Origin of the sequence: Rhodococcus parequi (genome assembly GCF_046042785.1) — a bacterium.
Taxonomy (GTDB): Bacteria; Actinomycetota; Actinomycetes; order Mycobacteriales; family Mycobacteriaceae; genus Prescottella; species Prescottella parequi.
In genome coordinates this window covers 1-55,720 of sequence record NZ_JBDLNV010000006.1, presented here as the reverse complement: position 1 = coordinate 55,720, position 55,720 = coordinate 1, and the positions used below count along the sequence as shown (strand labels likewise).

Here is a 55,720-nt window from a genome sequence, read left to right as displayed (position 1 = left end):
TCGAGGGGCAGTGGTGGGGCGACGGCGGCGCGTACTTCGTCGCCAGCTTCGCCCGCACCAGCGACGGCAGCGTGGCCGAGCACGACGGGCAGGTGTGGTTCTACGACCCCGCTACCCAGACTGTGGAACTGAAGACGCTGTTCGGCGTCAACCCGGATCCGTCCGTCGACACCGGTAACTACGACGGTCCCGACAACATCACGGTGTCGCCGCACGGCGGACTCATCCTCGCCGAGGACGGCGACGGCATCAGCCACCTGATCGGCGTGACCGAGGACGGCGAACCGTTCTCCGTCGCACGAAACGAGTTGAACGACAGCGAGTTCTGCGGTCCGGCGTTCAGCCACGACGGCAAGACGCTGTACGCCAACATCCAGAGCCCGGGCATCACCGTCGCGATCCGCGGACCTTGGCGGCGGTCGACGGGATCGTCCGCCGGCTCCTCCGGCTTCTCGTTCGGCTCGCTGGATCTGCCGTTCGGCTCGTAGACCGTCGGTCGCCCCACAGGCGCCCCCACCCGCACACCGCGGGTGGGGGCGTCCACACGTTCTCCCCCGGGTTTGTCCAGGACAAAAGCCCCTGGCGTGAGGGGGCGTTCTCCCCTACCCGGATGGGGACCTCTGACGGCATCGTCAGGGCACATTGGATTTCGATCGTGGCCCCGGGGTGAGGTGTGAGGAAATTCCTGCCGTATTTCTCGACGCGACGGCGAGCGGCGCGGGTGTTTCACAACTTCCTGGACTGCCCGTCCGGCATGCGGATCACCCGAACCGATCGGGAGCCGGGCCTCGGGCCGGAGGGCGTCGCTTACCCGCAGTGCAAGCAGTGCCAGGCGTGGGACGACGAGATCGAGCGGTCGCGCATCGCGCTGCACGAGTGGTTGGAGTCGGAGTAGGAGGCGAGATCTGCAGGCGCGCGGCGCTCACGGCGTGCTACCTCTCGACTTCGAAGTCGGCTGTCCACACTCGTTGCAGCATGTGCCAGTCGGCCGGGTGGGCGGCGATTCCGGTCGCGAATCGGCTGGTCATCACCTGAGTCGTGGGCTGCAGTCCACCGCTCGTGTCGATCGGCGTCCCGACGTGGAAGCCCCAGCCGCCGGGCGTGAACCAACAGTTGACCGGCAGCAGGGGCGCGCCGGTGTCGATCGCCAGCCGAGCAGGCCCGGCGGGCATGCGTGTCGGTTCACCGAAGAACGTGACCGGCACACCTGTCCTCGTCACATCGCGTTCGGCCATGAGCCCTACGATCCGCCCCCGTCGTAGATGTGCGGTCAGTTGTTCGAACGGTGGCCGGGTGGCGCCGGTGAGCGGGATGATCTCGAAACCCAGGCGCTCACGGAACCGCACGAACCGGCGGTACAGCGATTCTGGCCTGAGCCGCTCGGCGACGACGACAGGCGGACCCACCCGCTGCGCAATCCATACTCCCGCCATGTCCCAGTTTCCGCTGTGATGCAGCGCCAGAACCGCACCCTTGCCCCGTTCGACCGCCTCGTGAATATTGCCGAGCCCCGTGGCCGAGGACTCGATGCGCTCGGCAAGTCGCACCGGATCCATCGACGGCAGCCGGAATGCTTCACACCAGTAGCGGGCGTAGGAACGTAGGCTCGCGTGCACGAGGTCGTCGGGTACTTGCCCCGGCGTGGTGGACAGCACACGGGCCAAATTGCGCCGCAGCTGATCTGGGCCGCCGCCCCGCGCCGCCCGATCGGCCGCGTAGTCGAAGAGCCGCCGCGCCGACCCCTCGGGCAGTGCGCGCACCAACCGCCAACCTGCCGCGTACCCGAGATCCCAGACCCGCTCCCCAGGATTCATCGGTCACACCCGGCGACGTAGGCCACAGAAACATCGGCGATATACCTGCTGCGAGCCGGCGGGACGTCTGTTCCGGGCCATCCTTCGAGTGTCCCCCAAGGGAGACAGGGGAACGGCGAATTCGCCGCAACCGTGGTGTGAGGATCGCCGTCCAGACGGCGCGGCGGTCTCGCGCCGCTACTGGCCGGAGCCCGGCGGTTGCTTCCGACGGGGCGCGCCGCCCGTAACGAACTCGACCGGATCCACTGGGCCGACACCGCACGTGCCGAGCGACAGCACGAGACGCCGCCGTCACCGACCGAGCAGGGTGCGTGAATCCGCCTGCGGACGAGCAGCTCTCGGCACGTACCCGACATGATCATCCCCCCGCCTCGACGCCAGGTGTCTATGCCACCCGGTAGCCGTCGTCGACTACCGATCGCATGTCGTCGTAGGCGCGTTGCGGTTGAGTGGTCGGCGGAATCACCACCAGGAGCGTGCCGCGCCGGTCCGTGCCGATGAGGCACATCACCCCGGCAGGCTGCCCCGGCAGTGGCGCGGTGAACCGGATCCCGTCGGTGTTGTCGATTCGGCGTTGGTTGATGCTGAGCATGTCCCAATCGAACGCGATCCGCTCGATCGGCCCTGTTCGCGGTGTCAGCACCGAGATCAGGTCGTGCAGTTGGGCGGTGAGGTTCGAGGTCCACGGCCACCACGCACCGGCGATCTGCCCAGACCCCGAATTCTGACCGCGCAGGACCAGTCGCGGGGTACGAGTCGGGACGGGGAAAGGTTGTAGACCGTCCGCGGTCTCGACCTCATAGAGGAGTCCGTTGACCAGATCCGATTGTCGCGTCATGGCTGCCGCTCCTTCATCGGAGGACGAAACCGATCATTGTCCGACCGATGCACTGCCGTACGAGGACCGCCGGCGACCCAGCACGTCGATACCTTCAGCCTACGCGTCATAGGTCCCGGCGCGGGGGCTCGAGGAAGGCCTGTCCACATGAACAGCCGAGGTCGTAAGCCTTGGGCGTTCAGCAGACTCGTGACGCCCTGACGTGTACGGTCGAGTCATCGCAGTTATTCACGCATCGGTACGCCCGTGCGGGCCGCGTTTGGAAATCAAGGCCGATTCGCGGCCACACTTAGGAGCGTCTCGAAATGACGCGAACTCCTGCCCATTTCGACCTTCGCCGGGAATCCCCGTCGAAGGACGGAGGCCAGCCCTTCACTGCACCGACCCGCATCACCAGGCTGCTGTTCAGCACTGGAAGCCTCGGAGAGGTGGACGCCGTGTGGTGGCCGCGCACGCAAAACCTGAGCATCGAACTCCACGACCTCGTGGTCGGTCTCACTCCCAGGCTCGGACCTGTGCAAACCATCCGTTTCGACTGGAACGCGGTCAGCGCGATGCAACGCCACGTCGATTCGGACGACGGATTGGTAATCACCGGCCCCGAGCCGGGCCAGCCGTGCCGCGTCATGAGGGCTTTCGGCCGCAACGGAAGTAGCATCGACATCGCCATCGTCGAACCGGGCATCGACACCGCTTACGGCTACCGGCAGATGACCGCGCTCCTGGACTCTCCACCTGAGCCCGCCGGACAGGAGTGACCACGGCATGGCAACGAGAATTGTCGCCTTCGATGTCGTCGAACGCAGCGACGTAGGGGTAAACGAGATCCAGCGACTGGCACGCGACCTCTGGCAGGCAATGTCGTCAGGTCGCGAAGGTGCGAGTGATCGACCTCGGTGGATCAACAGTGGCGCAGTCGCCGACGCCGACGCCTACACGGCCCATCGATTCGAGGGCACCGTCGAGAGCGAGGCGTGAGCCCCGCCCTGGTCACCATCGGCGGCAGAGGCAGCCCCCTGCAAAGAGCAAGAAAGTCCCCCACCCGCATCACTGCAGGTGGGGGACTTTCCGATGTGCGCCCGAAGGGATTCGAACCCCTAACCTTCTGATCCGTAGTCAGATGCTCTATCCGTTGAGCTACGGGCGCATGTTCTATCTTCAGTTGTACTGGACCCACGAAAGGACCAGTGTGGCGGAGGCGAGAGGATTTGAACCTCCGGTCCCCTTTAAGGGGGACAACTCATTAGCAGTGAGTCCCATTCGGCCGCTCTGGCACGCCTCCTTGGGGGCCGGCCCTTTCGAACCGCCGGGCGAAACATTACACAGAGTTCGCCAGCAAACGCAAAACGGCTGGTCAGCGTCACCTCCTACCTCAGATTGCCGTCGAACCAGTCGAAGATCCGACGTTGGGCGTCGAGCATCGCGACGACGAGCGGATCGTCGTCGTCGGCCGACGGCTCCGGGACCGGCGGTTCGTCGGCGCGGTGCGCGAGCCCCACGTAGCTGACGATGTTCGTGGGCGCGTCCGCCTTCGCAACGGCGTCCCGCAGCCGCTCGACGTGCTCGGGCGGGGTACGCGGGTCGTCCTCGCCGTACAGGCCCAGCCACGGCGCCCTGAGCGCCGGCGCCGCGTCGACGAGTGCGGGGGTGTCGTCGGTGAGCGGTTCCACGATGCCGTGCGCCGACACGCTCACCGCGGCCCCGACCGGACGGTTCGTGGCGACGAGCATCGCGGCGGTGCCGGCGTCGTCGAAGCCCAGGACGCCGACGCAGTCCCCGTAGACGCCGCGGCCGACGAGCCAGTCGAAGGTGGCGTCGAAGGCGGCGAACAGGGTCTCCCCGAACACCTCGCTGTCGCTGTGCGCGGGCTCGTGGTGGAACAGGTGCGGGGCGGCCACCACCCAGCCCTCCGCCGCGAGCGCGCGCATGAGCTCGAGCAGGGCTGGACCGAAGTTGCGGGACTCGTGCAGGAGGACGATGCCGCCACGGGCCGGTCTATCCGGCTCGACCGCAGTGAGCGGCACGCGATCCCGCGACTCGGCGGGGGCGTCGACGCCAGAGCGCAAGGGGGCGTCGTCCCGGAAGATCCCCGGCATGAATCAACCTTGGCACGACCACGGCGACAGCGCACGCGATCGCGGGGCGCATAATCGCATCGTGACCCCCGTGACCCGCGCAGACCTCGAATCCATCCCGACCTACGTGCCGGGCCGCAGCTACCCCGGGGCCATCAAGCTGGCCAGCAACGAGACCACCCAGGGTCCGCTGCCCGGCGTCGCGCAGGCGATCGCGGACGCCGCCGCCATCGCGAACCGTTACCCCGACAACACGTCGGCCGCACTGATCCGCGCGCTGTCCGATTCGCTCGGGGTGCCGACCGAGAACATCGCGACGGGCTGCGGCTCGGTGGCACTGTGCCAGGAACTGGTCCAGGCGACGTGCAACGAGGGCGACGAGGTCATCTACGCGTGGCGCTCGTTCGAGGCGTACCCGGTCGTCACCAAGGTCGCCGGCGCGGTCTCGGTGGCGGTGCCACTCACCGCCGAGCACGGCCACGACCTGGACGCGATGCTGGCCGCGATCACCGACCGCACCCGCCTGATCTTCGTCTGCAATCCCAACAACCCCACCGGCACCGCGCTGGGCCGCGAGGAGCTCGAGCGCTTCCTCGACGCCGTCCCGGCCCGCGTCGTCGTCGCGCTCGACGAGGCGTACTTCGAGTACAACCGGTCCGGCGTCGACGGCATCGACCTGGCGCGCACCCGCCGCAACGTCGTGGTGCTGCGCACGTTCTCCAAGGCGTACGGCCTGGCCGCGCTGCGCGTCGGCTACGCGGTCGCCGACCCGGCGATCATCACCGCGCTGGCCAAGGTCCACATCACGTTCAGCGTCAACGCGGTGGCCCAGTCCGCCGCGATCGCCTGCCTGGGCGCGCGCGACGAACTGCTGCACCGCACCCATGACGTCGTCGCCGAGCGGGACCGGGTCCGCGACGCGCTGCGTGCCGCCGGCTACGACGTGCCCGAGACGCAGGCCAACTTCGTGTGGCTGCCGCTGGCCGATCGCTCCGCCGCATACGGCGAGGCCAGCGCCGAGGCCGGCGTGCTGCTCCGCCCCTACGGCGTCGACGGCGTGCGCATCACCATCGGCGACCCGCACGAGAACGACGCGTTCCTCGCGTTCGCGACGTCGGCGGCGGCGCAGGAACTCGCCGGGGTCCCGGCGGAGTCCACCACGGCGTAATGCAACCGTTATCGGTCGACGGCTCCTCCGTCACCGATTCGTTGGCAGACTCTTCCCGGTGTGCCGACCAGGAAGCGACTCGTCCGGACGCCGCCGACGCGGCTCCGCGATCGTCCTCGCGGCGGCCCTCGGGACGTCGCTGACCGTCGGCGCCCACACCGCGGAGGCGCGTCCGTCGGACATCGAGAAGGTGCCCGTCCGCCTGCTCGCGATCAACGACCTGCACGGCAGCCTGCAGCCACCGCAGGGGGCGCGGGCCCAGATCCTGCGCCCCGACGGCCCGCCGGTCGACGCCGGGGGCGCCGCGTACCTCGCGTCCTACATCCGCCAGTTGCGCGGGCAGGCGCCGAACTCGCTGCTCTACTCCGTGGGCGACAACTGGGGGTCCTCCCCCATCGAGTCGGCACTGTTTCACGATGAACCGACCGTGAACCTGCTCAACATGATGGGCGTGGACGCCGCGTCGGTCGGCACCCACGAACTCGACGAGGGGTTCGGCGAGTTCCGGCGGATGCAGACCGGCGGCTGCCACACCGTGGACGGCTGCCAGTTCGAATCCGAGTACGCCGGGGCCCGGTTCCCCATGCTCGCGGCGAACATGACGTTCGCCGACGGCACTCCGGCGACGCTGCCGTTCGCGGTGAACTACGTCGACGGGGTCCCGGTCGGCGTGATCGGGGTGATGCCGTCCGACGCCCCGGCGAAGGTCGCGGTCGACGGCGTGGCGGGACTCGAGTTCGGCGACGAACTCGCCACCATCGATCGCACCGCCGCGACGCTGGACTTCCTCGGCGTCCACGCGATCGTCGTGCTGCTGCACCGCGGCGACGAGCAGCCCACCGGCGGCCCCAACTCGTGCGATCTCGCCGACGGTCCGGCCCGCACCATCGCGACCCAGGCGACGCCACTGGTGGACGCGATCTTCACCGCCGACAGTCACGCGCAATACAACTGCAGCATCGACGATCCCGCCGGCAATCCGCGCCCGGTGATGCAGGCGGCCTCCCACGGCCGAATCGTGTCGGTGGTCGACATGATGCTCGACCGGGCTACCGGCGAGGTGGACCGGCCGAGCATCCAGGCGTTCAATCAGATCGTCACGCACGACATCCCGCCGGATCCACAGGTCTCCGATCTCGTCGACCGCGCCGGCCTGCAGTCGGCGGAGGTGGCCCAGCGGCCGGTCGGTTCGGTCACCGCCGACATCACCCGGGAGCCCGGCCCGAGCGGGGAGAGCCCGCTCGGCAACCTCGTCGCCGACGCCCAACTCGCGGCCGCCCGCGGCCGCGGCGCACAGCTCGCCCTCACCAATCCCGGCGGCGTGCGAACCGACCTGCTCCACGGCGCCGACGGGACGGTCACGTTCGGCGACGCCTACCAGGTGCAGCCATTCGTCAACCCGCTCGAGGTGCGCACACTCACCGGCGTGCAGCTCGAAGAGGTTCTGGAACAACAGTTCCAGACGCGCCCCGACGGCTCACCCCTCGAACTGATCCTGACGCCGTCGGCGTCGTTGACCTACCGGATCGACCGCGCCGCACCCGCGGGATCACGCATCGCGGACCTCCGGGTCGACGGCACCCCCGTCGCGCCGGACGGCCGCTACCGAGTGGCGGTCAACAAGTTCCTCGCCGACGGCGGCGACGGCTTCACCGCACTGCGCGGTGGAACCGAGCCCGCTTCCGCCGGAAACGATCTCGAAGCCCTCACGTCCTATCTCGACGCCCACTCCCCCGTCGCACCGCCCGCACCCGACCGCATCGCGACCGCGGCCCCGAACTGACCTCCGCCGGTTCCGTCGGATCTGCCAGAAGACTGCCAGAGCCAGTCAAGGGTGCACACAGGTCCGCGCCGCACGATGGCAATTGCGCAACCGCGTAACCCCGTACGACCGAAAGGTTTTGTTCCCATGGACCTCGCAACCGGACTCCGAGGTCACCGCACACATGGGTCACCGGTTCACCTCACAAGGAGATCGCGGAGCACGGCGACGATCTCCTGCGGCGACTCCTCGGCCATGAAGTGCCCCGCGGCCGTCGTCCGGTGAACCAGGTCGGGCGCCCACGCCCGCCAGAGCGCAGCGGCGTCGTAGCCGAGAGCATCACCCCAGTTCTGCTGGACGACAACCACCGGCATGGCGAGTCGTCGCCCCGACTCGCGATCGGCGCGGTCGTGTTCGACGTCGATGCCGGCCGAGGCCCGGTAGTCGGCGACGATCGACGGCACGGCCTCCCGCGAGGCCCGAAGGTATTCGGCGCGAACATCGTCGGGAATCGCGGCGCGATTCGGCGACCACATATCGAGGAAGTACCCGAAGAACGCGTCGGCGCTCGCCTCGATCATCCGTTCCGGCAGTCCGGGCGGCTGTGCCATCAGGTACAGGTGGAACGCCACGGCCGCGTCGGCCCCGTGCAGCACGTCCCACATGTCGAGGGTGGGCAGCACGTCGAGGCTCGCGAGGTGCGTGACGGTGCCGGGATGGTCCAGCGCGGCCCGGACCGCGACGAGCGCACCCCGGTCGTGGCCGGCCAGGGCGAAGCGGTCGTGGCCGAGCGCGGCGGCGACGGCGACCACGTCGGCCGCCATGGTGCGCTTGGAGTACACGTCACGGTCCGTCTCCACCGGCTTGTCGCTCGCACCGTAGCCGCGCAGGTCGGGGCAGATCACCGTGTGGTCGGAGGCCAGCGCGGAGGCGACGTGACGCCACATGAGGTGGGTCTGCGGGAACCCGTGCAGGAGTACGATCGGGGCGCCCGTCCCGCCGGTGGCGACGTCGAGTTCGACGCCGTCGGCCGCGGTCACCCGCTGGTAGTCGAAGCCGGGAATCGTGGGCCCGGAGTGCACTGCGGACATGTGTCGGTCCTTTCGCTGTCGTCGATGCACCGTCCACCCTGGCCGGACCGGATGAGCATTCGATGAGCACGCAGCGAGGAAGGGAAGCACCGATGTCGACGACGTTCGGCGTACTCGGCCCCACCGCCGCGTGGGACGACGGTGGGCGTCCCCTCGCGTTGAAGGGGCCGCGCCACCGTGCCGTCCTCGCCCGCCTGCTCGCGGCCCGGGGCCGGATCGTCCCGCTGAACGTACTGATCGACGACCTCTGGGACTCACCCCCGGACGGTGCGGCCGCTGCCGTCCGCACGTTCGTCGCCGCGCTGCGCAGAGCCCTCGAACCGGACCGGCCGCCGCGTGCCGCCGCCACCCTGCTCGTCACCGAGGGGCCCGGGTACGCGGTACGCGCCGCCCCGGATGCGGTCGACGCGTGGACCTTCGAGCGGATGGTCGCCGAGGCGGTCGGCATGCCGCCCGCCCGCGCCCGCGAGGTCCTCGACATCGCGCTCGCGTCGTGGCGTGGGCCCGCCTACGCCGACTTCGACGAGATGGATTGGGCGCGAAGCGAACGCGCACGCCTGGAGCAGCTCAGGCTGGTGGCCGTGGAACGCCGGGCGGAGGCCCTCCTGGCGCTCGATCGGGGAGCCGACGCCGTCCCGGAACTCGACGCGCACGTCACCGAGCATCCGTGGCGGGAGGAAGGGTGGCGGCTGCTCGGTCTCGCGCTCTACCGCTGCGGCCGGCAAGGCGAGTCGCTCGCCGTGCTGCGCCGCGCGCGAGCACTCCTCGCGGACGACCTCGGAATCGATCCGTCCCCCGCGCTGGCCCAACTGGAAATCGATGTTCTACAGCAGAATCCGGCGTTGGCTCCGCCTCGCGACAGCACCGGCACGGAGCAGGTCTTCACCGCCGCGGCCGCGGCCTACCACCGGGTTTCCGGGGCCGGCTCCCGAGCACGGCTCGAGTCCGCGGTGAGCCTGCTGCGCAGCCTCGCGGTCACCGGCGGCGCCGGGCTGACCGCAGCCCGTGAGCAACGGCTCGCAACCATCACCGCCGCAGAGCAACTCGGCGATCCCGTACTCACCGCCCGGGTGATCGGAAGCTACGACGTGCCCGGCGTGTGGGCGCGCTCCGACGACCCCGAGCAGGCGGCCCGCGTCGTCGCGGCCGCCCGGCGCGCACTGACGGCCCTGCCCGACGGCAACGACAGTGTGCGCTCCCGACTGCTCGCGGTCATCGCGATGGAGTCGCGCGGCGCCCGCGACGCGGCCGCGGGTCCGCGCGGCCGCGGAATCCGAGCGCCTGGCCCGCGATCTCGACGATCCCGCCCTGCTGGCCCATGCCCTGAGCGCAGTGTTCATGCAGTCGTTCCACCGCTGCGGCCTTGCGCGCGAGCGCGATTCGATCGGTCAGGAGGTGCTCGCGCTGGCAAGTCGGCACGCGCTGGTGAACTTCGAGGTCCTCGGTCACCTGATCCGCATGCAGGCCCTCGGCGGGCTGGGGCGCTTCGGCGACGCGGACCGCGAGGCCGACGCGGTGGCGGCGCTCGGTGCGCGGCACGAGCGTCCGCTGGTGGCGCCGTTCGTCGAGTGGTATCGCGCGATGCGCCGGGCAGCCGACGGAACACCCTGGGCGGAAGCCGAATCCGGGTTCCGAGCCGCCGCACGGAGCCTCGAGGGCTCCGGCATGCCGGGCGTCGACCGGGGCATCCTGCCGCTGGCCGTGCTGTGCCTGCGCGTGTGGCAACGACGCCCGATCACGGTCGACCCCGACACCGACTGGGGCCCGTACGAACCGTGGGCACGCCCGCTGCTCCTCCTGGCCGACGACCGCCCCGAGCAGGCGGCGGCCGCGGCGCGGTCCCTCCCGGATCCACCCGCGGACCACCTCGCCGAGGCGCTGTGGGCACTTGCCGCGACGGCGGCGGTCGCCGTGGACGACACCGCGCTCATGAGGCGCAGCCACGACGCTCTCGCTCCGGCGGCAGGCCAGATCGCGGGCGCGTCGAGCGGACTGCTCACCGTGGGACCGGTCGACCACTACCTGGCGCTGCTGTCCGACGCGCTCGGCTGACGGCCGACGGTCACAGCCCCAAGGCGCGGGCCAGCGTCGGCCATGCGGCCCGCAGGTCGTCCTGCCAGTACGGCCACGAATGAGTTCCGTACGGCCGGAACAGGAAAGTCGCGGGTATCCCCAACTGGTCCAGCCGGGACTCGAACAACTGGGTGCACGAGTTGGACGCGGCCTCGAGCGGTCCCCCGACCACCACCTTCTCGACGGCATCCGGTGCGCCCAGTTCGTACGGTCCCGCGAGCCCGTTGCCGGTGGAGACGAAAATGTCCTTCCCCCGCAGACTTTCCGCGTTCACCGTCGGATCGTGCGCGGGCCAGGCCGGATCGGCGCCCGGGCCCCACATGTTGTCGGCGTCGCCGCCCTTCGACGCGACGGTGCCGCGCACCGCCGCCTGCGATTCGATCCGACCGGTGTCCATGCAACCGCTCAACGCGGCGACACCCCGATAGAGGTCGGGATTGCGGGCGGCCAGCGTCATCGCACCCTGCGCACCCATCGACAGTCCGGCGATCGCGTTGGTGCCGTCACCGTGGAACTGTTCGTCGACGATCGGCGGCAGCTCCTTGGTCAGGAACGTCTCCCACCGGTTGTTACCCAGCACGGGATCGGTTCTTTCCCAATCGGTGTAGTAGCTGGCGGTGCCACCGACCGGCAGCACCACGTTGACGTTCTTGTCGGCGAAGAACTCCACCGCGTCGGTCTTCTGCGTCCAGGTGCTCTCGGTGTAGTCGGACTCGGAGCCGGCGCTGACGCCGTCGAGCAGATACAGCGACGGCCGCTTCGCCGTCCCGGTCGGGTGCAGGATCTGTACCTGCACCACCTTGTCCATCGCCGGCGAGAACACGAACAGCGCGGTGCGCCGATCGCCCATCTGCTCCACGTGGTCGATGCGCGCGGCGGCCTCGACCACCGGCGGTGTCTGGTCGGCGGGCGTCGCCTGTGCGACGAGCGCCGGTCCGGACATCGACAGCGCGAGGACGACCCCCGCTACCGTCATTGCTGATCGACCCATCGTTCCTCCGCCCTCCCCCTGGGTATCGGTGGACACCCACGGTACGTACGGATCCGAGGCGTCGCCGGGCAACGGCCGAGGGGTGGCCTACATCACTATGATCCCCCGGAATACCCCCGCAGGGGGCGGCGTTGACCTGTTCGGATCGATGCGCTCCGTGTCCCCCGGGCTCAATTATCTGCCTTCGCGGAGTTCCGTTCGGCTGGAGCCGCGTTGCGCCTTTCGCCGTGAGGCGACCGAGCGCATCGGTCCGCTCTACTTCTCCCCATCACGCGCGTGCATGGAGGTTCATCGATGTCCGTTCCCGATCCCCGCGCCCGGATCGCCGCCGAGCGTGCCGACGTGGAACGACGCATCGAGTCGCTTTCGGCCCGGTTCACCGCGATCGTCGAGGGCTCCGAGTTCACGACCGACGACGACGAGCACGACCCCGAGGGCTCGACCATCGCGTTCGAACGCGCCCAGGTCGTCGCACTGCTCGCCGACGCGCGCCACGACCTCGACGAACTCGACGCGGCGACGCAACGGCTCGAGCACGGCACGTACGGCGTCTGCGCCCGCTGCGGCAAGCCGATCAGCGAGGCCCGGCTCGACGCCCTGCCTGCCGCCCGCGCGTGCATCGACTGCGCCGGCTAGCGCTGCGCGGATGCCGCGCCCCTCAGCTGTTCATCCAGCTGCCGGCGCTTCGGCCTAGGGAGTGTTCAGGTACGTTTCGATGGCCTGCTGGGCCTTCGGGTTGCCGTTGCCGATGCCGATGAGGCCTCCGATGACGGCGCCGGTCGGGCCGCCGATGATGCAGCCGGCGAGGCTGCCCGGGAACATCGATATGCAGCCGATGCCGAGACCTATGGCGGAGCCCGTCGCGGCCCCCTCGGCACCGCCTTGCTCCCAGCCGATACCCAACTCGTTCAACATGTTGTCGTATGCCTGCTGTTTGGTCAGTGGCTGCTGGGTGGTCGGCGGCGGGTCCGCGTGCGCGGTCCCGGCTCCGACGAATAACGCTGCGACGACCAGCGCCGATGCTGCCACCGTTTTGATCAGCTTCATCGCGATCCCACCTCGGGGTCGAAGGACGAGTCCGGCCGACTGTAGTCCCGCCGTCTCCCGGCCGTCCGGCTAACGGTCCGCACTGTTACCCGGCTGCTGCCATGGCGATCGGCCGGGCTCCATTGCTCTTCGGTGCCAGCTCACCGGGAACGAAAAAGGCCCTGACCTGGCGATCGAAACCAGATCAGAGCCTTCTTCCATCGGCGGAAGCGGAGGGATTTGAACCCCCGGTGGGTTTAACGCCACGCTCGCTTTCAAGGCGAGTGCATTCGGCCGCTCTGCCACGCTTCCGTGGGGGATCCTAACCGCACGGACGGTGGCGCGTGAAACCGCTCAGCCGACGGCGCGGTCCCCAATGGCGGTGTCGACCTTGTCGAAGACGTTCGCCAGCACCCGCATCTCCTGCTTGTCGAGCAGGTTGATCAGGTAGTGGCGGACACCGGCCAGATGCGTCGGCGCGGCCTCGGAGAGCCGGCGCCGGCCCTCGTCGGTGACGACCGCGAGCACACCGCGGCCGTCCTCGACGCACTGGCTGCGCTCGACCATGCCCTCGGTCTCCATGCGGCGGATCTGGTGGGTGAGCCGGCTGCGCGACGACAGCACGCCGTCGGCGAGGTCGCTCATGCGCAGCGATCCGTCCGGCGACTCCGACAGCATCACGAGGATCCGGTATTCGGCGAGCGACATGTCGTGCGCGGACTGTAACTCTCGGTTCAGTACGCCCATAAGTCGTTGACTGCCGTCGATGAAACCGCGCCACGCGCGCATTTCGTCGGCACCGAGCCACGCCACCCCGGCACCCGTGGTTACTCGAGCATCTGCTGTCACCAGTGCATCGTAGTGCTAACGGTCGTTCGACAGTGTGCAGCACGCTCGCACGGGTTTCGTGAGGTTCGTCAAACCGGTCGACCCCTTTCGCCGGATCCGCACCCACCAAGGGCATTCGTGGGGGCCCCGCCCATCTCGTTCGCAGACAACATCTTTCGGACGAAAAGAGGAGACTGGTCCGGTCTCGCCTGCGATGACCCACGGAACGCGAGTTCCGTTGGCCACCAAACGTTGTCCGCGGCGCATCCGCACCCCGAACCGCGCCGCGTACCGGCACGGGGAACGCTCGTGCGGTGCCGAACGCGCGAGCCGACTAGCGTCGGGACCATGTACGCGATCACAGTTTCCGAGCCCGGGGGACCCGACGTGATGTCCTGGTCCGAGGTTCCCGATCCGACTCCCGGCCGCGGCGAGGTCCTCCTCGACGTGGCCGCCACCGCCGTCAACCGTGCCGATCTGCTGCAACGGCAGGGTTTCTATCCGCCGCCGCCCGGCGCGAGCGAGATCATCGGCCTCGAGTGTTCGGGGGTGATCGCCGAGATCGGCCCCGACGTGCACGGCTGGAAGGTGGGCGACCGCGTCGCGGCGCTGCTCGCCGGCGGCGGCTACGCCGAGAAGGTCGCGGTCCCCGCCACCCAGCTGCTGCCCGTGCCGGAGGGCCTGGACCTGCGGGCCGCGGCGTCGCTGCCGGAGGTCGCCTGCACCGTGTGGTCGAACCTGGTGATGGAATGCGGCCTGCACGCCGGCCAGGTACTGCTGGTCCACGGCGGCGGCGGGGGCATCGGCACCCACGCCATCCAGGTCGGCAAGGCCCTCGGCGCCCGCGTCGCCGTCACCGCGGGATCCGCGGACAAGCTCGAGCGCTGCGCCGAACTGGGCGCCGAGATCCTCATCAACTACCGCGAGGCCGACTTCGTCGAGGTGCTGCGCGAGGCCACCCGCGGCCGAGGCGCCGACATCATCCTCGACAACATGGGGGCGTCGTACCTGGATCGCAACATCGACGCGCTCGCGCCCGACGGCCAGCTGGTGATCATCGGCATGCAGGGCGGCCGCAAGGGCGAACTGGACATCGGCAAGCTGCTCGGCAAGCGCGCCCGCGTGCTCGCGACCGGGTTGCGGGGACGACCGGAGACCGGGCCGTCGAGCAAGGCCGCCGTGATCGCCGCGGTGCGCGACAAGCTGTGGCCGCTGGTCGGCGACGGGATCGTCGCGCCTGTCGTGTCGGCGGAACTGCCGATCACCGAGGCGCCGGCCGCGCACGAGTTGCTCGACTCCCCCGACACCGTCGGGAAGGTGATCCTCAGCATCCGCGAGGACTGACGAGCCGCGTCAGCCCAGCGCAGACAGGTGCTTGACGAGCTGGTTGATCTCGTAGCGGGTGGTGTAGGGCGCGAGGCCGACGGTGATCGCGCCGCCCTCGTCGTTGACACCCAGCGCGTCGAGCAGGCGGCCCCCGTTCTGGGGGCCGCTGACGGTCGCGATCCGGTTGTCGGCCAGATGCGCCGCCACCTTGTCTGCGGGCACGCCGGCGACGGTGAAGCTCAGCGTCGGCACCCGGATCGGCGAGCGGCCGATCACCGTCACCTGCGGCAGCGCGTCGAGCGAGCGCAACAGGTAGTCGAACAGTTGGTCGTGGTAGGCCTGCAGCGAACAGATCGACGTCTCGAGTCGCTGGCGGCGGCTACCGGTCGCGGTCTCCTCGAGCCCCGCCAGGAAGTCGATCGACGTGGTCAGCCCGGCCAGCAGCGCGAACTGGTGGCCACCGACCTCCATCCGCTCGGCGCCGCGGGCGTACGGGTTGAGCGAGACCGCCGGGATGCGGTCGAGCAGCGTCGGGTCGCGGAACACCAGCGCCCCCACCTGCGGGCCGCCCCACGACGGCGCGCTGACGGCGATGACGTCGGCGCCCAGGTCGTTGATGTCGAGGTGCGCGTACGGCGCGGCGCCGACGGCGTCGACCACCAGCAGGCCGCCCACCTCGTGGATCCGGTCGGCCGCGACACGGACGGCGGGCGCCGACCCGACGATCGGCGACGCCGCGGTGAGCGCCATCAGTCGCGTCGTGGGCTGGACCAGCTCCGCGAACTGCCAACTCGGCAGCTCACACGTCTCGATCTCCACCTCGGCCCAGCGGACCTGCGCGCCGTACCGGCTGGCGACCCGCAGCCACGGGGCGACGTTGGCCTCCTCGTCGAGGCGGGAGAGCACCAGTCCGGTGCCGAGCCCCAGCCGCGAGCTGAGGGACTCCGCGAGCCACGCCAGCAGCACCGCCCGGTCGGCCCCGAGCACGACGCCCGCGGGATCGCCGCCGACCAGATCCGCGACGGCCTCGCGGGCGGCCGCGACGATCGCCGCGCTGCGCCGCGACGACACGTGCCGGCCGCCGGCCGACGACGCGGAGGCCCGGAACGCCGTCGACACGGTGCGTGACACCGCGTCGGGGATCTGCATGCCGGCTTGAGGATCGAGGTGGACCCATCCGTCGCCCAATGACGGGATCAGTCCCCGTACCCGGGCAACGTCGAAAGCCATGCCCGACACTCTAGGACCCGATGTCAACACCGTGTGATTCAGATCCGACTTTTCGGAATGCGCGCTAGCACACGACACTTTCGACACCACCGACCCGCCCTCGCCAATTCGACACGGAACCGTACAAGATGGAGCCATGACGCAACCGGAGAACGAACGAGTGCTCGTCATCGGCCCCGACGGCCACCCCGTGCCCGTTGCCGGGCGCACCCAGGACGCGGGCGCCCAGGCGGCACCCACCGGCGACGCCGACGGCGATTCGCTCACCGACATGGTGGAGCAGCCGGCGAAGGTCATGCGGATCGGCACGATGATCAAGCAACTGCTCGAGGAGGTGCGGGCGGCACCGCTCGACGACGCCAGCCGCACGCGGCTGCGGGAGATCCACAAGTCGTCGGTGCGCGAGCTCGAGCAGGGGCTCGCCCCCGAGCTGCGGGAGGAACTCGAACGCCTCACGCTGCCGTTCACCGACGACTCGGTGCCCACGGACGCCGAGCTGCGGATCGCGCAGGCCCAGCTCGTCGGCTGGCTCGAGGGACTGTTCCACGGCATTCAGACCGCCCTGTTCGCGCAGCAGATGGCGGCGCGGGCGCAGCTCGAGCAGATGCGGCAGGGCGCCCTGCCGCCCGGCATGAGCATGGGACCGCAGCACCGGCTGCAGGAGCCGGACGACGCCGCGCACCCGTCGGGCACCGGGCAGTACCTGTAGAGATACGACGGTCACGCGGGCAATTCCGACGCGAGCGGTAGGCTCGGAACTCGTGTCAGCAGCAGCCTTGGATCACGGACCGGCGTCGGACGCCGACACCGGCCCCGTCGTGTCCGATTCGCAGACGTTCCGTCGTGCGTTCCAGGACCTGCGGGACGGTTTCGCGCAGCGGGAGCTGTGGCTCAACCTTGGCTGGCAGGACATCAAGCAGCGGTACCGCCGGTCGGTGATCGGTCCGTTCTGGATCACGATCGCCACCGGCGTGCAGGCCACCGCGATGGGCATCCTGTACTCGGCGCTGCTGGGGATGTCGATCAAAGAGTTCCTGCCGTACGTCACCGTCGGCCTGATCGTGTGGGCCATGATCAGCGCGTCGATCCTCGAGGGCTCCGAGGTGTTCATCGCCAACGAGGGCCTGATCAAGCAGCTGCCGTCGGCGTTGAGCGTGCACGTCTACCGGCTGGTGTGGCGGCAGATCCTTTTCTTCGCCCACAACCTCCTGATCTACGTGATCATGCTGGTCGCATTCGGGGTGTGGCGGAACCTGACGTGGCCCGACCTGGCCGCGATCCCGGCCCTCGCCCTGCTGGTACTCAATGCGCTGTGGGTGTCGATCGTGTTCGGCATCTTCGCCACCCGCTACCGGGACATCGCCCCGATCCTCGGCAGCCTGACACTGCTGCTGTTCGTGCTCACGCCGATCTTCTGGTCCACCGAGGCCCTCAAGGCCCAGGGCGGCCAGGTCGCCGACCGCGCGAAGATCGCTGAGCTGAACCCGCTGTTCCACTTCCTCGAGATCGTCCGCGCGCCCATGCTCGGCAAGGACCAGCAGGCCTACCACTGGTACATCGTGCTGGCCATCACCGTCGTCGGCTGGGCGATCGCGCTGTTCGCGCTGCGCAAGTACCGGGCCCGCGTGGCCTACTGGGTCTAGGGGTCCGAGGAGTAACTGACATGACCGACAACGTGAGCATCGAGACGCGCAATGCGTGCGTCGACTTCCCGATCTTCGACGCCAAGTCGCGCTCGCTGAAGAAGGCTTTCCTCGGCAAGGCCGGCGGGTCCATCGGCCGCAACGACTCCGACGTCATCGTCGTCGAGGCGCTCAAGGACATCACCCTCTCGCTCAAGGAGGGGGACCGCGTGGGACTGGTCGGCCACAACGGCGCCGGCAAGTCGACGCTGCTGCGACTGCTGTCGGGCATCTACGAGCCCACCCGCGGCAGCGCCCGTGTCCGCGGCCGCGTCGCCCCGGTCTTCGACCTCGGTGTCGGCATGGACCCGGAGATCTCCGGCTACGAGAACATCATCATCCGCGGCCTGTTCCTGGGGCAGACCCGCAAGCAGATGCTGGCGAAGATGGACGAGATCGCCGACTTCACCGAACTCGGCGAGTACCTCAGCATGCCGCTGCGCACCTATTCGACGGGCATGCGCGTGCGCGTCGCGATGGGCGTGGTCACCAGCATCGATCCCGAGATCCTGTTGCTCGACGAGGGCATCGGCGCCGTCGATGCCGAGTTCATGAAGAAGGCCCGGATCCGGCTGCAGAAGCTGGTGGAACGCTCCGGCATCCTCGTGTTCGCCAGCCACTCCAACGAATTCCTCGCGCAACTGTGCGACAGCGCGATGTGGATCGACCACGGCCAGGTCCGCCAGCACGGCGAAATCGAGGACGTCGTCCGCGCCTACGAGGGCGACGACGCCGCCGACCACGTCCGCCAGGTGATCGCGGACATGAAGCGAGAAGAGGACGAGGAGCGGGCGTCGTGACCGAGACGATCGTCGGCGTCGTCGTCACCCACAAGCGCCGCGAGCTGCTCGCCCAGTCCCTGAAGGTGCTCGCCGGGCAGACACGCCCGCTCGATCACCTGGTCGTCGTCGACAACGCCGACGAGCCCGACGTCCGCGAACTGGTCGAGGGCGCCGACGTCCCCACCACGTACCTGGGCTCCAAGCACAACCTCGGCGGCGCGGGCGGTTTCGCGCTCGGCATCCTGTACGCACTGTCGCTGGGCGCGGACTGGGTGTGGCTCGCCGACGACGACGGTCGCCCCGAGGGCCCCGACGTGCTGGCGACGCTGCTCGCGTGCGCGCAGCGGCACGGCCTGGCGGAGGTCTCCCCCGTCGTGTGCGACATCGACGACCCGGACCGGTTGGCGTTCCCGCTGCGCCGCGGCGTCGAGTGGAAGCGGCTGCGCTCCGAACTGGGCGACGACGACCTGCTGCCCGGGATCGCGTCGCTGTTCAACGGTGCGCTGTTCTCGGCGTCGGCGATCGACTCCGTCGGTGTCCCCGACCTGCGCCTGTTCGTGCGCGGTGACGAGGTGGAGGTGCACCGCCGCCTGGTCCGGTCGAGGCTGCCGTTCGGCACCTGCCTGCAGACCGCGTACGTGCACCCCAACGGCGCCGACGAGTTCAAGCCGATCCTCGGCGGCCGGATGCACACCCAGTACCCGGACAACGAGACCAAGCGCTTCTTCACCTACCGCAACCGCGGCTACCTGATGTCCCAGCCGGGGATGCGCAGGCTGCTGCCGCAGGAGTACGCGCGCTTCGGCTGGTACTTCCTCGTCGATCGCCGCGACCCCAAGGGGTTCGCCGAGTGGATGCGGTTGCGCGGGCTCGGGCGCCGGGAGCGGTTCCGCCGCCCCTAGTGGGAGCGCCTTGCCGGTACGGACCCTCACCCGGCAGTCGCGGCGAACGGGGCATCCGACGACCCCGGTTCCGCGCGGGCCGTTCACCCCGCAGTTGACCCGGCAGCGGGCACCGAACCCTGGCAGCATGGGAACGAACTCGTCCACGCGAGAGGGGTGCCTACGCATGTTCGATCAGTTCCGGAAGTCGGCCAGGCTCAAGATGCAGCGGGCGGTCGCCGAGGTGGTGCGGGAGTCCGACCGCAAGACCCGGATCGAGCAGGAGAACAGACACGACCAACTGCTCGCGGAGCTCGCGGCGAACAACGGCGAGATGAAGCGGGTCCTCGACGAGCTGGCACACGCGCGCGGGCAGGTGGCCGCGGTCAGCGAGCGCCTCGACGTCCTCGAACAGCGCACCCGACGCGACATCACGCACGCCCTCGACATCCGGGCCACGGCGGAGAGCGCGCAGTTCGTCCTCGACCACATGCGGACGGCCCCCGCGTTCCGGCACCCGCACGACACGCTGCGGTACGCGCTCGAACTGGTGAAGCTCGACGGTCTGGCGCTCGAGTTCGGCGTCGCGGGCGGCACCACACTGCGGATCGTCAGCGAGTCGCTGCGCGCCACCGGGCACGAGGTGTGGGGTTTCGACGTGTGGACGGGCCTGCCCGAGACCTGGCGCACCGGGTTCCCGGCCGGCGAGTTCGCGCAGCAGGACGTGCCGTCGGTGCCGGGCGCGCAGCTGGTGTCGGGGCTGTTCGAGGACTCGCTGCCCGGCTTCCTCGCCGAGCATCCGGGCCCGGTCGCCTTCGCGCACCTCGATGCCGATCTGTACTCGTCGACGCGGACGGTGCTCGATCTCCTCGGAGACCGACTGGTCCCCGGGTCGGTACTGGTGTTCGACGAGTACTTCAACTATCCGGGCTGGCAGGAACACGAGCACCGGGCGTGGACGGAGTTCGTCGACCGCACCGGCGTCCGGTTCGACTATCTCGCCTACACCGCGGACCACGAGCAGGTCGTGGTCCGCATCCGCGAATAGTCCTGCAGCGGACTACTTCTCGTACAGTCGAGCCCAGTTCTCCCGACTGGTGAGCTGCGGGAAGGCGTGGCGGTACGCCTCGGCGACGGCGGGAGCGTCGGCGCGGAACCGCTTCATCACGCCGACCAGGCGGCCGGTCATCTCGGCCGCCAGGTCGCGGTCGAAGCGCCGCTCACGCACTCCGGACTGCGATGCGTCCGTGACGAACACGTGCGCGAACCGGCTCACGTGCCACCACTGCGCGTCCTCGAAACTGACGGTCACCGGACCCGGTTCGAGCCGGCCCCGGGCCTGGGTGACGGCACGCTTGGCGAGGATCGCGTCCTCGAGTGCCGGGTTCGGCGGCGGGTCCGCGCGGCGCACCGGTACCGGGGGCAGCTCCGACGCCCGGCGGGTAACGGTCTCCCCGAAGCGCTTTCGCTCCGCATTGACCGAGGCCAGCGCCGCCTGACCGCCGTCGGCGAGACCGTCCGGGCCCTCCAGGAAACCCTCGATCGCACGCAACTGGGTGTGCGCGAGGCCGTACTGGAGGCTGACGATCGACCGGCTGATGTCGCGTGCGAGGTTCTTCACCAGGAGCTTCGGCGCGAACCCCGGGTCGAGAGCGGCCGTGACGAGCCCGTTGCGGGTGCTGAAGTAGTGGGCGAAGCCGTCGACGTCCTTCCAGTAGAAGTCCGCATGCCACACCGCCGCCCCCGGCAGCGTGATCGTCGGGATCCCCGCCCGGCCGCAGCGAAGGCCGAATTCCACGTCGTCCCACTGGAAGAACACCGGCAGCGGGAGCCCGACGCGGCGCAGCGCCTCGGCCGGGATCAGGCACGACCACCAGCCGTTGTACTGCGTGTCGACGCGGCGCTCCGGCAGCGACTCGAACAGGTCGTGGTTGTGCGTGCTGTACTTCTCCGTCGGCAGGCCACGGCGCAGCGTCGTCAGGTCCACCCGCTCGGCATCCGCCAGCAGGTAGTTGGGGCTGTAGAGGAACAGCATCTCGGCGCCGATCAGGGCCGGCTCGACGGTGCAGTTGGCGAACGCACTCAACCGCAGCACGGTCTCCGGTTCACACAGGATGTCGTCGTCCATGAGGATCACGTCGGCGTCGCCCCCGGACGCCGACGCCTCGAACAGCCCGCGCGTGAAGCCGCCCGCACCACCGAGATTCGGCTGTCGAACGTAGTGCAGCCGCCCACCGAACGTCGGCACGACCTCGCGGAACAGCTCACGGCCCTCCACCGGGTCGGTGCCCTGATCCACCACGTACACGGCGTCGAGCCGGTCGACGACGCGGATGTCCGACGCCAGCGCCGCGACCGTCGTCGCGCAGTCGTCGGCGCGGTTGAAGGTGCAGATCGCGATCGCGAGCGGACGCGGCGCGGACGGCGCCTCCACGCTCCACTCGATGCTGTCGAACGTGACCTCGGCGTCGAGCGCCTCGAACTCGAGCCACAGCGAACCGCCGTCGACGAACTGGTCGAGCGTGCTCGTGAGGGTCACCGCGCCCTGACCGGCGGGGGTGGTGGCCGCGACGATGCGGCTGTGGCCGCCGATGTCCGACGCGACCAGCAGCACGCGGCACGAGGTGGTCGACAGCACCCGGACGCTGACGGACACCTCGGTGACGGCGGTCCAGCGCTGCCAGTAGCTGGCCGGGAAGCGGCCGAAGAACGTGTTGGTGTGGGCGCGCGCACCGGCGTGCAGGCTCAGCGAGAAGCGGTCCCGCGTCGACCCGCCCTTCTCGACGACGGCATACAGTTCCTCGTTCGCTATCGGCGACGTTCCGGCGAACAGGGTGCGTTGCGCGACGAGCCGGCCGATCGTCTCGCTGTCGGACAGGGGCTGAGCACCGGACGAGTTCGCTGGATCCACACCCGGCAGGGTATCGCGAACGGACCCGGTGGCGCGCCTCGCGCCCGACCTGTCCGAGAAGTCGATCAGGCGGCCGCGAAGGCCGCCGACCGCAACGTCGCGCGGCGGCGGCGCAGCGACAGCAGCCCTTTCGCCATCTGCACGACGTCGCCGACGGAGATGCGGCTCGCGTGGGCGCGATGGTCGTCGCTGAGCCGGATCGGCACCTCGACCGGGCGGATGCCGGCGGATTCGACGGCGTAGTCGAGTTCGGTGGTGAACAGGAAGCCGGACTCGGTCAGGTGCGGGGCCAGGGCGCGCAGCAGGTCGCCGTCGACCACGAACGTGCCCTGCGGGTCGCCGGTGCGGGTGCCGAGGATCGTGCGCCGCAGCAGCGCGAACCCGCGGGTCATGACGGCGCGCGCGAGTCCACGGTCGACCACCGAGTCCGGGTGCGCCTTCGAGCCGATCACGACCGCCGGACGCTGCCCGGTCTCTTGCTCGACCCGGTCGGCGCCGACGACGTCGTCGAAGCCGAACGGCAGATCGTCGGCGGTCAGCAGCACCCGCGCGCCCCGCGAGGCCAGCGCACCGGCCCGCAGCGCATTGCCCATGCCCTTGTCACTGGTCATCGGGACGAAGGCCACACCGTCGGTGTCCCAGTCCGCGGCCAGCGCCGCGCAGATCGCGGCAGTGTCGTCGGTCGAACCGTTCTCGACGACGATGATCTCGACGGAGCTGCTCGCGAAGTGCTCGGCGAACCGGCGCACCGTCTCCTCCAGCACCGCGCCCGAATTGTGGGCCGGAATCACCACGGACAGGTCGTAGCCGCCAGCTCCGCGCCCGGCGCTCGTCTCCACCCGATGACCTCCGAACCACTCGATTTGCTTTGGTAACCGCGCGGAATATTACGCTCCGACGACAGGGATGCTGCCGCCGCGCAATCCGTCCGACGACGAAAGCCCGCCGTGAACTCTGATCTGCCGCTGGTCAAACGCGTGACGCCGCCCGCTCTGCTCGCCGTGCTCGTCGCGGTGGTCGCAGCGATTCCGCTGCTGTCGAATCGGTGGTTCTACTTCTGGGACGACAGCGCGGCCGCCTTCGCTCCGGGCTGGCACACGATCGGCGAGCGACTCCTCGACGGTTCGTGGCCCACGCTGTTCCCGGAGATGTGGGCGGGCGGCAACATCACCGCCGAGGCGCTGTACGGCACCTACAACCCGGTGCTGCTCGCGCAGGCGGTCCTCGTCGCCGTCGTCCCGAATCTCGCGGTCGGCATGACGCTGGTGAAAATGCAGTTCCTGGCGCTGCTCGCGGTCGGCGTCTACGTCCTCGCGCGTCAGTACGGCGCGTCGCGGTCGATGGCGTTCGTCGCCGGCTTCGCCATGCCGTTCGCCGGGTACACGCTCTACTTCGACGCGTCGACGTGGGCGTCGGGCCTCATCGCGTTCGCCTGGATCCCGCACGTGTGGTGGTCGACGCGCGCGAGCGCGATGGGCCGCGTCAACCCGCTGGTGCCGATCGTGTTCGGTGTCCTGGCGATGACGACCGGCAACCCGTACGGCGCCGTCGCGGTGGCCGTCGTCTACCTGGCGGTGATCGCCGAGACCGTCGCCCGCAACCGCGCCGCCGACGCCGAACGCCCGTTCCCGGGTATCCGGTCGCTGCTCGTCAGCGGCGTCGCGATCGTGATGATGTCGCTCATCGTCTACCTGCCCCTCGCGTTCACCACCGGCGTCTCGGTACGTACCCAGACCGGCATTCGCAACGACGACGCCCTGCGCCCCGGGCTCGGCGACCTGATCAACCTGTCGGCGCTGTCGAACCGGCCGTACGGGCCCATCTTCGAGTCGACCGCCGCCAGCGTCCCCCTGGTCTACCTCGCGTGGTTCCTGGTGCCGCTGGCGCCGTGGATCCGCTGGGGGTCGCTGCGCCGGCTCGGCCGGAGCACCGTCTCGTTGGCCGTGTTCGGCGGCATCTACCTGCTCCTGCTGCTGGGCCCGTCGAATCTGTGGCTGTTCCGCTGGCCCGCCCGCCTCATCGAGTACGGGCAGCTGCCGGTGGTCGTCATCGCCGCCGTCGCACTGTCCGCGGGGCTCGCCCGCGACCGGTGGAAGATGCGCCTCGGCATCACCGCCGCACTGATCGTCGCGCAGTTCTACCTGTCGTGGGCCGAGATCCCCGAGGACATCGGCATCCACCTCGCGGCCCTCGCGATCACCGTGGCACTCACCGCCGTCGCGCTCCTCGTGTCGTTCCGCAAGCCCCGCCTGCTCGCGGGCGCGCTCGTGGCCGGCACCGTCGTGGCGCTGGCCGCGCAGACCAACCTGTGGTTCACCGGCAACTACAACGTCACGCCGTGGAAGTTCCCACGCCAGGAGTCGTTCCTCGAAGAACACTTCGAGCAGCGCTATCCCGGAACGACCTTCGTGATCGCGGACAGCAAGAACATCGATCCGACCGATCCCACCGGGCAGTGGGGCGACGTGCTGTTCGGCAGCCTGTACCAGGCCGCCGGGGTGGAAGCGGTCAACAACTACGCCGGGATCAGCTTCAACTCCTTCGTCGACGACCTGTGCATCAACTACTACGGCGGCGTCCCCTGCGGCGACGGCGTCGGACGCCTGCTCGCCGAATCCCCCGGCACCGGGGTGCCGTGGATCGACGCGATGCGCATCGACACCGTCGTCGTGCAGAACAGCGGTCCGTACGGCGGCCCGAACGCCCTGGACGCGTTGCCCGCCGATCAGTGGGACGTGCGCGTGGAGCACGGCGTCACCGTCGGCACCCGCACCCAGCCGTACCCGTGGCCGGACGGCAGGGTGTCGGCGGTCACCCCGGGCCTCGAGATCACCGGCGACTCCGCGTCCACCGACACCCACGAGACCGTCACCTACACCGGTTCCGGCACCGCCACGTTCGCGCTCCTGGCGTGGCCGGGCTGGACGGCCACCGTGAACGGAGAACCGGTCGACGTCATCGAGAGCCCCGGCGGACTGCTGCAGGTACAGCTGCCCGACAGCGGCGGCGCGGAGTCGACACTGACCCTGCAGTTCACTCCGCCCGCAAGCGGTCTCGGCTGGGGACTCGCGGGCGTCGGACTGGTCCTCGCCCTCGGGCAGGGCGCGTGGTTCGTGGTGCGCAAGCGCCGGACGCACCGGCCCACGATCCTCGCCGGGAACGTCAGCTGATCGCCGAGACCGTCGCCTCGTGTACCGCGCGGTGCGCGGGCAGGATCGAAGCACGTTCGGCCGCAACGTCACCGGTCCCGTTCAGCAGACCGGCGAAGTGCGCGAGCTGCGCGGAGAGCGGCTCTTCGCTGTAGCGGATCGTGGGGATCTCGATGATCGTCTGCTGGTGGTAGCTGCTGCCGTCGGCGGTGATGTCCTCGTCGATGTGCCGGTAGATCGTGATGTCGCGGCGGAGCAGATCGATCTCGATGAGACGCTCCTCCTCGAGCAGTGACAGCTGACGGACCTTCCGCTGGCTCAAGCGGCTCGCGGAAATCGTTGCCACGGCACCGGACTCGAAGCGCATGACGGCGTCGGCGCTGTCCTCCGCGCGATTCTCGACCGACGTCGGATGGAAGTAGCCGAACTCGGCGCGCGCCTGCACCGGCTCCGAGCCGACGAAACCGATCGCGAGATCCAGATCGTGGATCAGCAGGTCGGTCGCGACACCGGTGGGGATACGGGACACGAAGGGCGAGTGGCGCATACCCGTCACCTGCCACACCTCTCCCGCGAACTCGCGGGCGGTGCGGACGGCGGGGTTGAAGCGTTCGAGCAGGCCGCACATCAGCGGCACGTCGCCGCGCTCGGACCGCTGCACCAGGTCGACGCTCTGCTCGTACGTCGCGGCGAGCGGCTTCTCGACGAGCAGCGGCTTACCGAGATCGAGGACGCGGCCGGCCAGTTCGTAGTGCGCGGGCGTGGCCGCCGCGATCACGACGGCGTCGACCTCGGCCAGATCGGTGAAATCGGGGGCCCACTTCGCGCCGCACCGGTCGGCCACCGCCCGACCCTGCTCGGCGTGGGGTTCGACGACGAGCGCGAGATCGGTCAGCGGCGACTGCGAGATCACGCGCGCGTGCAGCGAGCCCATCTTGCCGGCGCCGATCAGGGCGATCTTCGGGTTGCTCATGCTCACGCCTCCATCGCGCCGCGCACCGCGGCGATGATCTGCTCGACGTCCGACTCCGACAGCCGGGCGTGGACGGGGATGCTCAGGCAGCGGGCCGCCACCGACGTCGCGACCGGGGTGTCCTCGATGACGACGCGCGGGTGCTCGCGGTAGCACGCGTAGTCGTACACGGCCTTGGGGTAGTAGATGCCGCTGCCGATGCCCTTCTCGGTGAGCCGCGCCGCGAGCGTGTCGCGGTCGACCGGCGCGTCCTCGTCGAGCAGCAGCGTGAACTGATGCCACACGTGCTCGCGGCCGGTCATCTCGCTCGGCAGGCGCAGCCCGGCGACGTCCTTCAGGCCCGCGTGCAGCGCCTCGGCGTTGCGGCGCCGGGCCTCCACCTGCTGCGGGTACGACGCCATCTGCGGCAGCGCCAGGCTCGCCTGCAGATCGGTCATCCGGTAGTTCTGGCCCGCCATCTCGTACACGTACCGCTCGCGCATGCCCTGGTTGCGCAGCACCCGCAGGCGGTCGGCGATCGTGTCGTCGTCGGTGGTCACCATGCCGCCCTCGGCGGTGGTGAGGTTCTTCGTGGCATAGAAGGAGAAGCAACCGACACCGAAGCTGCCGGCGCCGCGGCCGTCGAAGGTCGCGCCGTGCGCCTGGGCGGCGTCCTCGACGACGGACAGGCCGTGCTCGGCGGCGAGCGGCATGAGCGACGCCATGTCGGCGGTCTGGCCGTACAGGTGGACCGGCAGGAGCACCCGGGTGCGGTCGGTGACCCGCGCGGCCGCAACGGCCGGATCCAGGTTGAAGTCGGTCTCGCCGATGTCCGCGAAGCGCGCGGTGGCACCGGCCTCGAGAATCGCGTTGAGAGTCGCGACGAACGTGAACGGGCTGGTCAGCACCTCGTCGCCGGGCTGGAGGTCCTGCACCTGGAGGGCCGCGATCAGCGCCGTGGTGCCGTTGTTGACCGCAACCGCGTGCCTGACGCCGACCAGCGCCGCGAACTCTTCCTCGAGCCGCTTCACCTTCGGTCCCTGCGCCACGATCCCGGACCGCAGCGTGTCCAGGACCTCCCGTTCGACGTCTTCCCCGAACGAGATGCTCGAGATTGCAATCACTGAATGACCCTCCGATAGATTCAGTCCAGACACCCCGAGAACGAACGGGGGCAACCGCCTGAGGGTAGCGAAGTGCTGCCTCCCGCCCCCGGAAGGATTCCCGCCGGACCATGTCGATCGGACAGAACTGTCACATCCACCCCACCGCCGTGATCGGCGAGGCCGTCGTCATCGGCGACGACGTGACGGTCGGGCCGCATGCGGTGCTGACCGGCCCGCTGACCATCGGTGACCGGTGCTGGATCGGGGCGGGTGCGGTGCTCGGCGCGCCGCCCGAGATCCTCGGTGCCGCGCACCCGCAGACGTGGTCGGAGCCGGCGCCGCACCGCGGCATCGTGATCGGCGCCGACACCACGATTCGCGAACTGACGACGGTGCATCACGGCAGCGAGCGGGAGACGATCGTCGGTGCCCGGTGCTTCGTCATGAACCGGGTCGCGATCGAGCACGACGTCCAGGTGGGCGACGGGTGTGTCGTCTCCGCCGGGTCGACGTTCGCGGGCCACGTGAGTGTCGGTGCCGGCGCGAACATCGGCATGCACACCGTCGTGCACCAGCGCCGCGTCGTCGGAGCCGGCGTCGTGACCGGGATGGGCACCGTCGTCGTCAAGGACGTGCCGCCCTACGCGAAGGCGTTCGGCAACCCGGTCGAGTTGCACGGGGTGAATCGGATCGGGATGAGCCGGTCGGGCATCGCGGATGCCGACATCGACGCCGTCGATCGCCTGTACGCGCCGGGCTCGGCCGACGGATCCGTTCCGGACGCGCTCGCGCCGGCGTTCGACTGGTGGCGGGAGCGCGCTGTCAAGCCGCTCGCTCTCCCGCCGAACGCATGACCGGTTGCTATCGTCGAGAAGCCCTGACGGACCACACGAGGAGCGCACTCGGATGACGTCCGACACCGATTCCGCCGCCGAGCGGCCGGAGTCGCCACCGAACACCAAGCGGACACTGCTGGTGAACGGCTTCCGGGTCGTCGTGACCGTCGCGATCATCGTGGCGATCGGGTTCGCGGTGAAGTCGCAGTGGTCCGAGGTGCGTGGCACCATCCACGACCTCTCCTGGTGGTCGCTCGTCGCGTCGACCGTCTTCATCTTCTTCGGTATGGGCGCCGCGGTGCGGGCGTGGCAGCACACCCTCGGCGCCCTCTCGCAGCCGATTCCGGCGTTCGACGCGGCCCGCTGCTACCTGGTCGGGCAGCTCGGCAAGTATCTGCCGGGCAGCGTCTGGGCCTTCGTGCTGCAGACCGAGTTGGCCCGACGGGCCGGGGTGTCCGGCGCGGCCGCGTTCATCACCGTGCTCGTCACGGTCGGGTTGAGCACGACGTCCGCACTGCTCGTCGGCCTGCTGGGACTGCCCGCGCTGTTCCAGATCGGCACGCTGGCGGCGGTCGCGGTGATCGCGCTGGTGCCCATCGCCCTCGTCTGCGCCTACCCGCCGGTGCTCACCAAGCTCGTGAACCTGGCGCTCAAGCTGCTGCGCCGCGCCCCGCTCGAGCGACCGCTGACCATGCACAAGATCGGGCTCGCCCTGATGTGGTGCGCGATCAGCTGGATCGCGTACGGCGTGCACCTGTGGATCCTGGCATCGACGTTCGGCGGGTTCGGCACCGACCGCCTGATCGCGTCGATCGGTGCGATCGCGCTGGCGATGTGCGCGGGCGTGCTGGTGTTCGTCGTCCCGTCCGGGATCGGTGTCCGCGAGGCGGTGATCGTCGCGGCGCTCGCACCGGTGGCCGATCCCGGACCCGCCCTCGCGCTCGCCCTGACCTCGCGGCTGCTGTTCACCCTGTGCGAGGTGCTCGCGGGGACGGTCGCCGCGCTCGCCGGGTCGCGGTCCCTGCGCAACGCGTTGGTGCACGAACAGTCCCGCGTCACGCTGCCCAGCAAGGCGTGAGAGCGTCGGCCGCCGTCAGCTCAGCGTGCCGATCCCGAGCGAACCCGCGGCGATCGACCCGATGCCGGTCTTGAGCGAGCCGTAGGTGAACGACCCCGTGTTCGCGGACCCCAGATTCCCGGAACCGGTGTTCGCCGACCCCACATTGCCGGAGCCGGTGTTCGCGGACCCGACGTTCCCGGATCCGGTGTTGGCCGATCCGATGTTGTTGGAGCCGGTGTTGGCCCATCCGACGTTGAAGGAACCGGTGTTGTCGGGACCGATGTTGTTCCAGTCGATGCTGCTCGCGGCGAGCAGCCCCAGGCTGCCAAGCCCGGCGGCGACGGCCGAGCCGATCGCGCCGGCCTGGATCTCGGCGGGCCCCACGTAGCCGACCCCGACCGCGTCCTGGCACGGCACGGGTAGCTCGAGGCCCGGCGCGACAGTCTCGGTGACGTTGGCCAGCAGCCCCTCCACCCGGAAGGGCGCGCATGCCGGCGCACCCGCGACCGGGTCGGCGGCGGCGGTACCGGCCGAGCCCAGCGCCACCGCGCCGAGCGCAGCCGCGGCAACGAGTGCCCGGCAGGCGTGACGCCGTCCGTGCGCAGTGTTGATCTTCTGTCCGGCCCCCATACGAGTGCCCCCTCCGATTCGACCCCCGAGCGACAGATCCCGACGCGAATGCAGGCCACGCTACCGCGCGGGCGCCGGCGTCGTGGCCGGATCGAGGAGTTCGCGCAGGCTGCGGCTACTGCCCGGTGCGCGCGTATCCGGCCTCGGTCGCGGCCTTCGCCGGGCGCCACCACTCGGGGTGCTCGCGGTACCACTGCACGGTCGCCTCGAGACCGCTGCGGAAATCCCGGTACCGGGGTTCCCACCCGAGTTCGGTGCGCAGCCGGGTCGAGTCGATCGCGTACCGCAGGTCGTGGCCGGGCCGGTCGGGCACGAACTCGAAGTCGTCGGCGGGTCGCCCGAAGAGCTCGAGCAGCATCGCGATCACGGTGCGGTTGTCGACCTCGCCGTCCGCGCCGATCAGGTACGTCTCCCCGATCCGCCCCTTCTCCAGGACGGTCCAGACGGCCCGGTTGTGGTCGTCGACGTGGATCCAGTCGCGCACGTTGCGTCCCTGCCCGTAGAGCTTGGGGCGGACACCGTCGAGCAGGTTGGTGATCTGCCGCGGAACGAACTTCTCGACGTGCTGGAACGGGCCGTAGTTGTTGGAGCAGTTCGACAGCGTCGCCCGGATCCCGAACGACCGCGTCCACGCCCGCACCAGCATGTCGCTCGACGCCTTGGTCGACGAGTACGGGCTGGACGGGTTGTAGGCGGTGGCCTCGGTGAACCGGGCGGGGTCACCCAGCTCGAGGTCGCCGTACACCTCGTCGGTGGAGATGTGGTGGTAGCGGACGTCGTGGTCGCGGACCGCCTGCAGCAGCGTGAACGTGCCCACGACGTTGGTGCGCACGAACGGCCACGGGTCGGCCAGCGAGTTGTCGTTGTGCGACTCGGCCGCGAAGTGCACGACGGCGTCGGAGTCGGCCACCAGACGGTTCACGGTGTCGGCGTCGGCGATGTCGCCGTGCACGAAGTCGATCCGGTCGGCGACCGCGTCGAGCGAGGCCCGGTTTCCGGCGTACGTCAGCGCGTCGAGCACCGTGACCCGGACGTCGGGCCGTTCCGCGACGGTCTGGTGGACGAAATTGGCACCGATGAACCCGGCGCCACCGGTGACGAGCAGCCTCATACCGGGGAGACTACCGACGGTCGCGGGCCGCTCATGCCCGCACCGGTTCCGGCGTCTCCTCTTCCTCGCCCGGAATCGAGGTGCCACGGAGGGAGACACCCGCGGTCTCGCGGAGGAAGGCCACCGAGACCAGTCCGATGACGCACGCGCCCATCATGTAGATCGCCGGGAACAGGCTCCAGCCCGTCGAGTGGATGACCGCGTCGTTGACGAGCGGGGCGGTGCCGCCGAAGATCGCCGTCGAGACGTTGTAGCCGATCGCGAAGCCGGCGTAGCGGACCTGGGTGGGGAACATGGCCGGGAACGTCGCGGAGATGGTCGCCAGCTGCGGCAGGTAGAGCAGGCCGAGCACCGCGAACGCGAGCAGCGCCCACCCGAATCCCTGCGCCATCAGCCAGTACATCGGCACGGCGGCGATCAGCAATCCGATCAGCGAGCCCCACCACATCGGCTTGCGGCCGAGCGTGTCCGACCAGCGACCGAAGAACGGAATGCACGCCATCATGACCAGTTCGCCGACCAGGATGATCACCGTCGTCGACTGCGTGCTCAGGCCGAGCGTCGACTCGAGGTACGTCGGCTGGTACGTGAGCAGCGTGTAGTTGACCACGTTCAGGGCCACCACCATGCCGGTCAGCACCAGGATCGGGCGCCAGTAGTTCTTCAGCAGATCGGCGAGCCCACCCAGGATCGAGTCCTGGCTGTCGCCCTGCGCGTCCACCTCGTCGAACACTGGCGACTCGTCGAGCTTGCTGCGCAGGAACCAGCCGACCAGACCGAGCGGCAGCGCGATCAGGAACGGGATCCGCCAGCCCCACGACGCCATGTCCTCGTCGGAGATCATCAGCTCGCACAGCATCACCACGGCGGTGCCGGCGGCGAACCCGCCGAGGGTGCCGAACTCGAGGAAGCTGCCGTACCGGCCGCGCTTGTCGTCGGGCGCGTACTCGGCCATGAACGTGGCCGCACCGCCGTACTCGCCGCCGGTCGAGAAGCCCTGGACCACGCGCAGCAGGATCAACAGGATCGGTGCGGCGATGCCGATCGACGCGTACGACGGAATCGCGGCGATCAGCGCGGTCGCGCCCGACATCAGCAGGATCGTGGTCGCCAGCACAGCCTTGCGGCCGAGCCGGTCGCCCAGCGGACCCCAGATCATGCCGCCCAACGGGCGGAGCACGAACGAGACCGCGAAGCCGAGCATCGTGCCGATCGAGCCGAGGTGCCCCGGGAAGAAGTTCTGGGTCAGGTAGGTGGCCGTCGTGGCGTACACGCCGTAGTCGAACCACTCGGTGGCGTTGCCCATCGCCGAACCGGCGATGGCCTTGCGTAACGTGCGACGATCCACATCCCGGCCGGCGTCGGTAGAGCTCGCCGCCGACCGTTCTCCGGGACCGTACGTCGTCGATTCCTGCATGCGTCCGGTCCCTTCAGACGGGGAGCTGCGAGAGGGCAGGCTTTGGTCATCGGTCGATTCGACGCTAACGGGACATGCACGACTCTGCATGGCACGAGGTGGTGGAGCAGCCACGATTCCCACGATCGACGAGATCACGACGATTGTGCCGATTTGCGAACCATTCGGCCGGTATCCGGATAATGTGGCCACTTCGTTCCGCGCCAGTCCCACCACGGAGGATGCATGTCCCACCCCGGCCCTGAGGGCTACCCGTCGACGCCGGGCCAGAACCCGCAGCAACCGCTGCCGCAGGGCCTGCGGCCGGAAGGTCCGCCCACGTACGGACCCCCGGTGGGCACCGCGCCGAAGCACCGTCCGATGCTGATCGGCGCTCTCGCCGCAAGCGCCGGCATCATCATCGGCAGCATCGGACCGTGGGTGACGTTCCTGGGGATAAGCGTGGGTGGCACCGAGGGCGACGGAGTGATCACGCTGATCCTCGGCGCACTCGCCGCGGCGGCGCTCGGCGTGCTTGTCACTCGGACCGCGCCACCGCGATTCGGCCTCCAGTGGGCGGGCACGGCGGTCGGCGCTATCTGCCTGCTGGTCGCGATCTACGACATGGCCAACCTGTCCACCGAGGACGAGGAGTTCTTCGGGCAGATGATCGGCCCCGACATCGGATGGGGGCTGTGGTTGCTCCTGTTGTCGTCGATTGCACTGTGTGCGACTGCGACGATCGCGGCGATTCAGATGCGTAGGAGCTAGGTCTTTCACACTCCACCGCGCCCGTGCGGCTACCCGTGAAACACTGCTCTACATGCGCGGAATCATTCTGGCTGGCGGTACCGGCAGCCGGCTGCACCCGATCACGCTGGGTGTGAGCAAGCAACTGGTGCCCGTCTACGACAAGCCGATGATCTACTACCCGCTCTCGACGCTCATGCTGGCCGGGATCCGCGACATCCTCATCATCACCACCCCGCAGGACGCCGGCCAGTTCCAGCATCTGCTGGGCGACGGCTCCCGGTTCGGCATCTCGTTGAGCTACCAGGTGCAGCGCGAGCCGAACGGTCTGGCGCAGGCGTTCGTGTTGGGCGCCGACCACATCCGCTCGGATTCGGTGGCGCTGGTGTTGGGCGACAACATCTTCTACGGACCCGGCCTGGGCACCACGTTGACCCGCTTCCACGACGTCAAGGGCGGCGCGGTGTTCGGGTACTGGGTGTCCGATCCGGGCGCGTACGGCGTCATCGAGTTCGACGACTCGGGCGCCGCGATCTCGCTCGAGGAGAAGCCCACGACGCCGCGGTCGAACTACGCGGTGCCGGGGCTGTACTTCTACGACAACGACGTCGTGTCGATCGCGCGGGAGCTGACGCCGTCGGCGCGCGGCGAGTACGAGATCACCGACGTCAACCGCACATACCTCGAGGCCGGCCGGCTGCAGGTGGAGGTGCTCCCCCGCGGCACCGCCTGGCTCGACACCGGCACCTTCGACTCGCTGCTCGACGCGTCGAACTACGTGCGCACCATCGAGCAGCGGCAGGGCCTCAAGATCGGCGTCCCGGAGGAGGTCGCGTGGCGACGGGGTTTCATCTCCGACGACGAACTGCGCGCGCGGGCCGAGCCGCTGGTCAAGTCCGGTTACGGCACGTACCTGCTGGGGCTGCTCGACCGCGGCCGAGAATGGTGACCATGGACTATCGGGAGTTGAAGGTTCCGGGGGCGTGGGAGATCACGCCCCGACAGTTCGGCGATCACCGCGGGGTGTTCCTCGAGTGGTTCAAGGAGCCCGGCTTCTCCGCGACCGTCGGTCGCACTCTCGACCTGGCCCAGGCCAACTGCTCGGTGTCGGCGGCCGGGGTGCTGCGCGGCATCCACTTCGCCGACGTCCCGCCCGGCCAGGCCAAGTACGTCACGTGCGTCCGGGGCGCGGTCCTCGACGTCGTCGTCGACCTGCGGGTGGGGTCCCCGACGTTCGGGCAGTGGGATTCGGTACTGCTCGACGACGTCGACCGCCGCGCGGTGTTCATCTCCGAGGGGCTGGGCCACGGGTTCCTGTCGCTCGAGGACGATGCGACGGTGATCTACCTGTGTTCGACGGGCTACGACCCGGATCGCGAGCACGAGGTGAGCCCGCTGGATCCGGGCATCGGGGTCGAATGGCCGGTGATCGGACGCGACGGCACCCCGCTGCAGTGGACGCTGTCCGACAAGGACCTGGCGGCGCCGACGCTGCTGCAGGCCACCGACGCCGGCCTGCTGCCCCTCTACCGGGAGGGCCACGAGTGAGCCGATGAGTGCCTTCGGGGTGCGCCGCGTCAGCGCTGCGATCGCAGTGCTCGCCGCGGTGGGCCTCGCACTCCTGGCGATTCCTCTCGAACACGGCACAACCGACGCCTCCGCACCGGCGCAGGTCACGACATCCGTCGTCGCCCCGCCGGCGCCCCCTCCGGTCGTGCCGTTGGCGCCGGAGCAGATCTCGGAACGCGTCGTCCCGACGATCGTCACCATCACGGCGCGCACGGGGCTCGGGATGACCGCGGGGACCGGAATCGTGCTGCGCCCCGCGGAGTCGGCGGCCGTCGTCCTGACGAACCACCACGTGATCGACGGCGGGCAGGAGATCACGGCGAAGAGCATGCGCGACGGCGCCGCGTACCCCGTCGAGGTCCTCGGCTACGACAGCTCCCGCGACCTGGCGGTGCTGAGGCTGCCCGGAGGGGCTGCGCTGCCGACCGCCGCGCTGGGGTCGTCGCGCACCGCGCGGGTCGGCGACCCGGTGACCGCGATCGGCAACGCGGAGGGTGGCGGCGTCCCGCAGTCGGCGCCCGGGGCGGTCACCAGACTCGGGGTCACGGTGCTCACCCGCAATTCCTCCGACGGATCCCGCAACGAGCTCGCCGGGCTCATCGAGGTGAACGCCGACGTCCGGCCCGGCGACTCCGGCGGCCCGCTCGTCAACGCGTTCGGCGAGGTGATCGGCGTGAGCAGTGCGGGTAACGCCGTCCAACGGGACGAGCCGTCCGCGCCCGCCCCGCAGTCGTACGCGATCCCCATCGACTCCGCGATGGAGGTGGTCGACCAGATCCTCGCGGGGCGCACCTCCGATTCGGTGCACATCGGCCCCACCCCGCAGCTCGGTGTGGGCGTCCGCGATCACGTCGAACCGCAGGCGGGGACGCCGTCCGGCGCGCAGGTCGTCCAGGTGAGCTACCGCTCCCCCGCCGAGGGCGTGGGGCTGGCACGCGGCGACGTGATCGTGCAGTTCGGCGGTGTCCCCATCCGCACGGCGTCCGACCTCACGATCCGGATGAACGCGCTGCACCCCGGCGACCTCGTCGACGTCTCGTGGGTCGACGCCGCCGGCGCGCAGCGGTCGGGCTCGATGGTGCTGACGGAGGGGCCGCCGCGCTGATCAGGCGCCGATGCCGAGCTTTCCGGCCAGACGCTCCAGGTAGGTGACGACCTGGTCCTCGTCGGCGTCGGGCATGCCGAACAGTGCCTCGCTGACGCCGAGGTCCTGCCATCGGGCGAGCTTGTCGGCGTCCGGCTTGCCCGCCAGGACGATGATCTCCGGCTGCCCGGTGCGGCCGGCGTCGGCCCAGATCTTGCGGAGCAGCGTGACGTTGTCCTCGATGTCCTGCTCGATCGGGGTGGTGATCCAGCCGTCTGCCGAACGCGCGATCCATCCGAACGTCTTCTCCGACGCGCCCGCGCCGACGAGGACCGGCGGGCGGGGTTGCTGGATCGGCTTGGGCCACGCCCAGCTGGGACCGAACTTCACGAACTGACCTTCGTACGACGCCTCCTCCTGCGTCCACAGCGCCTGCATCGCCTCGAGGTACTCGCGCAGCGCGGTGCGGCGCTTCTTCGGATCGACGCCGTGGTCGGCCAGCTCCTCGGCGTTCCAGCCGTAGCCGACACCGAACGTGACGCGGCCGCCGGACAGGTGATCGAGCGACGCGATGGTCTTGGCGAGGGTGATGGGGTCGTGCTCGAGCGGCAGCGCGACGGACGTGCCGAGCCGGATCCGCGACGTCACCGATGCGGCGGTGCCGAGCGCGACCCACGGGTCGAGGGTGCGCATGTAGCGGTCGTCGGGCAGCGCGTCGGTGCCGGTGCCGGGATGGTTCGACGCCCGGTTGACCGGAATGTGGGTGTGTTCGGGCACGTAGAACGCGTCGAACCCGCACTTCTCGACGGCCTGCGCGGCGGTCGCGGGAGTGATGCCTCGATCACTGGTGAACAGGCTGATGCCGTAGCGCACGATCTGACTCCTCCGGGGTGGTCGGTATCAAGAAATGTAACCGGTTCCACCGCGGATCGGAAGACTCTACAGACAGGTGTCCAGACAGCTATCGGATCCGGAAGATGACCGCACGCTGGACGATGAAGTTGATGACCGTCGCGGTGCCCTGCGCGACCACGAACGCCAACGGGATGCGCCACCACTCGTCCGGGAACACGTGGGCCATGAGGCCGTTGAGTCCCACCTGCACGGCGAACGTGATCGCATACAGGACGACGACGGCAACGAACCGAGCTCGACTCGGCTCGGCCTTGAACGTCCAGCGCCGGTTGATCAGGTACGCCGTCGTGGTGCCGGCGATGAAACTGATCGCCTTCGCGACGTTGAGCGGCAGCCCCACCGCGAGCAGCAGCAGGTACAGCCCGAAGTCGACGACCGCCGACAGTCCGCCCGTGAGCACGAAGCGCACGATCTGCGTCTTGAGGTCCAGCGACTCGTCGGCGATCGAGTCGGTGACGGGGATCTCGACCGGCAGCGGAGCGTGCGGATCGTGGGCGTGGGGGCTTCCGGACACGCAACGAGACTAGGCGACCCGCTCCGACCGCACCGGCGTGACGTCCCGCACACGCGGCTGGACCTCGAGTGCACTCGAGGTTGCAAGATCAACGTCATGACCGTTTACACGCTGCCCGATCTGCCGTACGACTACGCCGCCCTCGAGCCCCACATCTCCGGCAAGATCATGGAACTCCACCACGACAAGCACCACGCCGCCTACGTCGCCGGCGCCAACACCGCCCTCGACAAGCTCGCCGAGCTCCGCGAAGCCGACGCCCTCGCCCCCGTGGTCAACCTGCACGAGAAGAACCTCGCCTTCCACCTCGGCGGACACACCAACCACACCGTCTTCTGGAACAACCTCAGCCCCGAAGGCGGCGACAAGCCCGAAGGCGAACTCGCAGCCGCCATCGACGACCAGTTCGGCAGCTTCGACGCCTTCCGCAGCCACTTCTCCGCCAACGCCAACGCCATCCAGGGCTCCGGCTGGTCCATCCTCGCCTGGGACTCCATCGGCCAGCGCCTGATCATCGTCCAGCTCTACGACCAGCAGGGCAACATCAGCATCGGCCTCACCCCGCTGCTCATGCTCGACATGTGGGAACACGCCTTCTACCTCGACTACCAGAACGTCAAGGGCGACTACGTCAACGCCTTCTGGAACATCGTCAACTGGGCCGACGTCGCCGACCGCTTCGCCAAGGCACGCACCCAGACCACCGGACTCATCGTCCCGGCCTGACCCGAGGCGCGTCAGCGCTCCGCCCGTCCCCCACTCCCCGCGTTTTGCGCACTTGTCGCGCTTCCCGACCCCGGAAAGCCGCGATAAGTGCGCAAAACGCGGGTAAAGAAGATGTGGATCGGCGCACTCTTTCCGAGGGTCGTCCACTACCGCCAGGTAACCTCGTACCCGATGTCCGAGACAGCAGAAGAGACGGCTCACGAGCCGCTCCCCACGCAGACCCGCACCCTCACCGGATGGGGACGCACCGCGCCCACCACCGCGCAGGTGTTGTCCACGCCCGACGTCGAGCTGATCGCCAAGGCGGTCGCTCAGGTGGCGGAGCAGAACGAGTCCAAGCCGTCGCACCTGCGCCGCGGCGTCATCGCGCGCGGCATGGGCCGCTCGTACGGTGACCCGGCGCAGAACGCCGGTGGACTCGTCGTCGACATGAACGCACTGAAGCGGATCCACACCATCGACTCCAACAGCCGTCTGGTGACGGTGGACGCCGGTGTGAACCTGGATCAGCTGATGCGTGCGGCGCTGCCGTTCGGCCTGTGGGTCCCGGTGCTGCCGGGCACCCGCCAGGTCACCATCGGCGGCGCGATCGCGTCGGACATCCACGGCAAGAACCATCACAGCGCGGGCAGCTTCGGCAATCACGTGCGCTCGATGGATCTGCTCACCGCGGACGGCCAGATCCGCACCCTCACCCCGGCCGGCCGGAACGCGAAGCTGTTCTGGGCCACCGTCGGCGGCATGGGTCTGACGGGCATCATCCTCAAGGCGACCATCGAGATGACGCCGACCGAGACGGCGTACTTCATCGCCGACGGCGACGTCACCCACACGCTCGACGAGACCATCGCGCTGCACAGCGACGGCAGCGAGAACAACTACGACTACTCGAGCGCCTGGTTCGACGCTATCGCACCCGAGCCCAAGCTGGGCCGCGCGGCGATCTCCCGCGGCAGCCTCGCGAAGCTCGACCAGTTGCCCGCGAAGCTGCAGAAGAACCCGCTGAAGTTCGACGCGCCGACGTTGCTGACGTTCCCGGACGTCTTCCCGAACGGCCTGGCCAACAAGTTCAACTTCTCGGCCATCGGCGAGGTCTGGTTCCGCAAGGCGGGCAACTACCGCGGCAAGGTCCAGAATCTGACGCAGTTCTACCACCCGCTCGACATGTTCGGGGAGTGGAACCGCGCCTACGGCTCCAACGGTTTCCTGCAGTACCAGTTCGTGGTGCCGCCGGAGGCCGTGGGCGAGTTCAAGCAGATCATCCGCGACATCCAGTCGTCCGGGCACTACTCGTTCCTCAACGTCTTCAAGCTGTTCGGCGAGGGCAACAAGGCGCCGCTGAGCTTCCCGATGGCAGGCTGGAACATCTGCGTCGACTTCCGGATCAAGCCGGGCCTGAACGAGTTCGTCACCGAACTCGACAAGCGCGTGCTCGAGTTCGGCGGCCGCCTGTACACCGCGAAGGACTCGCGGACCACGGCCGAGACGTTCCACGCGATGTACCCGCGTATCAACGAGTGGATCAAGGTCCGCCGATCCGTCGACCCCACAGGCGTTTTCGCCTCCGACATGTCCAGAAGGTTGGAACTGCAGTGATCAACGCCGTCGGAAATCCCCAGACCCTGCTGCTCCTCGGTGGCACGTCCGAGATCGGGCTCGCGATCTGCGAGGAGTACCTCAAGAAGTCGCCGCTGCGCGTGATTCTCGCTGCGCTGCCGAACGATCCGGGCCGTGACGCCGCCGTCGCGCAGATGAAGGCCGCGGGGGCCACGGAGGTCGATCTGATCGACTTCGACGCGCTCGACACCGAGGGCCACCCGAAGATGATCGACGAGGCCTTCTCCAAGGGCGACGTGGACGTCGCGATCGTCGCGTTCGCCCTCGACGGCGACGCCGAGGAGCTGTGGCAGAACCAGCGCAAGGCGGTGCTGGTCGCGAACGTCAACTACACCGCGTCCGTCTCGGTGGGCGTGCTGCTCGGCGAGAAGATGAAGGCGCAGGGCTTCGGCCGTATCGTCGCGATGTCGTCGGTGGCCGGCGAGCGCGTCAAGCGCGCCAACTTCGTCTACGGCTCCACCAAGGCGGGTCTCGACGGCTTCTACCTCGGCCTGGGCGAGGCGCTGGCCCCGTTCGGCCCCAAGGTCACCGTCGTGCGACCGGGCATGGTGCGCACCAAGTTCAGCGCGCACGTCAAGGAAGCCCCGCTGACGGTCAACAAGGAGGACGTCGCCGCGCTCGCGGTGGCCGCGTCCGACAAGGGCAAGGAAATCGTCTGGACGCCCGGCCCGTGGCGGTTCGTGATGATGGCGCTGCGGCACGTCCCGCGCGCGATCTTCCGCAAGCTGCCCATCTAGGTACGGCATCACGAAGCGGCCCGCCACAGTGCACTGTGGTGGGCCGCTTCGTGTTCCGAGGTACCTCGGTCCTACATCGCCGAGCGGGGCTGAGCGGGGACGGCCCGCATGTCGTTGCCGGTACCCGACTTGACGCGCAGCCACGTGCCGTCGCTCTTGCACGTCTGGTAGGTGCCGTCCGGGTGGTAGACCTTGCTGCCGACGCTGTAGTCCTTGCCGTCGTAGACGCACACGGTCGTCTGGGTGCCGTCGGGAGCGGTGCGGATGTCGGCGTGGGCCACGGCGGCCTGGGCGCCGATCACGCCACCGGCGACGAGAAGCGAAGCGGCGAGCGTCTTTACGGTGCGAGAGATCATCTGAGGGGTCCTTCTGTGTCGGGTCCGGGTGGACACCTACAACAGTGGCGTCCACCCGTGACCGTCACCAGGCACCCGAGGGGTTCGATTCGCCCACCCCCGACGTCTCGGCGCTACGCCTCGTCCCGCGCGATCCTCCGCATTCCGCCGATCCAGTCAGGTCCCGGACTTCCACGCCGAGTCGAACAGCATGATGTCGGTGACGGTGCGTTTGACGCCGTGCACCGTCGGTTCCCACGCGGTCAGGACCGCCGCCGGCCCCCAGAGAACGTAGGGCACGGTCTCGTTCGCGTACCGCTGGACGTCTCCGATCGCGTCCCGCTTGTCGTCGTCCGTCGGCGCCGTCTGCACCGCGAGCAGCAGGCGGTCCATCTCGGGGTCGGCGAATCCGGTTGCATTGTTGCGGGAGTCGCTGCCCATGCTGCCGTAGAGATTGAGGAAGGGCGCTTCCTCGCCGATCGGCGCGCCGCCTCTGGTGAGGTCGAAGTCGTGGTCCCGGTACACCTTTCGGACCAGATCGGTGGTGTCCGTCGCATAGTCGACGGTGACATCGAATCCGATCGACTGGAGCGAAGCCTGCACGGTGAGCGCCGTCGCCTGTTGGCCGGGATCGTGGGTCGTCAGGTATGAGATGCGCCCGTCGAAGCCGTCCGCCTTCGCGGCATCGAGAAGCTGCCGGGCCCGTTCAGGGTCGAACGGGATTCCTTCCGCGCCGCTGTACCACCGCGAACCTTCCGGCACGAGTTCCGAACTCGCCGTTCCGAGTCCGGCATTCGCGCGCTGATTGATCGCCTCGGGGTCGACGCCGTACGCGACGGCCTGCCGCACCCGGAGGTCCGCGCCCGGCCGGCCCGGTCTGCTGTTGATCACACCGATGCCGTTCTGCCCGGTGGGGCTGAGATACCCGGTGTACCCGGCGGCGAGGACCTGATCGATGACCCGTTCGTCACGGAGGATGTAGGTGATGTCGAACTGGCCGCTGCGCATGGATTCGTACTGGGCCTGAGCTCCTGCAGTCGGTACGAAACGCACCGCGTCCAGTAAAGGTTTCCCGCCCACGTAGTCGGAGCGGCCGGAGAGCAGCAACTCTTCGTGGGGCGCGAACTTCGTCACGGTGAACGGTCCGGCACCGACCGGCGAGAACGTCCCGTCCTTCTCCGAGCCGGCTCCGACGATCATCCCCGGACCCAGGCTGAGCAGGGCGGGGAAATCACCCCACGGCCGCTTCAGCCGAAAGACGACGGTCCGCTCGTCAGGGGTGTCGATCGAGTCGACGACGCTCGTCCACGTCTGGGACGCATCGGCCTTCGCTGCCACGAATCGTTCGATACTCCACCGCACGGCGGGGGCGTCGAGGACGTTCCCGTCACTGAACCGGGTCTCGGGGCGCAGTGTCACGGTGTAGGTCTCGAGGCTGTCGTCACGCTCGAGCGATTCCGCCAGCTGCGGTACGAAGGTTCCGTTCTCGGAGTCGTAACGGACCAGGGTGTCGTAGATCGCGGCCATCTCGGTCCCGCCCGTCGAGGCGGCCGCCTGTGTTCGCGCCGGATCGAGAACCGTCGGCAGCGAATAGGATCCGAAGGTGAGCGAACCACCGGCGACGGGTGCGCCGTCGTCGGCCTGTTCGCCGACGAAGCCCGACTGCCGCTGTTGCGTCCCGTCTGCCGTGGCGTCGGCGTCCCCGGACGAACATCCGGCGAGCAGAACGGCGAGCGCGGTGATGCCGCCCGACAGCAGTCGCGAGGGCCGGAAGGCCGGGTTGTGCACGGTGTCCTCCGTTGTCGGGTCGGTCGACCTGTGGGCACGGCCCGCCCGCGGCGAGCGGCGCGGGCGGACCGTGGGGAAAGCTTTGCGACTCAGATCTTCACGACCTTCGCGGTCGGGATGGGATGCGAGTCGGCCTTGATCCACCGCATCGCCCACGTGCCTTCCGCGTGACCGTCGGTGCTGATCCAGTTTCCGTAGCCGGGGTCCTTGGCCGCGACGACGATGGTGAGAGTTCCGTCGTCGTTGAGCTTGGCGGTGTGGTTGTTGATGTAGATGTTCGAGCGGTGGTAGTCGAGGGACTCCACCCAGAAGTTCTGGAGCACGAAGTTGTAGTACTCGCAGTTCGGGATCTCGGTTTCGATCACCCACGCTTCGTCCTCGGCGAGCTTCCAGTAGCCGTGGAAGTAGAAGATCGTCGGGTCGCCACCGGCGTTCTGGAAGTAGTCCTGGCCCCAGTCGAAGATCTCGTTGGCGTGCGGCATGAACTTGCGCGACCACTCGAGGAAGGTGCCGGCGGTGCCACGGAACATACCGATGGCCTTGTCCAGTCGCTGGCCGATCTCCTCCGGCGCCAGGGGGACGAACTCGCCGTCGGGATTCAGGCACTCGATGGACAGTTCGGCGATCACCTCGTTGCGGCGGTCCTTGTACGTCTGCCGGACGGAGATGAGGTTGCTCTCCGGATCCATCGGCAGCCAGGCGGTGCCGTCCGCCGGCTTCTCCGAGCTCGCGATGAACTCGAACCGACCGTGCTCGTCGACCTCGAGATCGTGTATATGCAGGTCACCGGTCTGCATCATGGTGCCGTCGATGTGGTACCGATTGATCCGTGACCCGAACGTCACGAGCGGCACCGTGCCGCGGGTGCCCGTGATCCGATACGTGTACTTGCCGGAGATGTTGGCGCGCATGTAGACGTTGTCCGGGTTGTCGGCGCCGATCTTCGTCATCATGTTCGGGTTCGGCGCCGACGTGAACTGGGGCCAGCGCGGATCGGTGTACTCGACGCAGTTGATCGTCGAGTAGCGAAGCAGACGTGAGAGGTAACGCACGCCCTCAGCCTGCGTCAGCGGATCCTGCGGCACGATCGGGTCCGACAGGATCTCCCCGACGTCGAGCAGGTCGTTGCAGAACTTCTCCCAAGTGGCGTTCATCGTGAATTCCTATCCGTGGCAATGGGTCAGTGAATGGCGAACTTCGCGTCGACCTCGGCGGCAGTGACGCCGAAGTCCTCGAGCGAGTACTTGTGCGACGGCCGCCGGTGCTCGGCGAGGCTGGCCTCGTGGGCATCGGCGATCGCGCGGCGCGCCTCGTCGGAGAACGGCATGGCGAACTGTGTGTAGACCTTCTCGGCCGTCCCGATCGGGTCGGCCACGAAGTCCCGGTAGTCGATGTCGATGAACTGCTCGGGGTTGTGGCGCGCCCGGGCCTCGTGGAAGTTCGCGTTCCCGCGCGCCCACAGATCCAGCTGGGTCCGTCCGATGGTCTTGCGGTCGAAGGCCTTCGACATGCCGTGCCCGCCCTGCTCGGCGAGGCTGAAGGTCGACGCCATCGAGGTGTGCGGGTCACGGAAGGTGCGAACGAACAGCGCATCCGGGAAGACCTTCAAGATGTCGTCGATGGCGAAGACGTGGCTCGGGCTCTTGAGCACCCAGCGGCGATCACGATCGTTCATACCGATGAGCTGCAGGTTCTTCTTGTACCGGGCATACGTCTCGGTCCAGTCCTGCTTCGCCAGCCATTCCGTGTACGACGGCACGTACGCGATGGTGTCGAACGAGGTCGACAGCATCGTCTGCTGGAGCAGTCGCCAGCATTCCTCGACCTCCTCGGCGCCCATGAAGTGCACCTTCATCAGGTCGGCCTCGTTCGCCTGACGCGCCCGGTAGAAGGCGTCACAGCGGAGGAAATCGGGGTTCTCGGACCAGCTCTCACGAGCGGGACGGGGCTGCGGCGCCTCGGCCAGCCACATCTCGACGCCCTGGTTGGCCGGGTCCGCGCTGAGGAGGCGATGCAGCGCGGTGGTGCCGGTGCGGGTCAGACCGCACATGAAGATCGGGCGCTCGATCGGGACGTCCACGTGCTCGGGGTGCCGCGCGAACCTGGCCTCGCTGGCCAGCCGCCCGGAGAGGGCGCCGACGATCATCTTGCGCGCGATGATCTTTCCGTGCGGCGTCAGATCGGCCTCGTTCTCGAACGAATCGAGGAGGACGCGTAGACCCTCCAGGTATTCATCGCTGCCGAAGTCGTCGTACCCGGTCGCCTGCCGGGCCTCAGCGTGCAGCTCCTCGATGGAGCCGACACCGTCGATCTGCTGTGTCATCGATGTTTCCTTGTCGTTGGTAGGTCAGTGGTGCGTGTGCCCGCAGTTGACGTCGACGCACTGGCCGGCGATGGCCCGCGCGTAGTCGGACGACAGGAACACCACGGTGTTGGCGATGTCGTCGGGTTCGGGCAGTCGGCGCAGGTCGGTGTCCGCCGCTACCTCGTCGTAGACCTGCTGGAACGGAACGTCCCGTGCCGCTGCCTGCTTCTCGAACATCCGCTTGACGGAGTCCGCCCAGATATAGCCCGGAGCAACCGAATTCACCCGGACGCCGAGCGGACCCAACTCCACCGACAGGCCGCGGGCGAGAGCGAGCAGGCCGGACTTCATGATGCGGTAGGCGCCCATGCTCGGGAGCTGATTGCGCAGCACCACCGAGTTGATCATGACCACCGAGCCCTGGGACTCGATCAGGGCGGGCGCGAGCTTGCGCGTCAGGTCGAGTGCCGCCAGCAGGTTGATGTCCATGCCCTGACGCACCGAGTCGAACTCCGCGTCGAGCAACCGCTCGTGGGGCGGCTGGACGAAGGCGTTGTTGACGAGCGCGTCGACCCTGCCGAACTCCGACAGTGCGGCGTCCGCCAACGCGGACACCGACTCGCCGTCCGTGAGGTCCGTCGGGACGCACAGCGCGGTGCCGCCCAGCGCGCGTACCTCGTCCGCCACCGCGGTCAGTCGGGACTCGGTCCGGGCCGCCAGGACCACCTTCGCCCCGGCCAGCGCGCTGCGCACGGCGATCGAACGCCCCAGCCCGGGGCCGACTCCCGACACCACGACGACCTTGTCCTCGAGCATGGGCAGCGGCTTCGGCGTCGCGCTCACAGTAGTCTCGGCGGTCATACCAGCGCCTCCGGATCCAGCACCACACTGAGCGACACGATCTTGCAGTTCTCGTCGAACTCGAAGAGATCCGTGGACGCGAAGTCCGGAATGCCCTCGCGGTGGACGCGCAACTGCATCGCGGCGAACCGCCCGGTCACGGTGATCGGTGACAGCAACGTCACCGTGAACGGAACCTGCGCGTTCTTCTCGTCGAACGCCCGGATCTCCGCGAGGCCCCGGTAGGTCCTGGCCCCGAGGGGTTCGTGCTGCACGGCTCCCTCCGCGAACAGGTCGACGAGCTTGTCGACGTCGTGGTTGCCCAGGTGTTCGACGTACGACTGCACCACTGCGCAGATCTCAGATCGGTTCGGCAAGAATCTCTCCTTCATGTTTCGGTGGAACACTCGGTAGAACTCTCTGTGGTGCAGTGCGTTTCGGAGTCAGCTGATGACGCCTCGTTCGCGGAGCACCTCGACGATGCGGTCGGCGGCCTGCTCGGGCGCCAGGTCGGTCGTGTCGATCCGGACGTCCGGCGACGCAGGAGTCTCGTAGGGGGAGTCGACGCCGGTGAAGTTGGAGAGTTCACCGCGCCGGGCCTTCCGGTAGAGCCCCTTCGGGTCGCGCTCCTCCGCGACCTCGATCGGCGTGTCGACGAACACTTCGCAGAATCGGTCGGATCCGATCAGTTCGCGGGCGGCATCGCGCTCGGCCCGGAACGGGGAGATGAACGACGCGAGCACGATCAGGCCGGCGTCCGCCATCAATCGGGCCACCTCGGTGACCCGGCGGATGTTCTCCACCCGATCGGCCTCGGTGAAGCCGAGGTCGCGGCCCAATCCGTGCCTCACGTTGTCGCCGTCGAGGAGATAGGTGTGGCACCCGAGGGCGTACAGCCGACGTTCGAGCGCGTTGGCGATGGTCGACTTCCCCGACCCCGACAGCCCCGTGAACCAGACGATCTGCGGGCGATGACCCTTGAGCAGCGAGCGGGCCTCGTCGTTCACGTCGACGGACTGCCAGTGGATGTTGTCGGACCGGCGCAGGGAGTGCGCGATCATTCCCGCGCCGACGGTCGTGTTGGTCAACCGGTCGATGAGGATGAAGCCGCCTGTGTCGCGGTTGTCCACGTAGGGGTCGAACGGCACCGGCCGGTCGAAACTGATGTTGCAGACGCCGATCTCGTTGAGTGCCAAAGTGTTGGTGGCGGTCTGCTCGAGCGTGTTGACGTTGACCTTGTACTTGGGCCGGGTGATCCGCGCCTGGACCGTCATCGTGCCGATCTGGCACACGTACGGACGCTCGGGCAGCATGTCGTGCTCGCCCATCCACACCAGTTGCGCCTCGAACTGGTCGGCCACGCACGGGAGCGCGTCCACGCCGGCGAGGACGTCGCCGCGGCTGACGTCGATCTCGTCGGTGAGGGTGATGGTGACGGACCGTCCGGCCACCGCCTCGTCGAGATCCCCGTCCATCGTCACGATCCGCTCCACGGTGGATTCGCGCCCGCTCGGCAGCGTGCGGACACGATCCCCGGGGCGCACGACCCCGCTCACGATCTGGCCCGAGAAGCCTCGGAAGTCGAGGTCCGGCCGATTCACCCACTGCACGGGCATCCGGAACGGAGCGGTCTGCACCGCATCCTCGATCTCCACCGTCTCGAGGTGATCGATCAGTGTCGGCCCCTGGTACCAGGGTGTATTCGGACTGCGGTCGGTGAGGTTGTCACCCATGTACGCGGACATGGGGATCGGAACGACGTGGTCCAGTCCGATGTCCGCGGCGAACGCCGCGTACTCGTCGACGATGGTCTCGAAGACCTCCTGCGAGTAGTCGACGAGGTCGAGCTTGTTGACGGCGAGGACCACGTGCCGGATACCCAACAGCGAGACGAGATACGAGTGCCGACGGGTCTGCGTCAGCACGCCCTTGCGCGCGTCGACGAGGATCACCGCGAGGTCGGCCGTCGAGGCACCGGTCACCATGTTGCGCGTGTACTGCTCGTGTCCGGGGGTGTCGGCGACGACGAACTTGCGTCGTTCGGTGGTGAAGTAGCGGTAGGCGACGTCGATCGTGATGCCCTGCTCACGTTCGGCCGCGAGACCGTCGACCAGGAGGGCGAAGTCGAGTCCCTCGCCCTGAGTGCCGACCTTCTTCGAATCGCTCTCGAGGGCGCTCAACTGGTCCTCGAACACCAGCTTCGATTCGTACAGCAGACGTCCGATCAGTGTGGACTTGCCGTCGTCGACGCTGCCGCACGTGATGAAGCGCAGCATGGACTTGGTCGCGTGGCGTTCGAGGTACTGCTCGATGTCGTCGGCGATCAGATTGGATGCGTGGGCCATCAGAAGTACCCTTCCTGCTTCTTCTTCTCCATCGAGGCACTGCTGTCGTGGTCGATCACTCGTCCCTGACGCTCGGACGTGGTGGTCAGCAGCATCTCCTGGATGACGTCGGTGAGGGTGGCGGCTGTCGACTCGACGGCGCCGGTCAGCGGGTAGCAGCCGAGCGTCCGGAAGCGCACACTGCGCATCTCGGGAACCTCGCCGGGGCGCAACGGCATTCGATCGTCGTCGACCATGATGAGCGTGCCGTCCCGTTCGACGACGGGACGCTTCGCAGCGAAGTAGAGCGGGACGATCGGAATGTCCTCCTGCCGGATGTACTCCCAGACGTCGAGCTCGGTCCAGTTCGACAGCGGGAACACCCGCAGCGTCTCTCCGGGCGAACGTCGGACGTTGTACATCCGCCACAGTTCGGGTCGCTGCTGCTTGGGATCCCAGCGGTGCTCCGCCGAACGCACCGAGAAGACCCGTTCCTTCGCGCGGGACTTCTCCTCGTCACGGCGCGCGCCGCCGAACGCCGCGTCGAACTTGTGCAGATCGAGGGCCTGCTTGAGCCCCTCGGTCTTCCACATGTCGGTGTGCGTCGACGAGCCGTGCGTGAAGGGATTGATCCCCTTCTCCACACACTCCGGATTCTGGTGGACGAGCAGATCGAAATCGCCTGCGGCGGCAGACTCGTCGCGGAGCTTGTACATCTCCTGGAACTTCCACGTGGTGTCGACGTGGAGCAGCGGGAACGGCAGGCGAGACGGGTAGAACGCCTTGCGGGCAAGGTGCAGCATCACTGCGCTGTCCTTGCCGACGGAGTACAGCATCACAGGGTTCTCACTCCCCGCGACGGCCTCGCGCATGATGTGGATGCTCTCGGCCTCGAGTCTCTCGAGGTGGGTCAGCGCACGGGTCATCGTGCAAGTACCTCCAGTGCTTTGCCCGCCCACTCGGGGCGGCAGATCAGTAGATCGGGCAACCAGGGGTTCTCCTGGTTGTAGACGAGTTCGGACCCGTCGATACGTGAAACATGAAGTCCGGCAGCGCGGGCAACGGCGACCGGGGCCGCCGAATCCCACTCGTACTGACCACCGGCGTGGGCATAGACGTCCACGTCGCCACGAACCACCGCCATCGCCTTCGCGCCGGCCGAGCCCATCTCGACCAGTTCGGCGTCCAGCGCGGCGGCCAACGCCATCACCGGTTCCGGACGTCGGGTCCGGCTGACGACGACGCGCGGCACGTCGCGCAGCGGCGGCAGGTCGACCGGACCGTCCAGCGTCGAGTACGTGACTCCGGCCGCCGGCATCGCGACTGCTCCGACGGTGAGTGTGCCGCGTTCGACCAGGGCGACGTGCACTGCCCAGTCTGCGCGGTCGGCTTCCCCGAACTCGCGGGTGCCGTCGAGCGGGTCGACGATCCACACCCGCTCGGCGCCGAGGCGGGCCAGATCGTCGGCACCCTCCTCGGAGAGCACCGCGTCGCGCGGGAACCGCTCGGCCAGGGCGCCGACGATGAACTCGTGGCTCGACCGGTCGCCCGCCGCACGAATCTCCGCGGCGTCGACACCGGGCATCGCCAGACGCTCCCGCAGCTCGAGCAGCAGTTTCCCTGCCTCCGTGGCAATTTCGACTGCCGATCGCGCGTCCGACCCGGCCCGGGAGACGGCGTCGGAAGTGGTGGGGGTCACGGCACGAGTGGTCATGGGAGTGACTGTAACCACAGAATGAACCATGTTCAATCCCAAAACGAACATTGTTCATTCTTGGTGGCGGAACGGGGACGCGGCTACGGTGTTGCGGTGGGTGAATCGAGCGGAGGATCGATCTACGGCGATGCGGAGGCTCGGCGGCGCCGCACGCTCGACGCGGCAGCAGCGCTGTTGGACGAGGGCGGGTATGCGGCGTTGACGATCCGGTCGGTCGCGAAGCGGGCCGGAACGAGCACCGGCCTCATCTACCAGTACTTCGCCGACAAACAGGACATCTTCATGGCGCTCCTCGACGAGAGCATCGTCGAGTCGACGCGGGCCGTCGCCGCGCTGCCACGCGACCGCGGCGTGGCCGCGCTGATCGCCGCGATCATCGACGAGTCCGCTCGCCGATGGGGACGTCTCGGACGCATGTCCCAGGTGTGGCGCGACGCCGAACGTGCCGCGGACGCGGGGCGCGAATCACTTCGCGCGGTGCATGATTCCGGAGATCGCTACGACGAGACCGTCTTCGAGGCTCTCACCGAGGCCGCGGCGAAGGAGGGTCGCGTTCTGCTGGACGAGACCGCGGTGCTGCCGTTTCTGCTGTCCGGCATGCAGGGCGTGGCCGCCAGCATCGTCAACGACTGGGCGGCCTACCTCGACTCCGACGAGTTCGCCCGGTTCTCGGCCGCCGCCCTCACCCGCGCGATCACCCGCACCGAGCCCTCCCCCTGACCCCGCGCTTTGCGCACTTGGCGCGCCCCGGACGGCCGGATCTTGACGACAAGTGCGCAAAACGCGGTCAGGAGGCGGCGGCCCAGGAGGCGAGGACCGTGCGGATGCCGGTGATCAGGGCCAGTGGCTGGTCGATCATCGTGTGATGGCCCGCGTCGGGGATCTCTGAGACGATGGCCGACGGGCCGAACCGCTCCCGCATCTCCTCCATCAACTCGTCGGGGACGATGCCGTGCTGCGCGCGGAAGTACGCGATGGGGCAGCGCGGCTCCGCGACCGCCAGCGCGTCACCGCCGGATCGGGTGAACATGGTGGGATCGAACTTCCATGACCAGCCACCGTCGACTGCCGTGAGCGACGTCTCGGCCACGTGCTCGCGCACGCACGGCACCGCCGCGTCCTGCGGCGGCACGAACCGGAACCGGGCGAGTGCCTCCTCCCGCGTCGGGTAGACCTTCTTGGGCCCGAAGGCGGCCTTCCGGCGGGCGGCCTCCTCCTCGGGCGTGCGCTGACGGATCGGCGAATCGACGATCTGTACGCCGGCCAGCCGATCGCCGTGCAGGTGCGCCGCGACGAACGACACGATGCCGCCCATGCTGTGGCCCACCACCACCGGAGCGCCCTCGATGCCCGACGCCGACGCCACCGCCGCCACCTCGTCCGCCCACTGATCGAGCGAGTAGCGCTCGCGGGTATCGCTGTCGCCGTGTCCACTCAGGTCGAGAGCGACGACGCGACGATCGCCCGCGAGCTGCGGCCCGATGTGGTCCCACCACCGCGAATGCGCAGCCCCGCCGTGCACGAGCACGAGGCCCGGCAGCCCCGGCGCGCCCCAGGCCCGGAATCGGATCATGGCGCCGTCGACGGCAACCTCGCCGATCTCCACCGGCGCGGCCAGCGCCTCCCGGAACCACCGCGGCGCCTGCGCGTGCTCGTCACTCATTCCTCGAACCTACTGAAGCCCGATCCCGGACCCGCGCCCAAGTAAGCTCGGGCCGTGTCGCAATCAGGTGCAGCCCCCCTCGCAGCGTCGCGGGTGTCCCCTGCCCGGCTGGCCGGCGGAACCGCTGTCGAGATGATCCTCGGGGCCGTCGTGGCCGCGATCGTCGCGGCGGTGGGACTGTTCGCCTTCGGTCGGGTGTCGTGGCCGGCGTTCCCGTCGTCGAACGTCACGCAGGCCGTCACGACGGTGGGACAGGTCGTCACGATCGCCGTACTTGCGTTGTGTGTCGTCCTCTTCCGCGCACGACGGTGGACCCGCGCGGCAACCGTGCTGTCGTGGGCCGGACTGTCCGGATTCGTGACGGTGACGCTCGGCATGCCCCTGAGTGCGACGAAGCTGTACCTGCACGGCATTTCGGTCGACCAGGAGTTCCGCACCGAATACCTCACGCGCCTCACCGATTCCGCCGCCCTGCACGACATGACGTACGCGGACCTGCCTCCCTACTACCCGGCCGGGTGGTTCTGGATCGGCGGACGCGTCGCGAACCTGCTCGGAATGGACGGCTGGGAGACCTTCAAGCCGTACGCGATCGCCTCGATCGCCGTCGCCGCGGTCCTCGCGCTCGTGTTGTGGACCAAACTGATTCGTGCCGACCGGGCCGTCGTCGTGGCGCTCGCGACCGCCGCACTGGTGATCGCGTACGCGTCGGCCGAACCCTACGGCGCGGTGATCGCCGTCCTCGTCCCGCCGGTCCTGGTACTGGCGTGGAGCGGACTGCACCGACCCGGCGAGACGGGTCGAGGCGGCTGGGGAGCCGTCGTCGGCACCGGCGCCTTCCTGGGTGTCGCCGCCGCGTTCTACACGCTCTATCTGGGGCTCTCGGCGTTCGCGATCACGCTCATGGCGCTCGTCGCGGCGGGACTCGCCGTCCGCGCGCAGGGTTCGTGGCGCGGTGCGGTCGATCCCTTGGTACGGCTGGTCGTCATCGCGGTGATCGCGGTCGTGATCGCCCTGACCGTCTGGCTGCCGTATCTGCTCGAGGCGCTCCACGGCGTCCCTGCCGACAGTGGAACCGCGACGCACTACCTCCCGGACGCCGGTGCGCGCCTACCGCTTCCGATGCTCCAGCTCTCCCTCGCCGGGGCGCTGTGCCTCCTCGGCACGATCTGGCTGGTGTTCCGGGTGACCTCGTCGCGTCGCGCGCAGGCGCTCGGGATCGGTGTGGTCGCGATCTACCTGTGGTCGCTCATGTCGATGGCGTTCACCGCGGTGGGCGGCACGCTCCTGTCGTTCCGCCTCGAACCGGTGCTCATCCTGCTGCTCGGCACCGCCGGCGTGTTTGGCTTCTTCGACTTCGCGCGCTGGCTGTTCCTCGCGACGAGCGAGAACCCACGGGTGAAGGCATCGATGGTCGTGGTCGGACTCGTCGGCCTGTTCGCCTTCGCGCAGAACATCCCCCAGGTGCTGTCGAACGACATCACCGTCGCCTACACCGACACGGACGGCGACGGCGTCCGCGGCGACCAACGCTCACCCGGTGCGGCCTCGTACTACGGCGACATCGACCGGACCATTCTGGAGCGACGCCCCGGCGAACGCCGCGACACCGTCGTGCTCACATCGGACACGAGCTTCCTCAGCTTCTACCCGTACTACGGGTTCCAGGCCCTGACGTCGCACTACGCGAACCCGCTGGCCCAGTTCCGGGAACGTTCCGCGGCGATCGAGAGCTGGACGGAGTTCGAGACACCCGACCAGCTCGTGGCCGCGCTCGACGAACTGCCGTGGCGCGCACCGAACGTGTTCGTCTTCCGCAAGAGCGCCGACGGCTACACCTTGCGCCTCGCCGAGGACGTGTACCCGAACGACCCGAACGTCCGCCGCTACAGCGTCTCGTTCCCCAAGGCACTGTTCGACGACCCGCGCTTCACCGTCGACGAGATCGGCCCGTTCGCGGTCGTGACGCGCGTCGGCTGATCCGGGACGAGGTGGTGACGGTCGGCCCGGCTGACCGTCACCGCTGCGACGATCACGCCCACGACGACCCCGATGAGGGTGTCGAGAATGCGGGTCATGCCGGCCTCCGGCGTGATCGGTGACGTGAACCCCGTGAGCAGAAGCGCCATCGGCGTCACGGCGAGCGACGTGAGCGCATAGTTCACCAGCACCAGGAGTTCGGCGGCAGTCTGCAGGACGATGACCGCGACCACGGCCTGCCAGAATCCCAGTGACGCCGCGATGAGCCCAGCCGCGATCACGGCGCCGCCGATGTTCCCGATCAGCCGCTGGATGCCCCGCTGGACGGTGTGGGTGAAATTGAGGCCCTGCAGCGCGGCGATCGCACCCATCGACGCCCACAGCGGGTGCCCGAGCCCGCACGCCCATGCGAGCCATCCCGCGGCCGCGGACGCCGCAGCGACTCGAATCGCGGTATGCCGCAGCGTGGCCGAGCGAACATTCGCACGCGCCACCTGGAGCAGCCGGGCGGGCACGGGAAGTTCGGTGCGACCGCTCGGTCGATCCCCCACACCACCGAGGCGCCCCGACCGCCTCACCTTCCGCAGTTCCCGCTCGTGACGGGCGATCTCGCGGATACGGGCGGCGTCGCCGTCGACGACCCAGGCATCGATCGCATCGTCGGCGGCATCGAGCAGCAGCGCGAGATCGTGGCCGTGACCGCGTCGTGCCCGCGAGTGTCCGCTGGCCGCCAGGACGTCACGTGCCCGCCCGAGCGCTGCCCGCGCCGCCGAAACCCGTTCGGCTCCGCGATGTTCGAGCGATCCGACGACGACGAGTGCCCGGGCCGCCGCGAGCCGCGCCGGGCCGAGCGGCAGGATCACACCCGGAAGCATCGCGGCGATCCACCCGACCACGACGCCCACCGCAGCGGCCGCCGTCACGGCCAGAACGTCGCTGGACGACGTCGAGTAGCCGGCAGCTCCGGTCGCCGCGAAGATGAGGATCACCGGGCCCGGCCCGGTCAGCTGGAAGGCGTTCATGAAGACGGAGGCGACGCCCGCAGCCAACGACAGGACGCCGATCAGCACGGCGGACGGTAGCGCCGCCGCACCCAACAGACCGCCGAAGGCGACGAAGCCGACGACCGCGACACCCACGAGCGCCAACTTGCCCGCCAGACGCGGATACGGTTCGTAGCGTCCGAACGCCGACGCCAACGCCCCCAGCGCCGCGAAGCCGGCCAGTTCCCGATAGCCGAGGAGGCTGGCCGCGACGAACACGACCGCCGTTGCGAGACCGACCCGCATGGCCGGCGCGATCGTCGCGTCCGCGGCGCGCAACTCGAACGCCCGGCGCCACGTGCTCGACGCCACGGTGTGCGCGAGGGCACCCCGGGTGTGGTCGAGTCGAGTGGCGTCGGAGGTCTCGAGTTCAGTCACTTCGACCAGTGTACGCGCATTAGTTCACGGGTAAAATACTAATGAAACGAAAAGTGGGCGTGGCTAGGATGAGGAAGTGGATCCGACCGTCAGTTTCGAGCCCGACTTCATCGACAAGGTCCGACAGGAGTGGGCGTCGACCTATCCGGACGTCGACACGTCCCCGATCGAGGTCCTCGGACGGATCACCCGGATCAGCTCGCAGGCACTGCACCGACTCGACCGGGCCCTGGGCCCCAGCGGGGTGTCGCGGGCCGAGTTCGAGGTGCTGTGCGCGCTGGCCCGCAGCGAACGCCCCCTGCGTGCCAGCGAAGTGACTGCGGTGACGATGGTGAGCGGAGCCGCGACGACCAAACACGCCGATCGGCTCGTGAAGCTGGGACTCGTGGAAAGGCAGCGATTCGAGCGCGACGGTCGCGTCGTCCTGCTCCGGGTGACGGATGCCGGCCGCGCGATGGTCGACGAGGAATTTCCGCGCCGGGTCGAGCGGGATCAGCAGTTGCTGCACGGACTCGACGACGACGAGCGAGCGGTCCTGGCCGGCCTCCTGCGACGGATCGCCCGGAACTCCGACGACGCCGAACGTCCGTAGACGTTCGCCTCGCCCCGGATCCAGTCGGCGACGGCGCTGAAAAAGGGGACGGAAATGCCGAAGGCCCCCACCAATACTGGTGGGGGCCTTCGGTTAACGGGTGTTCGGCGGTGTCCTACTCTCCC

Annotated in this window: 55 protein-coding genes, 3 tRNA genes and 1 pseudogene (1 of these 59 cut by a window edge); 28 read left to right on the top strand and 31 right to left on the bottom strand. The window is 68.9% G+C overall.

Annotated features, from left to right (window positions below; all coding sequences use genetic code 11):
* Nucleotides 1-488: the 3' end of an alkaline phosphatase PhoX gene (locus ABEU20_RS17370; protein WP_420165634.1), read on the top strand. Its footprint begins 982 nt before the window's first position; 488 of the gene's 1,470 nt are visible here — the last part of the coding sequence; its start codon lies off the left edge, out of view; it ends in the stop codon at nt 486-488.
* Nucleotides 489-721: 233 nt separating this feature from the next.
* Entirely contained in the window at nt 722-895 is a 174-nt protein-coding gene (locus ABEU20_RS17365; RefSeq protein ID WP_420165633.1) for a hypothetical protein, read from the top strand.
* Between the two features lie 37 nt (nt 896-932).
* Here the strand turns inward: ABEU20_RS17365 and ABEU20_RS17360 are convergent, their stop codons facing one another.
* Both ABEU20_RS17360 and ABEU20_RS17355 read right to left on the bottom strand, forming a co-directional pair.
* Nucleotides 933-1,814 (bottom strand): phosphatidylinositol mannoside acyltransferase, encoded by an 882-nt coding sequence (locus ABEU20_RS17360; protein WP_420165632.1) that lies wholly within the window; start codon nt 1,812-1,814, stop codon nt 933-935.
* Nucleotides 1,815-2,199: 385 nt separating this feature from the next.
* Nucleotides 2,200-2,652: a DUF5994 family protein gene (locus ABEU20_RS17355; protein WP_420165631.1), complete on the bottom strand. Its 453-nt coding sequence runs from the start codon at nt 2,650-2,652 to the stop codon at nt 2,200-2,202.
* Nucleotides 2,653-2,957: 305 nt separating this feature from the next.
* Between ABEU20_RS17355 and ABEU20_RS17350 the strand changes: the two genes are divergently transcribed.
* Both ABEU20_RS17350 and ABEU20_RS17345 read left to right on the top strand, forming a co-directional pair.
* Nucleotides 2,958-3,410, top strand: coding sequence for a DUF5994 family protein (locus ABEU20_RS17350; protein ID WP_420165630.1), 453 nt, complete (start codon nt 2,958-2,960; stop codon nt 3,408-3,410).
* Nucleotides 3,411-3,417: 7 nt separating this feature from the next.
* Complete coding sequence (locus ABEU20_RS17345) at nt 3,418-3,630, top strand: hypothetical protein (protein WP_420165629.1); 213 nt, start codon at nt 3,418-3,420, stop codon at nt 3,628-3,630.
* A gap of 96 nt (nt 3,631-3,726) precedes the next feature.
* On the opposite strand, the gene ABEU20_RS17340 is transcribed toward ABEU20_RS17345, so the two are convergent.
* The 3 genes from ABEU20_RS17340 to ABEU20_RS17330 form a co-directional block, all read right to left on the bottom strand.
* Nucleotides 3,727-3,799, bottom strand: a tRNA-Arg gene (locus tag ABEU20_RS17340).
* 43 nt (nt 3,800-3,842) lie between these two features.
* A tRNA-Ser gene (locus ABEU20_RS17335) sits at nt 3,843-3,934 on the bottom strand.
* An 85-nt stretch (nt 3,935-4,019) separates the two neighbouring features.
* Complete coding sequence (locus ABEU20_RS17330) at nt 4,020-4,748, bottom strand: dienelactone hydrolase family protein (RefSeq protein WP_420165628.1); 729 nt, start codon at nt 4,746-4,748, stop codon at nt 4,020-4,022.
* A 61-nt stretch (nt 4,749-4,809) separates the two neighbouring features.
* On the opposite strand from ABEU20_RS17330, the gene hisC reads away from it, so the two are divergent.
* The gene (hisC, locus tag ABEU20_RS17325) at nt 4,810-5,895 is read left to right on the top strand and encodes a histidinol-phosphate transaminase (protein ID WP_420165627.1); all 1,086 of its coding nucleotides are present in this window, start codon (nt 4,810-4,812) and stop codon (nt 5,893-5,895) included.
* Nucleotides 5,896-5,953: 58 nt separating this feature from the next.
* Complete coding sequence (locus ABEU20_RS17320) at nt 5,954-7,678, top strand: bifunctional metallophosphatase/5'-nucleotidase (RefSeq protein WP_420165626.1); 1,725 nt, start codon at nt 5,954-5,956, stop codon at nt 7,676-7,678.
* A 176-nt stretch (nt 7,679-7,854) separates the two neighbouring features.
* Here ABEU20_RS17320 and ABEU20_RS17315 read toward each other — a convergent pair whose 3' ends face one another.
* Nucleotides 7,855-8,748 (bottom strand): alpha/beta fold hydrolase, encoded by an 894-nt coding sequence (locus tag ABEU20_RS17315; protein ID WP_420165625.1) that lies wholly within the window; start codon nt 8,746-8,748, stop codon nt 7,855-7,857.
* Nucleotides 8,749-8,810: 62 nt separating this feature from the next.
* Here ABEU20_RS17315 and ABEU20_RS17310 point away from each other — a divergent pair.
* Nucleotides 8,811-9,512, top strand: a pseudogene (locus ABEU20_RS17310) (AfsR/SARP family transcriptional regulator); the annotation flags it as partial.
* A gap of 424 nt (nt 9,513-9,936) precedes the next feature.
* Nucleotides 9,937-10,800 carry a hypothetical protein gene (locus ABEU20_RS17305; RefSeq protein ID WP_420165960.1) on the top strand — a complete coding sequence of 288 codons (864 nt, stop codon included), beginning with the start codon at nt 9,937-9,939 and terminating at the stop codon, nt 10,798-10,800.
* A 10-nt stretch (nt 10,801-10,810) separates the two neighbouring features.
* Here ABEU20_RS17305 and ABEU20_RS17300 read toward each other — a convergent pair whose 3' ends face one another.
* Nucleotides 10,811-11,812, bottom strand: a complete 1,002-nt coding sequence (locus ABEU20_RS17300) for an alpha/beta hydrolase (protein ID WP_420165624.1) — start codon at nt 11,810-11,812, stop codon at nt 10,811-10,813.
* 294 nt (nt 11,813-12,106) lie between these two features.
* On the opposite strand from ABEU20_RS17300, the gene ABEU20_RS17295 reads away from it, so the two are divergent.
* Nucleotides 12,107-12,448, top strand: coding sequence for a TraR/DksA family transcriptional regulator (locus ABEU20_RS17295; protein ID WP_420165623.1), 342 nt, complete (start codon nt 12,107-12,109; stop codon nt 12,446-12,448).
* Nucleotides 12,449-12,502: 54 nt separating this feature from the next.
* Here the strand turns inward: ABEU20_RS17295 and ABEU20_RS17290 are convergent, their stop codons facing one another.
* The 3 genes from ABEU20_RS17290 to ABEU20_RS17280 all read right to left on the bottom strand — a co-directional run bounded on the left by ABEU20_RS17290 (nt 12,503) and on the right by ABEU20_RS17280 (nt 13,627).
* Nucleotides 12,503-12,859, bottom strand: coding sequence for a hypothetical protein (locus ABEU20_RS17290; protein WP_420165622.1), 357 nt, complete (start codon nt 12,857-12,859; stop codon nt 12,503-12,505).
* A 204-nt stretch (nt 12,860-13,063) separates the two neighbouring features.
* Nucleotides 13,064-13,150 (bottom strand) — tRNA-Ser (locus ABEU20_RS17285).
* A gap of 42 nt (nt 13,151-13,192) precedes the next feature.
* A complete protein-coding gene (locus tag ABEU20_RS17280; RefSeq protein ID WP_420165948.1) occupies nt 13,193-13,627 on the bottom strand; it encodes a MarR family winged helix-turn-helix transcriptional regulator in 435 nt (144 codons plus the stop codon).
* A 387-nt stretch (nt 13,628-14,014) separates the two neighbouring features.
* On the opposite strand from ABEU20_RS17280, the gene ABEU20_RS17275 reads away from it, so the two are divergent.
* Nucleotides 14,015-15,010, top strand: a complete 996-nt coding sequence (locus ABEU20_RS17275) for an NAD(P)H-quinone oxidoreductase (RefSeq protein ID WP_420165621.1) — start codon at nt 14,015-14,017, stop codon at nt 15,008-15,010.
* Between the two features lie 9 nt (nt 15,011-15,019).
* Here ABEU20_RS17275 and ABEU20_RS17270 read toward each other — a convergent pair whose 3' ends face one another.
* The gene (locus ABEU20_RS17270; protein WP_420165620.1) at nt 15,020-16,222 is read right to left on the bottom strand and encodes a cysteine desulfurase-like protein; all 1,203 of its coding nucleotides are present in this window, start codon (nt 16,220-16,222) and stop codon (nt 15,020-15,022) included.
* A gap of 136 nt (nt 16,223-16,358) precedes the next feature.
* On the opposite strand from ABEU20_RS17270, the gene ABEU20_RS17265 reads away from it, so the two are divergent.
* From ABEU20_RS17265 to ABEU20_RS17245, 5 genes are all read left to right on the top strand, one after another.
* Nucleotides 16,359-16,931, top strand: coding sequence for a bacterial proteasome activator family protein (locus ABEU20_RS17265; protein WP_420165619.1), 573 nt, complete (start codon nt 16,359-16,361; stop codon nt 16,929-16,931).
* 52 nt (nt 16,932-16,983) lie between these two features.
* Nucleotides 16,984-17,865: a galactan export ABC transporter permease subunit Wzm/RfbD gene (gene wzm / locus ABEU20_RS17260; RefSeq protein ID WP_420165618.1), complete on the top strand. Its 882-nt coding sequence runs from the start codon at nt 16,984-16,986 to the stop codon at nt 17,863-17,865.
* Nucleotides 17,866-17,885: 20 nt separating this feature from the next.
* The gene (gene wzt / locus ABEU20_RS17255; protein ID WP_420165617.1) at nt 17,886-18,704 is read left to right on the top strand and encodes a galactan export ABC transporter ATP-binding subunit Wzt/RfbE; all 819 of its coding nucleotides are present in this window, start codon (nt 17,886-17,888) and stop codon (nt 18,702-18,704) included.
* Nucleotides 18,701-19,588, top strand: coding sequence for a galactofuranosyltransferase GlfT1 (gene glfT1, locus ABEU20_RS17250; protein WP_420165616.1), 888 nt, complete (start codon nt 18,701-18,703; stop codon nt 19,586-19,588). Before wzt ends, glfT1 begins: the two co-directional genes overlap by 4 nt.
* Nucleotides 19,589-19,754: 166 nt before the next feature.
* Nucleotides 19,755-20,615 (top strand): class I SAM-dependent methyltransferase, encoded by an 861-nt coding sequence (locus ABEU20_RS17245; protein ID WP_420165615.1) that lies wholly within the window; start codon nt 19,755-19,757, stop codon nt 20,613-20,615.
* A gap of 12 nt (nt 20,616-20,627) precedes the next feature.
* On the opposite strand, the gene ABEU20_RS17240 is transcribed toward ABEU20_RS17245, so the two are convergent.
* Nucleotides 20,628-22,478 carry a glycosyltransferase gene (locus ABEU20_RS17240; RefSeq protein WP_420165614.1) on the bottom strand — a complete coding sequence of 617 codons (1,851 nt, stop codon included), beginning with the start codon at nt 22,476-22,478 and terminating at the stop codon, nt 20,628-20,630.
* A 65-nt stretch (nt 22,479-22,543) separates the two neighbouring features.
* Complete coding sequence (locus ABEU20_RS17235) at nt 22,544-23,317, bottom strand: glycosyltransferase (protein WP_420165613.1); 774 nt, start codon at nt 23,315-23,317, stop codon at nt 22,544-22,546.
* A 108-nt stretch (nt 23,318-23,425) separates the two neighbouring features.
* Here ABEU20_RS17235 and ABEU20_RS17230 point away from each other — a divergent pair, with 108 nt between their 5' ends.
* Nucleotides 23,426-25,648, top strand: coding sequence for a hypothetical protein (locus tag ABEU20_RS17230; protein ID WP_420165612.1), 2,223 nt, complete (start codon nt 23,426-23,428; stop codon nt 25,646-25,648).
* On the opposite strand, the gene ABEU20_RS17225 is transcribed toward ABEU20_RS17230, so the two are convergent.
* Complete coding sequence (locus tag ABEU20_RS17225) at nt 25,641-26,600, bottom strand: Gfo/Idh/MocA family protein (RefSeq protein ID WP_420165611.1); 960 nt, start codon at nt 26,598-26,600, stop codon at nt 25,641-25,643. The genes ABEU20_RS17230 and ABEU20_RS17225 overlap by 8 nt on opposite strands.
* 2 nt (nt 26,601-26,602) lie before the next feature.
* Complete coding sequence (locus ABEU20_RS17220) at nt 26,603-27,703, bottom strand: DegT/DnrJ/EryC1/StrS family aminotransferase (RefSeq protein ID WP_420165610.1); 1,101 nt, start codon at nt 27,701-27,703, stop codon at nt 26,603-26,605.
* A 110-nt stretch (nt 27,704-27,813) separates the two neighbouring features.
* Here ABEU20_RS17220 and ABEU20_RS17215 point away from each other — a divergent pair, with 110 nt between their 5' ends.
* The gene (locus ABEU20_RS17215; protein ID WP_420165609.1) at nt 27,814-28,539 is read left to right on the top strand and encodes an acyl-ACP--UDP-N- acetylglucosamine O-acyltransferase; all 726 of its coding nucleotides are present in this window, start codon (nt 27,814-27,816) and stop codon (nt 28,537-28,539) included.
* A gap of 52 nt (nt 28,540-28,591) precedes the next feature.
* Complete coding sequence (locus ABEU20_RS17210; RefSeq protein WP_420165608.1) at nt 28,592-29,599, top strand: lysylphosphatidylglycerol synthase transmembrane domain-containing protein; 1,008 nt, start codon at nt 28,592-28,594, stop codon at nt 29,597-29,599.
* Between the two features lie 15 nt (nt 29,600-29,614).
* Here the strand turns inward: ABEU20_RS17210 and ABEU20_RS17205 are convergent, their stop codons facing one another.
* The 3 genes from ABEU20_RS17205 to ABEU20_RS17195 form a co-directional block, all read right to left on the bottom strand.
* Nucleotides 29,615-30,211 (bottom strand): pentapeptide repeat-containing protein, encoded by a 597-nt coding sequence (locus ABEU20_RS17205; RefSeq protein ID WP_420165607.1) that lies wholly within the window; start codon nt 30,209-30,211, stop codon nt 29,615-29,617.
* Between the two features lie 115 nt (nt 30,212-30,326).
* Entirely contained in the window at nt 30,327-31,322 is a 996-nt protein-coding gene (rfbB, locus tag ABEU20_RS17200; protein ID WP_420165606.1) for a dTDP-glucose 4,6-dehydratase, read from the bottom strand.
* Between the two features lie 31 nt (nt 31,323-31,353).
* Nucleotides 31,354-32,739 carry an MFS transporter gene (locus tag ABEU20_RS17195; RefSeq protein ID WP_420165605.1) on the bottom strand — a complete coding sequence of 462 codons (1,386 nt, stop codon included), beginning with the start codon at nt 32,737-32,739 and terminating at the stop codon, nt 31,354-31,356.
* A 225-nt stretch (nt 32,740-32,964) separates the two neighbouring features.
* Between ABEU20_RS17195 and ABEU20_RS17190 the strand changes: the two genes are divergently transcribed.
* The 4 genes from ABEU20_RS17190 to ABEU20_RS17175 are packed head-to-tail and all read left to right on the top strand — an operon-like array spanning nt 32,965 to nt 36,142.
* Nucleotides 32,965-33,489, top strand: a complete 525-nt coding sequence (locus ABEU20_RS17190; RefSeq protein WP_420165604.1) for a hypothetical protein — start codon at nt 32,965-32,967, stop codon at nt 33,487-33,489.
* 52 nt (nt 33,490-33,541) lie between these two features.
* Nucleotides 33,542-34,417: a glucose-1-phosphate thymidylyltransferase RfbA gene (rfbA, locus tag ABEU20_RS17185; protein ID WP_420165603.1), complete on the top strand. Its 876-nt coding sequence runs from the start codon at nt 33,542-33,544 to the stop codon at nt 34,415-34,417.
* A gap of 2 nt (nt 34,418-34,419) precedes the next feature.
* Nucleotides 34,420-35,016, top strand: a complete 597-nt coding sequence (locus ABEU20_RS17180) for a dTDP-4-dehydrorhamnose 3,5-epimerase family protein (protein ID WP_420165602.1) — start codon at nt 34,420-34,422, stop codon at nt 35,014-35,016.
* A gap of 4 nt (nt 35,017-35,020) precedes the next feature.
* A complete protein-coding gene (locus ABEU20_RS17175) occupies nt 35,021-36,142 on the top strand; it encodes a S1C family serine protease (RefSeq protein WP_420165601.1) in 1,122 nt (373 codons plus the stop codon).
* Here ABEU20_RS17175 and ABEU20_RS17170 read toward each other — a convergent pair whose 3' ends face one another.
* On the bottom strand, nt 36,143-36,994 hold the full coding sequence (locus tag ABEU20_RS17170; protein WP_420165600.1) for an LLM class F420-dependent oxidoreductase: 852 nt from the start codon (nt 36,992-36,994) through the stop codon (nt 36,143-36,145). It lies immediately after the preceding gene.
* Nucleotides 36,995-37,082: 88 nt separating this feature from the next.
* A complete protein-coding gene (locus tag ABEU20_RS17165; RefSeq protein ID WP_420165599.1) occupies nt 37,083-37,550 on the bottom strand; it encodes a GtrA family protein in 468 nt (155 codons plus the stop codon).
* A 96-nt stretch (nt 37,551-37,646) separates the two neighbouring features.
* On the opposite strand from ABEU20_RS17165, the gene ABEU20_RS17160 reads away from it, so the two are divergent.
* From ABEU20_RS17160 to ABEU20_RS17150, 3 genes are all read left to right on the top strand, one after another.
* A complete protein-coding gene (locus ABEU20_RS17160) occupies nt 37,647-38,276 on the top strand; it encodes a superoxide dismutase (RefSeq protein ID WP_420165598.1) in 630 nt (209 codons plus the stop codon).
* A gap of 171 nt (nt 38,277-38,447) precedes the next feature.
* Complete coding sequence (locus ABEU20_RS17155) at nt 38,448-39,872, top strand: FAD-binding oxidoreductase (RefSeq protein WP_420165597.1); 1,425 nt, start codon at nt 38,448-38,450, stop codon at nt 39,870-39,872.
* Nucleotides 39,869-40,630: a decaprenylphospho-beta-D-erythro-pentofuranosid-2-ulose 2-reductase gene (locus ABEU20_RS17150; protein WP_420165596.1), complete on the top strand. Its 762-nt coding sequence runs from the start codon at nt 39,869-39,871 to the stop codon at nt 40,628-40,630. Before ABEU20_RS17155 ends, ABEU20_RS17150 begins: the two co-directional genes overlap by 4 nt.
* A 71-nt stretch (nt 40,631-40,701) precedes the next feature.
* Here ABEU20_RS17150 and ABEU20_RS17145 read toward each other — a convergent pair whose 3' ends face one another.
* The 9 genes from ABEU20_RS17145 to ABEU20_RS17105 all read right to left on the bottom strand — a co-directional run bounded on the left by ABEU20_RS17145 (nt 40,702) and on the right by ABEU20_RS17105 (nt 49,936).
* Entirely contained in the window at nt 40,702-40,986 is a 285-nt protein-coding gene (locus tag ABEU20_RS17145; protein ID WP_420165595.1) for a hypothetical protein, read from the bottom strand.
* A 156-nt stretch (nt 40,987-41,142) separates the two neighbouring features.
* The gene (locus ABEU20_RS17140) at nt 41,143-42,753 is read right to left on the bottom strand and encodes an ABC transporter substrate-binding protein (protein ID WP_420165594.1); all 1,611 of its coding nucleotides are present in this window, start codon (nt 42,751-42,753) and stop codon (nt 41,143-41,145) included.
* Between the two features lie 89 nt (nt 42,754-42,842).
* Complete coding sequence (locus tag ABEU20_RS17135; RefSeq protein ID WP_420165593.1) at nt 42,843-43,907, bottom strand: DUF1214 domain-containing protein; 1,065 nt, start codon at nt 43,905-43,907, stop codon at nt 42,843-42,845.
* A gap of 26 nt (nt 43,908-43,933) precedes the next feature.
* Complete coding sequence (locus ABEU20_RS17130; protein ID WP_420165592.1) at nt 43,934-45,076, bottom strand: sulfotransferase family protein; 1,143 nt, start codon at nt 45,074-45,076, stop codon at nt 43,934-43,936.
* A gap of 24 nt (nt 45,077-45,100) precedes the next feature.
* Nucleotides 45,101-45,919 carry an SDR family oxidoreductase gene (locus ABEU20_RS17125; protein WP_420165591.1) on the bottom strand — a complete coding sequence of 273 codons (819 nt, stop codon included), beginning with the start codon at nt 45,917-45,919 and terminating at the stop codon, nt 45,101-45,103.
* Complete coding sequence (locus ABEU20_RS17120) at nt 45,916-46,275, bottom strand: nuclear transport factor 2 family protein (RefSeq protein ID WP_420165590.1); 360 nt, start codon at nt 46,273-46,275, stop codon at nt 45,916-45,918. The genes ABEU20_RS17125 and ABEU20_RS17120 overlap by 4 nt, the downstream gene beginning before the upstream one ends.
* A 66-nt stretch (nt 46,276-46,341) precedes the next feature.
* On the bottom strand, nt 46,342-48,243 hold the full coding sequence (gene cysN / locus ABEU20_RS17115; protein ID WP_420165589.1) for a sulfate adenylyltransferase subunit CysN: 1,902 nt from the start codon (nt 48,241-48,243) through the stop codon (nt 46,342-46,344).
* Complete coding sequence (gene cysD / locus ABEU20_RS17110; protein ID WP_420165588.1) at nt 48,243-49,148, bottom strand: sulfate adenylyltransferase subunit CysD; 906 nt, start codon at nt 49,146-49,148, stop codon at nt 48,243-48,245. The genes cysN and cysD overlap by 1 nt, the downstream gene beginning before the upstream one ends.
* Complete coding sequence (locus ABEU20_RS17105) at nt 49,145-49,936, bottom strand: 3'(2'),5'-bisphosphate nucleotidase CysQ (RefSeq protein ID WP_420165587.1); 792 nt, start codon at nt 49,934-49,936, stop codon at nt 49,145-49,147. The genes cysD and ABEU20_RS17105 overlap by 4 nt, the downstream gene beginning before the upstream one ends.
* A gap of 96 nt (nt 49,937-50,032) precedes the next feature.
* Here ABEU20_RS17105 and ABEU20_RS17100 point away from each other — a divergent pair, with 96 nt between their 5' ends.
* Nucleotides 50,033-50,659 carry a TetR/AcrR family transcriptional regulator gene (locus ABEU20_RS17100; protein WP_420165586.1) on the top strand — a complete coding sequence of 209 codons (627 nt, stop codon included), beginning with the start codon at nt 50,033-50,035 and terminating at the stop codon, nt 50,657-50,659.
* A gap of 67 nt (nt 50,660-50,726) precedes the next feature.
* On the opposite strand, the gene ABEU20_RS17095 is transcribed toward ABEU20_RS17100, so the two are convergent.
* Nucleotides 50,727-51,602, bottom strand: coding sequence for an alpha/beta fold hydrolase (locus ABEU20_RS17095; protein WP_420165585.1), 876 nt, complete (start codon nt 51,600-51,602; stop codon nt 50,727-50,729).
* 132 nt (nt 51,603-51,734) lie between these two features.
* Here ABEU20_RS17095 and ABEU20_RS17090 point away from each other — a divergent pair, with 132 nt between their 5' ends.
* Complete coding sequence (locus ABEU20_RS17090; protein WP_420165947.1) at nt 51,735-53,582, top strand: galactan 5-O-arabinofuranosyltransferase; 1,848 nt, start codon at nt 51,735-51,737, stop codon at nt 53,580-53,582.
* Here the strand turns inward: ABEU20_RS17090 and ABEU20_RS17085 are convergent.
* A complete protein-coding gene (locus ABEU20_RS17085) occupies nt 53,489-55,003 on the bottom strand; it encodes an FUSC family protein (protein ID WP_420165584.1) in 1,515 nt (504 codons plus the stop codon). The two genes, ABEU20_RS17090 and ABEU20_RS17085, sit on opposite strands and share 94 nt — an antisense overlap.
* Nucleotides 55,004-55,079: 76 nt before the next feature.
* Between ABEU20_RS17085 and ABEU20_RS17080 the strand changes: the two genes are divergently transcribed.
* Nucleotides 55,080-55,595, top strand: coding sequence for a MarR family winged helix-turn-helix transcriptional regulator (locus ABEU20_RS17080; protein WP_420165583.1), 516 nt, complete (start codon nt 55,080-55,082; stop codon nt 55,593-55,595).
* Nucleotides 55,596-55,720: the final 125 nt, after the last annotated feature.

What these genes read in the sequence shown, in the direction of transcription:
- ABEU20_RS17360 (WP_420165632.1), bottom strand. Translation starts at nt 1,814, where the DNA reads ATGAATCCTGGGGAGCGGGTCTGGGATCTCGGGTACGCGGCAGGTTGG.
- ABEU20_RS17355 (WP_420165631.1), bottom strand. Translation starts at nt 2,652, where the DNA reads ATGACGCGACAATCGGATCTGGTCAACGGACTCCTCTATGAGGTCGAG.
- ABEU20_RS17350 (WP_420165630.1), top strand. Translation starts at nt 2,958, where the DNA reads ATGACGCGAACTCCTGCCCATTTCGACCTTCGCCGGGAATCCCCGTCG.
- ABEU20_RS17345 (WP_420165629.1), top strand. Translation starts at nt 3,418, where the DNA reads ATGGCAACGAGAATTGTCGCCTTCGATGTCGTCGAACGCAGCGACGTA.
- ABEU20_RS17330 (WP_420165628.1), bottom strand. Translation starts at nt 4,748, where the DNA reads ATGCCGGGGATCTTCCGGGACGACGCCCCCTTGCGCTCTGGCGTCGAC.
- ABEU20_RS17315 (WP_420165625.1), bottom strand. Translation starts at nt 8,748, where the DNA reads ATGTCCGCAGTGCACTCCGGGCCCACGATTCCCGGCTTCGACTACCAG.
- ABEU20_RS17300 (WP_420165624.1), bottom strand. Translation starts at nt 11,812, where the DNA reads ATGGGTCGATCAGCAATGACGGTAGCGGGGGTCGTCCTCGCGCTGTCG.
- ABEU20_RS17295 (WP_420165623.1), top strand. Translation starts at nt 12,107, where the DNA reads ATGTCCGTTCCCGATCCCCGCGCCCGGATCGCCGCCGAGCGTGCCGAC.
- ABEU20_RS17290 (WP_420165622.1), bottom strand. Translation starts at nt 12,859, where the DNA reads ATGAAGCTGATCAAAACGGTGGCAGCATCGGCGCTGGTCGTCGCAGCG.
- ABEU20_RS17280 (WP_420165948.1), bottom strand. Translation starts at nt 13,627, where the DNA reads ATGCGCGCGTGGCGCGGTTTCATCGACGGCAGTCAACGACTTATGGGC.
- ABEU20_RS17275 (WP_420165621.1), top strand. Translation starts at nt 14,015, where the DNA reads ATGTACGCGATCACAGTTTCCGAGCCCGGGGGACCCGACGTGATGTCC.
- ABEU20_RS17270 (WP_420165620.1), bottom strand. Translation starts at nt 16,222, where the DNA reads ATGGCTTTCGACGTTGCCCGGGTACGGGGACTGATCCCGTCATTGGGC.
- ABEU20_RS17265 (WP_420165619.1), top strand. Translation starts at nt 16,359, where the DNA reads ATGACGCAACCGGAGAACGAACGAGTGCTCGTCATCGGCCCCGACGGC.
- wzt (WP_420165617.1), top strand. Translation starts at nt 17,886, where the DNA reads ATGACCGACAACGTGAGCATCGAGACGCGCAATGCGTGCGTCGACTTC.
- ABEU20_RS17245 (WP_420165615.1), top strand. Translation starts at nt 19,755, where the DNA reads ATGTTCGATCAGTTCCGGAAGTCGGCCAGGCTCAAGATGCAGCGGGCG.
- ABEU20_RS17225 (WP_420165611.1), bottom strand. Translation starts at nt 26,600, where the DNA reads ATGAGCAACCCGAAGATCGCCCTGATCGGCGCCGGCAAGATGGGCTCG.
- ABEU20_RS17215 (WP_420165609.1), top strand. Translation starts at nt 27,814, where the DNA reads ATGTCGATCGGACAGAACTGTCACATCCACCCCACCGCCGTGATCGGC.
- ABEU20_RS17210 (WP_420165608.1), top strand. Translation starts at nt 28,592, where the DNA reads ATGACGTCCGACACCGATTCCGCCGCCGAGCGGCCGGAGTCGCCACCG.
- ABEU20_RS17205 (WP_420165607.1), bottom strand. Translation starts at nt 30,211, where the DNA reads ATGGGGGCCGGACAGAAGATCAACACTGCGCACGGACGGCGTCACGCC.
- rfbB (WP_420165606.1), bottom strand. Translation starts at nt 31,322, where the DNA reads ATGAGGCTGCTCGTCACCGGTGGCGCCGGGTTCATCGGTGCCAATTTC.
- ABEU20_RS17195 (WP_420165605.1), bottom strand. Translation starts at nt 32,739, where the DNA reads ATGCAGGAATCGACGACGTACGGTCCCGGAGAACGGTCGGCGGCGAGC.
- ABEU20_RS17190 (WP_420165604.1), top strand. Translation starts at nt 32,965, where the DNA reads ATGTCCCACCCCGGCCCTGAGGGCTACCCGTCGACGCCGGGCCAGAAC.
- rfbA (WP_420165603.1), top strand. Translation starts at nt 33,542, where the DNA reads ATGCGCGGAATCATTCTGGCTGGCGGTACCGGCAGCCGGCTGCACCCG.
- ABEU20_RS17180 (WP_420165602.1), top strand. Translation starts at nt 34,420, where the DNA reads ATGGACTATCGGGAGTTGAAGGTTCCGGGGGCGTGGGAGATCACGCCC.
- ABEU20_RS17175 (WP_420165601.1), top strand. Translation starts at nt 35,021, where the DNA reads ATGAGTGCCTTCGGGGTGCGCCGCGTCAGCGCTGCGATCGCAGTGCTC.
- ABEU20_RS17160 (WP_420165598.1), top strand. Translation starts at nt 37,647, where the DNA reads ATGACCGTTTACACGCTGCCCGATCTGCCGTACGACTACGCCGCCCTC.
- ABEU20_RS17155 (WP_420165597.1), top strand. Translation starts at nt 38,448, where the DNA reads ATGTCCGAGACAGCAGAAGAGACGGCTCACGAGCCGCTCCCCACGCAG.
- ABEU20_RS17145 (WP_420165595.1), bottom strand. Translation starts at nt 40,986, where the DNA reads ATGATCTCTCGCACCGTAAAGACGCTCGCCGCTTCGCTTCTCGTCGCC.
- ABEU20_RS17135 (WP_420165593.1), bottom strand. Translation starts at nt 43,907, where the DNA reads ATGAACGCCACTTGGGAGAAGTTCTGCAACGACCTGCTCGACGTCGGG.
- ABEU20_RS17130 (WP_420165592.1), bottom strand. Translation starts at nt 45,076, where the DNA reads ATGACACAGCAGATCGACGGTGTCGGCTCCATCGAGGAGCTGCACGCT.
- ABEU20_RS17125 (WP_420165591.1), bottom strand. Translation starts at nt 45,919, where the DNA reads ATGACCGCCGAGACTACTGTGAGCGCGACGCCGAAGCCGCTGCCCATG.
- cysN (WP_420165589.1), bottom strand. Translation starts at nt 48,243, where the DNA reads ATGGCCCACGCATCCAATCTGATCGCCGACGACATCGAGCAGTACCTC.
- cysD (WP_420165588.1), bottom strand. Translation starts at nt 49,148, where the DNA reads ATGACCCGTGCGCTGACCCACCTCGAGAGACTCGAGGCCGAGAGCATC.
- ABEU20_RS17105 (WP_420165587.1), bottom strand. Translation starts at nt 49,936, where the DNA reads ATGACCACTCGTGCCGTGACCCCCACCACTTCCGACGCCGTCTCCCGG.
- ABEU20_RS17095 (WP_420165585.1), bottom strand. Translation starts at nt 51,602, where the DNA reads ATGAGTGACGAGCACGCGCAGGCGCCGCGGTGGTTCCGGGAGGCGCTG.
- ABEU20_RS17090 (WP_420165947.1), top strand. Translation starts at nt 51,735, where the DNA reads ATGATCCTCGGGGCCGTCGTGGCCGCGATCGTCGCGGCGGTGGGACTG.